Source organism: Microbacterium oryzae (assembly GCF_030406385.1).
Lineage (GTDB): Bacteria > Actinomycetota > Actinomycetes > Actinomycetales > Microbacteriaceae > Microbacterium > Microbacterium oryzae_A.
Map to the genome: position 1 here is coordinate 279,551 of NZ_JAUEPM010000003.1, position 48,212 is coordinate 327,762.

Consider the following 48,212-nt stretch of genomic DNA (forward strand, 5'->3'; position numbering starts at 1 on the left):
GAGGGCGCACGCGGCGCCGACAGCGCTCTCAAGGCCGCGCTCTGGTCCATCGCGTCGGCACGCGGCATGGTGAGCAGGATCGGCGCGTTCGGCGGCTTCGACGCCGAGTCCCGCGCCTCCGGCTTCCGCACGCTGATGACCGTCGGCGGCATGGTCGGCTCCGGCCCGCCCGCATTCCGCAGCCGGCAGCTCCTCGCCCTCATGGCGGCCGGCCTCGTCCGCTTCATCGGCCCCGCCGGTGCCGTCGACATCGCCGACGGCGCCTTCCACGCGTCGTCGCCCCCCGTGGCCGGCTCCGGCGTGTCGGCCACCGTGCTCGTGGACGCGTGGATGCACGCTCACGACCTCTCGCAGACGGCGGACCCGCTCGTCCGCTCCCTCGCCGCGGCCGGTCGCGTGCGGCCCTTCGCCGCGCCCTCGCGTCTCGAGGGCGACGTCGACACCGGCGGCTTCGACGTCGAGCCCGCGACCGGGCGCATCGTCCACGCCGACGGCGAGGTCGATGCCGCCTTCCACGTCGCGGGCATCCCGCTCGATGAGACCATGCACGACGCGATCATCAGCCCGATGCCGCGCACCGACCCCACCATGCTGCGCGAGACCGATCGCGTGGCCCGATCCCTCATCGCCGCGGTCGACGCGGCCCGAACCAGGAGCGCCTCATGACAGAGAACCGACCGACCGCCGTCGTCACGGGAGCCACCGGCGGCATGGGAGCCGTGATCGTCCGCGACCTCGTCCGCACGCACCGCGTGATCGCACTCGGCCGCCGCGCCGACGCCCTCGCCGCACTGGCGGAGGAGACGGGCGCGGAGACCCGCCGCCTCGACGTCACCGACCGCGACGCCCTGGCGGCCCTGGCCGCGGAGCTCGATCGCGTGGACGTCCTCGTCCACGCGGCGGCCCTCGGCGACCACATCTCCGTGGAGGACGCCACCGAGGACGACTGGACGCGGATGCTGTCGACGAACGTCGTGGCGCCGTCACTCCTCACTCGCGCGCTGCTGCCGCAGCTGCGCGAGAGCGTCGCGACTGTCATCTTCATCGGCTCCGGCGCAGGCTCGAAGGCCGTGCCGGGCAGCGTCGTCTACACCGCCTCGAAGCACGCGCTGCGCGCGGTCGCCGACGTGCTGCGCCTCGACGAGGAGAAGCACCGCATGCGCGTCGTGACCATCGCGCCGGGGCAGACCGACACGCCGATGCTGCGCGCCGGCATCCCCGCGGAGAACTACGCGGCCGAGCGGTACATCCAGCCGTCGACCGTGGCGGCGTCGGTGCGGTACGTCGTCGACCTCCCGGACGACGCGCACATCACCGACATCGCGCTGCGGCCACGGCAGGAGATCGCGCGTCTGTGAGCGGATGGCCCCCGTAGGCGGAGCGCCCGGCCGGCGATCACTCGGAGACGATGCGCCAGCGGGTGCTGATCTTCGGGAAGCGCTTCTTCGTCGCGCGCAGCAGCCCCAGCACGCCGCTGCGGTTCGCGCCGATGTCATTCGTCGCGAGCACATCGAGGATGCGCAGGATGTCGGCGGTGTGGACGAGCTCGTCGTTGACGAGGCGCGTCACGCCGCGGTTCCGGTCCGTGTCCCACAGCCGGTCGCCCGCGTGGTCGCACACGAAAGACAGCAGCGCGCGGCAGCGCAGCTCGGGGATGAGGTCGGCCGCGTGAAGCGTCGAGTCGTCGCCCTTCGCGAACTCGCCGTCGGCGGTTCCGTGGGTGAGCACGATGAGGAGCTCGGCGGGCTCGGCGAGCGCGCCCACGAAGTCGTCGACCGCCGCGCACTCGACGAGATCCAGCCGCCCTGACGCCTGCAGCGGCCGGACCGCCTCCCGCGCCTTCGCGGCGTTCTCGTCGTGATCGAACACCACCATCCGGATGGGCGCGTGTGCTCTCGAGGGGATGCTCATGACCCCATCGTGACAGGTCCCGCGGGCGCGCCGCACCGCGGGCCCTCGGGAGGGGCGCGGTGCGCGCCCTCGGGAGGGGCGCGGTGCGGGCGCCGATCAGACGTCGAAGCCGCCGATATCTCCGCCGAAGCCGCCGAAGTCCCCGAACCCCGCGTCGCCCGGAGCCTCCGTGCCCGCGGACGTCTCCGTCGCGGAGCCGGCATCGCCGAAGCCGCCGGCGTCCGCGCTCTCGCCACCTCCGCCATCCGCGCCACCCGGGTCGCCGCCTGCGGCGACCGACGGCCCGATGAAGGAGCTCACGAGCGCCGAGCCGACGACGTAGCCCGCCACGGTGCCGAGGAGCGAGCCGCCGATCGCCGTGCCGAGCCCCGGGTCCTGCCGGCTGCCGAGCGTGCGCTCCATCGTGCCGGGCTGCTGGTACTCGGCGCGGGTGGCGGCGCGAGCCATCGCGGCCGGACCGGCAGAGGCCGGGCGCTCCTGCGGCGACAGCGAGCCGGAGAGCTCGGCGAGGATGCGCTGGCGCTGCTCATCTGACAGCTTCGCAAAGGCCTCGGCGTGCACCTGCTCGATGGTCTCGGGAGGAGCCGTCCGCAGCAGATACCGGTACCGCTCGACAGCGTGGTCGTCCTCAGTGCGGTCGTCCTCGGTGCGGTCATCCTCGGTGCGGTCGTCCTCGGTGCGGGAAGGACGTGCGGCTGGCTGCCCGTGCGCGTCGATCGTCCCGAACGCGGTCGTCTGCGGCGGATGGGCGTGGTCGCGCGTGTAGGCGCCGCCCGTCTGGGCAGCTCTGCCGTCGCCGCGGACGGCCTGCTTGATGCGGTCGAGGAATCCCATGGGTGACCTCCTGTCGGGGCGGATGCGACGACAGTAGCGCGGGTCGCTCGGCGGTGCGCGGCCGCCCGCGATGGGTTCGCTGTGCATCGCGCGGAAGCTCCCTTGTCGCCTGCGAGACCCGGCGGTACCGTGAGCGCGTCACCACGACCATCCGCTCGGAAGGGGCCGCCATGCCGCACGGCGACATCACGCACATCGACATCCCGGTCAGCGACTACGACCGCGCCGCCGCCTTCTACGGCGATCTGTTCGGCTGGCAGATCTCCGCGCCGCCGGGCTTCGAGGACTATCCCATGTGGCAGGCGCCGAACCGGATCTCCGGAGGCGGGCTCGCCCCGCGCTCGGCGGACTTCACGCAGCCGCGGTCGTATGTCGAGGTCGACTCGATCGACGAGGTGCTGGCGAAGGCGCAGGCGGCAGGAGCGACAGTGGTGATGGACAAGAGCCCGATCACCGAGACCAGCTGGTGGGCGGTGTTCCGCGACCCCGACGGCAACCACATCGGCCTGTTCGAGGGCCTCGTCGGGATGTGATGCCCGGGGCGCGCTGGCGCGCGGGCGCGCTGGCGCGCTGGCGCGCGGACGCGCTGAGACCGCGAGGTCGCTCCGACACCGCGCGCCCGCTCCGACACCGCGCGCCCGCTCCGCCGGCCCGCGCTCCCGCTCCGAGACGGCGTGTTCCACGGGCAGTCCTGGAGCGATGACGCTGTGTCGGAGCGATGACGCGGTCTCGGCGCGCTGCCCGCGGTCTCCCCTGCCGCGCGCCGGGCACGACGAAGGGGCCGGCTCCCGGAGGAGCCGACCCCTTGGTCGTGCGATGTCAGCGGGTCAGACCCGCCGGATCAGCGTGAGCTCAGCGGCCCGACAGCTTCTCGCGCAGCGCGGCGAGGGCCTCGTCGTCGGCGAGCGTGCCGGCACCGGCCGACTCGCTGGAGAAGGTCGGCGCGCCGAACTCCTCGCCGGCCTCCGCCTCGGCCTCGAGGGCCTTGGCGACCTGCGCCTTGTGAGCCTCCCAGCGGCTCTGGGCGGCAGCGTAGTCCTGCTCCCACTTCTCGCGAGCCTCGTCGAAGCCCTCGAGCCACTGACCGCTCTCGGGGTCGAAGCCCTCGGGGTACTTGTACTCGCCGTTCTCGTCGTACTCGGTCGCCATGCCGTACAGCGCCGGGTCGAACTCGGTGCCGTTGGGGTCGACCAGGTCGTTGGCCTGCTTGAGCGACAGCGAGATGCGACGACGGTCGAGGTCGATGTCGATGACGCGGACGAAGACCTCTTCGCCGACGGAGACGACCTGCTCGGCGAGCTCGACGTGCTTGTTCGAGAGCTCCGAGATGTGGACGAGGCCCTCGATGCCGTCGGCGACGCGAACGAACGCACCGAACGGAACGAGCTTGGTGACCTTGCCCGGCGTGATCTGGCCGATCGCGTGCGTGCGGGCGAACACCTGCCACGGGTCTTCCTGCGTTGCCTTGAGCGACAGCGAGACGCGCTCGCGGTCCAGGTCGACCTCGAGGATCTCGACGGTGACCTCCTGGCCCACCTCGACGACCTCGGAGGCGTGCTCGATGTGCTTCCAGGACAGCTCGGAGACGTGCACGAGGCCGTCCACGCCGCCCAGGTCGACGAACGCGCCGAAGTTGACGATCGAGGACACGACGCCCTTGCGGACCTGGCCCTTGTGCAGGTTGTTGAGGAACTGCGTGCGGGTGGCCGACTGCGTCTCCTCGAGGAGCGCGCGACGCGACAGCACCACGTTGTTGCGGTTCTTGTCGAGCTCGAGGATCTTCGCCTCGATCTCCTGGCCGAGGTACGGCGTCAGGTCGCGGACCCGGCGCAGCTCGATCAGCGACGCGGGGAGGAAGCCGCGGAGCCCGATGTCGACGATGAGACCGCCCTTGACGACCTCGATGACCGTGCCGGTGACGACGCCGTCGTTCTCCTTGATCTTCTCCACGTCGCCCCACGCACGCTCGTACTGCGCGCGCTTCTTCGACAGGATGAGACGGCCTTCCTTGTCCTCCTTCTGGAGAACGAGGGCCTCGACGTGGTCGCCGACGGTGACGACCTCGTTGGGGTCGACGTCGTGCTTGATGGAAAGCTCGCGCGAGGGGATGACGCCCTCGGTCTTGTAGCCGACATCGAGGAGGACCTCGTCGCGGTCGATCTTGACGATCGTGCCGTCGATGATGTCGCCGTCGTTGAAGAACTTGAGCGTCTTCTCGACCGCGGCCAGGAAGTCCTCAGCAGAGCCGATGTCGTTGATCGCGACCTGCTTGGTGGCCGGGGCGGTCGTTGCGTTAGTCATGTAGTGGGTTGTCCTTGTTGGGGATGTTCGGGCCTCGCACTCGGGAGCCGCGCGTCCACAGACGGACACGGGCGCCACGGGATGAGCCGAGGCAGTGGATCGGATTGTCTTGCATCCACGCTACGGCAGTCCTGGCGGCACGCCAAGAGCACGCACGCGCGCGAAGGCCAAGGTTATCAGACCCGGCCGGGTGACGCCGGATGAGACCCGCACATCCCGTGCGCATCGCACTACGATGACTCCACCATGCGCATCCTCCGCCTCCCCCTCCTCGCCTGGATCCTCATCGCCATCGTGCTGGGTCTGCTCACCGGGCCGGTGATGCCGGTCTGGCTCGGCAACGCCTTCCTCACCTACAACTCGCTGTTCTCCGGGCTGCTGGGCTTCTCGGTGCCGCTCATCATCGTCGGCCTCGTCACGCCGGCGATCGCCGAGCTCGGGCGGGGGGCGGGCCGCTGGCTGGGCATCACCGCGGGCATCGCATACGCGTCGACGATCCTGGCGGGGCTCCTTGCCTACCTGGTGAGCCGCTGGATCTTCACGCCGGTGATGAGCGGCGCCGGGCTCGCGTCGCTCGAGGAGGGCGGCTCGGGGCTGGCGCCCTACTTCTCCCTCACCGCCTCGCCCACCGGCTCCCCGACCGAGATCGTGCTGCCGCCCGCGATCGACGTGATGACGGCGCTCGTCCTGGCGTTCGTGGTCGGGATCGGCCTCACGCGGATCCGCTGCTCGGTGCTGCTGCAGGCGGCGGTGGAGTTCCGCGGCGTCATCGAGATGCTCATCCGCTCGGTCATCGTCCCCGCACTGCCGCTGTACATCTTCGGCATCTTCATGGACCTGTCGAAGAGCGGCGAGGCGTACGACGTCATCGGGCGCTTCCTCGTCGTGGTGATCGTGTCGTTCAGCCTCACGCTCGTCGTGCTGCTGATCCAGTACACGATCGCCGGGGCCATCGCCGGCGTCAATCCGCTCCGCGCGCTGTGGAACATGCGCGACGCCTACGTCACCGCGCTCGGCACGTCCTCGTCGGCGGCCACGATCCCGGTCACCCTCGCGTCCGTCAAGCGCAACCGTGTCACTCACGCCGTCGCCGGATTCGTCGTGCCGCTGTGCGCGACCATCCACCTCTCTGGGTCGATGGTGAAGATCACCTGCTTCTCGATGGCCATCCTGCTCGTGACGGATGGCCCGGTCTCGTTCGCCTCGTACGCTCCCTTCATCCTCATGCTGGGCATCATGATGATCGCCGCACCTGGTGTTCCGGGCGGTGCCATCGCCGCCGCGGCCGGCCTGCTCACGAGCATGCTCGGCTTCGGCGAGGTCGAGGTCGGTCTCATGTTCGCGCTCTACATCGCGCTCGACAGCTTCGGCACCGCGACGAACGTGACCGGCGATGGTGCGATCGCGCTCGTGATCAACCGGCTCACGCGCGGCCGCATCGGCGAGGACGTCGAGGAGACCGAGGACCGCGAGCACGTCGCTCCCTGACACATCGGCACCGCGATCGGGCGATGTCCGACCCCTCCCTCACAATGCAGGTATGGACATCGCCCTGCTCGTCATCGTCGTCGTCATCGCCGCGGCCCTCGCCGGAGCCCTGGGGTTTCTCATCGGGCGGCAGCGGGGCGCCTCCGCCGATCTGTCGGACCGCGCCGAACTCGCGGCCGCACGGACGCAGATCGCGACTCTCCAGGGCGACGTGGAGGCCGCGCGCGCGGAGACCGCATCGCGGGTGGCCGACGAGCGGCGTGCCGGGGAAGCGCGTCTGCTCGATGAGCGGCGTCAGCACGAGCAGCGCGTGCGCGAGCTGCGCACCGACGCGGAGGCGGACGTCCTCGCCGAGCGGGCGCGAGCGGCCGAGCGGCTGGAGGATCTCCGCACCGACCAGAAGCGGCTGGCGGACGAGTTCGACGCCCTCAGCCGACGGGCGCTGGAGGCGAACACGCGCGCGTTCCTCGAGCAGGCGGAGGAGCGCCTGAAGCGCAGCCAGAGCGAGGGCGCGGCGGAGCTGCAGAAGCGACAGGACGCCGTCCAGCAGCTCATCGAGCCGATCCGCGAGACGCTCGACACCGTGAAGACCGAGGTATCGACCGCCGAGCGCGCGCGGCTGGAGGCCAACGCCGCCCTCGCCGAGCAGGTCACGCAGATGCGCCGATCGTCGGAGGCCCTCGGCAGCGAGACGCGCAACCTCGTGAACGCCCTTCGCGCGCCGCAGGTGCGGGGGCGCTGGGGCGAGCTGCAGCTGCGTCGCGTGGTGGAGACGGCCGGCATGCTGAACCACGTCGACTTCGTCGAGCAGGCCCACCATGCCACCGACGACGGCGCGCTGCGCCCCGACATGGTCGTGCATCTCGCGGGCGACAAGCACGTCGTCGTGGACTCGAAGGTCGCGTTCAGCGGATATCTCGAGGCGATGGAGGCCACCGACGACACGGTCCGCGCGCAGCGCCTGCAGGCGCACGCACGTCATCTGAAGAAGCACATCGACGACCTCGGCACGAAGGAGTACTGGGACGTCGTCGACGGCTCCCCCGATTTCGTCGTCATGTTCGTCCCGGCCGAGCCGTTCCTCGCCGCCGCGCTCGATCAGGACGCGACGCTCTACGAGTACGCGTTCGAGCGCAACGTCGTGATCGCCACGCCCGCCACGCTCGTCGCCCTGCTCCGGACAGTCGGCCATGCGTGGCGGCAGGACCAGCTGGCGCAGGAGGCGCACCAGATCTTCGCCGTCGGCAAGGAGCTCCACAAGCGCCTCGGCACCCTCGGCACCCATCTCGCGACGCTCGGCAAGCGGCTGAACGCCACCGTCGAGGCGTACAACAGGTTCGCGGGCTCCCTCGACCGCAACGTCGTCACCCAGGCGCGCAGGTTCAGCGCCCTGCAGGGCCTCGACGGGGTGCTCACCGACACCGCGCCGGTCGAGGCCCTGGCCATCGCGCCGCAGAAGCCCGACCTGTATGCGGAGGACGAAGGCTCATCCCCATCGTTCTCCTCTGCCCTGGAGCAGCTGCGCGAGGAGCGCCTCTGAGCTACCGCGCCCGCACGCACTTGTCCAGCCCTCTCCTGGTCCGACCGCCCGGCCGATGCGGGATCTATCGTGGGCGTGGGGTGATGTCATGAGCGACGATCGGGGCTTCCACGACGCGCTGGCGGCCGTCCGCGACGAGGTCCGCGCCCTGCGCGACGACGCCGAATCGGCCGCGGACGCGGCAGTCGAGCGGATCGGCCGGGTGCACCCCGACCACCGCGAGGGCGCGCGGAACCTCCTCCACTACCTCGCGCTTCGCGAGCACGACCTGCGGCCGCTCCAGGAGCGCTTGAGCGCGCTGGGGCTGTCATCGCTCGGTCGGATGGAGGGCGACGTCCTGCGCAATCTCGACGCGGTACTGCGGGTGACGGAGGCGGCGCTCGGAGCCGAGGACGGTCAGCAGGAGATCGATCCCGACGACCGCGGCGACCTCCGCGACAACGCCGCCGCGCTCCTGGGAGGCGATGCGGACGACCGGCGCACGCGCATCATGGTGACGCTCCCCAGCGCGGGCGCGAATGACGCGTCCGTCGCGGCTGGTTTCGTCGAAGCCGGCATGGACCTCGCGCGCATCAACTGCGCCCACGACGATCCGTCGGCCTGGCGCAGCATGGCCGAGAACGTCCGGGCGGCGAGCACCCGCGTCCGAGTGGCCATGGACCTCGCGGGGCCGAAGCTCCGCACGGGCCCGGTGGGCGACGGGCCGCACGTCGTGAAGGTCAAGCCCGCCCGCGATGCCGCCGGCGGAGTGGTGGAGCCGGCGCGGTTCGCGCTGGCGGCAGAACTCGACCTGGGCGCCCCCGTGCCCTGCATCCCCGTGTCCGACCCTGAATGGCTCGCGCGCCGCTCCCCCGGCGACGTCGTCCGCTTCCACGACGCGCGGGGCCGCTCGCGTCGTATGGCCGTCGCCCGATCGGATGGCGATGGCGTCGTCCTCGAGGGAGACCGCACGTCGTACCTGGAGCAGGGCGCGACCCTGCGCTGTGAGGACGACGAGGTGCACATCGGCGAGCTGCCGGCCGTTCCCGGCGCACTGCGGGTCCAGCGCGGCGACACCGTCACTCTCACGGCCTCGCTCGACCCCGCCTCCTCCGAGGACGGGTCGCATCGCATCGGCTGCACTCTTCCGGAGGCATTCGAGGCGATCGCGGTCGGTCACCGCGTTGCGTTCGACGACGGCAAGATCGAGGGCACAGTCCGCGGCGTGGGCGACGGCGAGGCGTCGATCGAGATCACGCGTGCGCGCGCGGGCGGCACCAAGCTCAAGGCCGAGAAGGGCATCAATCTGCCCGACACCGACCTCCCGATCGCCGCGCTGACCGAGGAGGACGTCGCCGCGCTCGACACCGTGGTCGACATCGCCGACGTCGTCGAGCTCTCCTTCGCACGCTCGGCCGGCGACATCCGCCGCCTGCTCGCCGAGCTCGACGCGCGCGGCGCCGACGAGCTCGGCGTGGTCGTCAAGCTCGAGACCACGCAGGGATTCCGCGCGCTCCCCGAGATCATCCTCGAGCTCATGCGACGGCCGCGCGTGGGCGTCATGATCGCCCGCGGCGATCTCGCGGTGGAGGCGGGCTTCGCGCGCCTCGCCGAGGTCCAGGAGGAACTGCTGTGGATCTGCGAGTCCGCGCGAATCCCGGTGATCTGGGCGACGCAGGTCCTCGACGACCTCGCCAAGAGCGGCGTCCCCACACGGGCGGAGATCACCGACGCCGCCACCGCCGGCCGCGCCGAGTGCGTGATGCTGAACAAGGGCCCGCGGATCGAGGACGCCATCCGCGCGCTCGACGACATCCTGCGACGGATGGCCGACCACATCGACAAGAAGAGCCCGCAGCTGCGCCGGCTGCGCTCCTGGTCGCCGCCCGCGTGACGCTCCGGTTGCCGACGTGGAGCTCCGCCCGCCCTGCCAGCCCCGAGAGTGGAACGGCCGCCGCTCCTCGTGGGAGCGGCGGCCGTGTCTTCGGCGTCAGCGGGTCAGCGCGCGGCCGAGCCCTCGACGTAGTCCGAGTCCTGCGACTTCCAGGCGAACAGAGCGCGGAGCTCCTTGCCGGTGACCTCGATCGGGTGCTGCTGCTCCTTCTCGCGCAGGCCGAGGAACTCGGGGGCGCCCGCGTCCTGGTCGTCGATGAAGCGCTTGGCGAACGCGCCCGACTGGATGTCGGCCAGGACGGCCTTCATGTTCTCCTTGACCTGCGCGTCGACGACGCGGGGGCCGGACACGTAGTCACCGAACTCGGCGGTGTCGGAGATCGACCAGCGCTGCTTGGCGATGCCGCCCTCCCACATGAGGTCGACGATGAGCTTCAGCTCGTGCAGCACCTCGAAGTAGGCGATCTGCGGCTGGTAGCCGGCCTCGGTCAGCACCTCGAAGCCCGCCTGGACAAGGTGGCTCATGCCACCGCAGAGGACGGCCTGCTCGCCGAAGAGGTCGGTCTCGGTCTCCTCGGTGAAGGTCGTCTTGATGACGCCGGCGCGGGTGCCGCCGATGGCCTTCGCGTACGAGAGGGCGACGTCCCAGGCCTGACCCGACGCGTCGTGCTCGACGGCGATGATGTCGGGGATGCCGCGGCCGGCCGCGAACTCACGGCGCACCGTGTGCCCGGGCGCCTTCGGCGCGACGAGGATGACGTCGACGTCCTGCGGCGCGTCGATGTAGCCGAAGCGGATGTTGAAGCCGTGCGCGAACGCGAGCGTCTTGCCGGCCGACAGGTTCGGCGCGATCGACTCGGAGTAGATCGAGCGCTGGTGCTGGTCGGGCGCGAGGATCATGATGAGGTCGGCCCACGCGGTGGCGTCGGCGACGTTCTTGACCTCGAAGCCCTCGTCCTGCGCCTTCTGGGTCGACTTCGACCCCTCCTTCAGCGCGATGACGACCTCGACACCCGAGTCGCGGAGGTTCTGCGCGTGGGCGTGGCCCTGCGAGCCGTAGCCCACGATCGCGACCTTCTTGTTCTGGATGATCGACAGGTCGGCGTCTGCGTCGTAGAGGATCTCGGTCACTTGTTTCTCTCCTTAGGTGGGGTTCTGCTTCGGCCGCGGGTCTCCGCCGCCGGGGGTTCGGGAGTCAGCCGCGCAACGCGCGCTCGCTGATCGACTTGCCGCCGCGGCCCAGCGCGAGCAGGCCCGACTGGGCGAGCTCCTTGATGCCGAACGGCTCGATCGCCTTGAGGAACGCGTCGACCTTGCCCTGATCGCCGGTGATCTCGATCACGAGCGCGTCGGGCGCATAGTCCACCACGCTCGCGCGGAAGAGGTTCACGACCTCGATCACGTTCGAGCGCGACGCGTTGTCGGCGCGCACCTTGACGAGCATGTGCTCGCGCTGCACGGAGGCCGCGGGGTCGAGCTCGACGATCTTCACGACGTTGATGAGCTTGTTCAGCTGCTTGGTGACCTGCTCGAGCGGCAGCTCGTCGACGTCCACGACGACCGTGATCCGCGACAGGCCGGGAATCTCGGTCACGCCGACGGCGAGCGAGTGGATGTTGAAGCCGCGTCGGGCGAAGAGGCCCGCGACGCGCGTCAGCAGACCCGGACGGTCCTCGACGAGCAGGCTCAGCACGTGAGACGACATGTCAGTCCTCCTCGGAGAAGGCGGGCGAGTGGTCGCGCGCGTACTGGATGTAGCTGTTGCTGACGCCCTGCGGGACCATCGGCCACACCATGGCGTCGGCGCTCACGACGAAGTCGATGACGACGGGGCGGTCGTTCGTCTCCAGCGCGAGGCGGATGGCGTCGTCGACCTGGTCCTCCCGCTCGACGCGGATGGCGAGGCAGCCGTAGGCCTCGGCGAGCTTCACGAAGTCCGGGATGCGGACGGTGTCGTGCCCCGTCTGCAGGTCGGTGTTCGAGTAGCGGCCGTCGTAGAACAGGGTCTGCCACTGGCGCACCATGCCGAGCGACGAGTTGTTGATGATGGCGACCTTGATCGGGATGTCGTTGAGCGCGCAGGTGGCGAGCTCCTGGTTCGTCATCTGGAAGCAGCCGTCGCCGTCGATCGCCCACACCACGCGGTCGGGCTCTGCCACCTTGGCGCCCATCGCGGCGGGCACCGAATAGCCCATGGTGCCGGCGCCGCCGGAGTTCAGCCACGAGTTCGGACGCTCGTACTTGATGAACTGCGCCGACCACATCTGGTGCTGTCCCACGCCGGAGGCGTACACGGCCTCGGGGCCGGTCAGCTCGCCGATGCGCTGGATGATCGCCTGCGGGGCGAGGTGCCCGTCGGTCGTCGGCGCGAAGCCCAGCGGGTACTGGTCCTGCAGCCCGCGGAGGTAGGCCCACCACTCGTCGTAGTCGGGCGTGCCTGCGGTCGAGACCGAGCGGAACGCGGTGTCCAGGTCGACGAGGACCTCCTTGAGATCCCCCACGATCGGGACGTCGGCCGTGCGGATCTTCGAGATCTCGGCCGGGTCGATGTCCACGTGCACGACCTTCGCGTGCGGGGCGAACAGCGCCGCCTTGCCGGTCACGCGGTCATCGAAGCGCGCCCCGAGGGAGACGATGAGGTCGCTCTCCTGCAGTGCGAGCACCGCCGGGACGGCGCCGTGCATGCCCGGCATGCCGAGGTTCTGCGGGTGGGAGTCGGGGAACGCGCCGCGCGCCATGAGCGTGGTGACCACGGGAGCGCCGGTCGCCTCGGCGAACGTCTTCAGCTCCGCCGCCGCATTGCCGCGGATGACGCCGCCGCCCACGTACAGCACGGGCTTGCGCGCCTCGGCCATCAGCGCGACGGCCGCCTGGATCTGCTTGCCGTGCGCCTTGGTGACCGGCCGGTAGCCGGGCAGATCGTAACGGGGCGGCCACACGAACGGCGCCTCCGCCTGCTGCGCGTCCTTGGTGATGTCGACGAGCACGGGACCGGGTCGGCCGGTGGAGGCGATCTCGTAGGCCGCGGCGATCGCGCCCGGGATCTCCGATGCGTCCTTCACGAGGAACGAGTGCTTGGTGATCGGCATCGTGATGCCCACGATGTCGGCCTCCTGGAAGGCGTCCGTGCCCATCAGCGTCGAGAACACCTGTCCGGTGATCGCGAGGACCGGCATCGAGTCCATGTACGCGTCGGCGATCGCGGTGACGAGGTTCGTGGCACCCGGGCCGCTCGTCGCGATGGCGACGCCGACCTTGCCGCTCGCCGCGGCATAGCCCTCGGCCGCATGCCCCGCGCCCTGCTCGTGACGGACGAGGATGTGGCGCAGCTTCTTGGCCGACATCAGCGGGTCGTACACGGGCAGGATGGCCCCGCCCGGCAGCCCGAAGACGTCCGTGACACCCAGCAGCTCGAGGGTGCGGACGACCGCCTCAGCGCCCGTGAGCACGGGCGCTTGCGCGGTGGTGCGAGCGGGTGGCCGGGGAACGGCCGATGCGGTTTCGGCAGGCATGATGATGCTTCCTCGCTTGGGGGTGGGGATGATCCGTGGTCGCCGCGACGCGCGGGCCGGCTCAGCCGGTCGTCGCGCCTTCCGCGGCGGAGCGCACGAGCTTGGAGTACTTGGCCAGAACGCCTCGGGTGTAGCGCGGGGGCAGGGGCTCCCAGCCGGCACGGCGGGAGCTCAGCTCTGCTTCATCGACGAGTAGGTCGAGAGTGCGAGCCGCGATATCGACCCTGATCAGATCACCATCGCGCACGAAGGCGATAGGACCTGCGTCCACTGCCTCTGGTGCGATATGGCCGATGCACAGCCCGGTTGTGCCGCCTGAGAATCGACCGTCCGTCAAGAGTAGTACATCCTTGCCGAGCCCAGCGCCCTTGATGGCCGCCGTGATCGCCAGCATCTCGCGCATGCCGGGGCCGCCCTTGGGTCCCTCGTAGCGGATGACCACCACGTCGCCCGCGCTGATCTCGCCGTTCGCGAGCGCGTCCATCGCGCCGCGCTCGCGCTCGAACACCCGTGCCGGCCCCTCGAACACCGACGCGTCGAATCCCGCCGTCTTCACGACGGCGCCCTCCGGTGCGAACGAGCCGTGCAGGATGGTCAGGCCCCCCGTGGCGTGGATCGGGTCGTCGAAGCGGTGCACGACCTCCCCGTCGATGGGGTCCGGGTCGAGGTCGCGCAGGTTCTCCGCGACCGTCTTGCCCGTGACCGTGAGCGCGTCGCCGTGGAGCAGGCCCTCGTCGAGCATCGCCTTCATGATGACGGGGATGCCGCCGTGACGGTCGACGTCGTTCATGACGTACTTGCCGAACGGCTTCATGTCCGCCACGTGCGGCACGCGGTCGCCGATGCGGTTGAAGTCGTGGAGATTCAGCTCCACCTGCGCCTCGCGCGCGATGGCCAGCAGGTGCAGCACCACATTGGTCGAGCCGCCGAGTGCCATCGCCAGGGCGATCGCGTTCTCGAACGACTCCTTCGTCAGGATGTCCTTGGTCGTGATCCCCTGCTTCAGCAGGTTCACGACGGCCTCGCCCGAGCGGTGCGCGAAGTAGTCGCGACGGCGGTCCGCCGACGGCGGCGCTGCGGAGCCCGGCAGGCTCAGCCCGAGCGCCTCGGCGACCGACGCCATGGTGTTGGCCGTGTACATGCCGCCGCACGCGCCCTCACCGGGTGCGAACGCGCACTCGATGCGCTTCAGGTCCTCCTCCGACATGAGCCCGGCGCGACAGGCGCCGACAGCCTCGAAGGAGTCGATGATCGTGATGTCCTTCTCGGTGCCGTCCGAGAGCTTGACCCAGCCCGGCGCGATCGACCCGGCGTAGAGGAAGACGCTGGAGAGCCCCAGGCGCGCGCTGGCCATCAGCATGCCGGGGATCGACTTGTCGCAGCCGGCGAGCAGCACGGTGCCGTCGAGGCGCTCGGCCATGATGACGGTCTCGACGCTGTCCGCTATGACCTCGCGGCTGACGAGCGAGAAGTGCATGCCCTCGTGGCCCATGGAGATGCCGTCGGAGACGGAGATGGTGCCGAACTGCAGCGGGTACCCGCCGCCGGAGTGCACGCCCTCCTTCGCGCCCTGCGCGAGGCGATCCAGCGACAGGTTGCAGGGGGTGATCTCGTTCCAGCTCGACGCGATGCCGATCTGCGGCTTGTCCCAATCCGCGTCGCCCATCCCGACCGCGCGGAGCATCCCCCGCGACGTGGTGGCCTCGATGCCGTCGGTCACGACGCGACTGCGCGGTTTGATGTCGATCTCGCTCACGCAGGCAGTCTATTCCCCGCCGTCGACGCCCCTCGACGCGCTGAGCACCTGGCTCGACGCCGCCCCGGCGGGGCTGTCAGGATGCGCGACGACGCGCGATCTCGATGAGCAGTGCGGCGAGGGCCGGGGCGTCCGGGACGCGCACGGTCGCGGCGGTCGCGCCCTCCCCCACGCGCACCCCGAGATCGCCGGGCCCGAGCGAGCGCAGCGCGTCCTCGTCGGTGACGTCGTCGCCCGCGAAGAGCACGGCGGTCGCGCCGGTCGCCTCGCGCAGCTCGGCGACCGCGGAGTCCTTGCCCTCGTGCCGCCACGCGAACTCGACGATGTCGCGTCCAGTGCGCCGCCGCCATCCGGGAGCGCACTCGGCGACGAGAGCGTCGACGCCCTCCTGGGCGCGCGCGGTGCTCTCGTCGTCGGCGAGGCGCGTATGCAGGGCGAAGCCGAACGCCTTGCGCTCGATCCAAGCGCCGTCGAGGTCGGCCACGATCGCCTCCGCAGCGTCGACGATCGATGCCGCGTCGCCATCCGATGCGCTCTCGTCGCCTCGCCGCGGCGGGGCCGTCACGGGGCGCCAGTGCTCGGCGCCGTGCGACCCGGCGAGCCAGACGGGCGACGCGTCGTCGTGCTCAGCGATCACCCGGAGGTCGGCGAGTGAGCGTCCCGAGACGAACGCGACGACGGTGTCGGGAAGCGCGGCGAGCTCCGCCACCGCGCTGCGCGCCTCCGGCAGTGCGCGGGCCGTCAGCGGCTCGTCGACGAGCGGCGCGAGCGTGCCGTCGAAGTCGAGCGCGACGAGCAGCCGAGGTGTCGTGGCGACGGCGGTGAGCGCGTCGTCGGTGATGGCGTCGTCCTGCCCCTGCGCGCTCATCGCCGCCGCGAGTCCCGGAACGTCTCGAGGTCGGCGAGGAAGCGGCGCCCCCAGCGCTCGACATCGTTCTCCAGCACGCGGCGCCGCATGCTGCGCATCCGGCGCGACTGCTCGGCCACCGGCATCTCGATCGCCCGCATGATCGTGTCCTTCATCCCCCCGATGTCGTGCGGGTTGATCAGGAGGGCGCTGGTGAGCTCGTCGGCCGCGCCGGTGAACTCGCTGAGCACGAGCACGCCGCGGTTGTCGGCGTGCACGGCGACGTACTCCTTGGCGACGAGGTTCATGCCGTCGCGCAGGGCGGTGACGAGCATGACGTCCGCCGCGAGGTAGAGCGCGACCATCTCCTCCCGCGGAAAGCCCTGGTGGAGGTATCGGATGGCGGTGTGGTGGATGGTGTCGTAGTCGCCGTTGATGCGGCCGACCGTGAGCTCGATCTCGTCGCGCAGCTCCTGGTACGCCTCGACGCCCGGGCGGCTGGGGCTCGCAACCTGGACGAGCGTGACGTCGCCCACCTCGACGCGACCGTCGTCGAGCAGCTCGCCGAAGGCCTTGAGGCGATGGCGGATGCCCTTCGTGTAGTCGAGCCGGTCGACGCCGAGGAGGATCTTCGAGGGGTTGCCGAGCTGCTCGCGGATCTCCACGGCGCGAGCGCGGATGGCCGGATCCTGCGCGAGCTCGATGAACGACTGCGCGTCGATGGAGATGGGGTAGGGCTTCGCGATCGCCGTGCGCGCCGTGCCGTCGGGCTGCGGGATGGTGATGCTCTCCCGCTTCGTGCCGTAGCGGAGGATCCGGCGCACGGAGCGCTGGAAGTTGCCGGCATCGGCCGCGCGTTGGAAGCCGATGACGTCCGCGCCGAGGAGCCCCTCGACGACCTGCCGGCGCCAGGGCAGCTGGGCGTAGAGCCCGTAGGCGGGGAACGGGATGTGGTGGAAGTAGCCGATGACGACGTCGGGGCGCAGCTCGCGCAGCATCTGCGGCACGAGCTGCAGCTGGTAGTCCTGCACCCACACGAAGCCGCCTTCATCCACGACCTCGGCGGCGGCCTCGGCGAAGCGGCGGTTCACGCGGACGTATGCGTCCCACCAGCGGCGCTTGTACACGGGCGTCGCGATGACGTCGTGGTACAGCGGCCAAATCGTGCCGTTGGCGAAGCCCTCGTAGTAGTCCTCGAGCTCCTCCTCGCTGAGCTCGACGGGCACGAGGTGCGTGCCCTCGAAGTCGAAGGGGTCGACCTGAAGTCCTGGCTTCCCGGCCCATCCGACCCAGGCGCCGTCGACCTTCTGCATCACCTGCTCGAGGGCGGTGACGAGACCGCCGGGAGAGCGACGCCAGGCGGGCTGTCCGCTCTCATCCTGGATCCGATCCACCGGAAGGCGGTTGGCTACGACGACGAGGTCCGCTTTGGGCATGCCGCTCCTTCAATGTGTGCCGGGTCAGTCTAGCCACGGCGGCGGCATCCGCCGGGGGGACGGAAGCGCGGTCGCCGCGACACGCTCCGCGCGTTAGCAGGCGGCCCGCGCGGGCACAACCCCCGGTGCTGCCGCCCTCGCCGTGGCCGTCACGGCGCTACCGTGGTGCCATGCGCAAGTACCTCATGGGAACCGGCCTCTTCGGAGCGATCACGAGCGGCTACTCGCTGCTCAAGGGCGCCAACCACAAGCGGTTCACGTGGCGGGTGGCGCTCGCGTGGATCAGCTGGGCGATCACGCTCCTCCTCGCGATCGGCGAGGCGCGCGACATCCGCACCGCCTCCCACGGCGGCGCCGTGCCGGAGGACTCCCCCATCGCCGGCAAGGAGTACAAGTACGCGGGAACGCCGAAGCCGGGCAAGAAGCAGAAGCTCGACAAGAAGCACAAGCGCGCGAAGAAGTAGATCGGATGGCTGATCTGACCTTCTACTACCTGCCGCGGATTCTCGTGTGGAGTCGGGTGGTGGAGGTGGGGGCGGGCCGGTAGCGGTGGTGTCGGTCGATCCAGTTCGGGGCGGCGATGTAGGGGGTGCCGTTTCGCATCTGGATGTCCCATCCGGAGTGTTCGAGGTGGTGGTGGTGCCACCAGCACAGCAGGACGCCGTTGTCGGTGTGGGTGGGGCCGCCTCGGGCGTGGTCTTGGACGTGGTGGATCTCGCACCAGGCGGCGGGGATCGTGCACCCGGGGATGATGCACCCGCCATCGCGGGCGACGATGGCTTTGCGCTGGGTGGCGGTGAAGGTGCGCTGCACGCTGGTGAGGGACAGGATCCTGCCGTTCGGGGCGTACACGGCGCGGAGGATGTCGCCGCTGCACCCGATCCGCCGGGCGACGGATGCCGGCACGGCCCGGGAGGCGCCGTCGAGGTGCGCGATTCCCGAGTGGCGTCGCTGCGGCGGTGACCACGGTGGCGAGGACGGCGGAGGCGGAGTGTCCGGAGGCGGAGGCGCGCCTGGCGGACGTGGCGGACCTGGAGGGCAGTCGTTTCCCCGCTCCGAGGAGCCGTCCCACCCCGACCTGCCACTCGTTCCGGCATCGGCATCGGCATCGGGTCGGGTGGTGGTGAGGTCGTCGCAGGTGATGTGGATCATCACGGTCGGGGCGGCCCCGCCGAGGGTGGGGGTCTCCGCGGCGCGGGACGCGGCGTAGAGCATTGCCACGAGGGCGTCGTGGCGTTTCTGCGTGGCGGTGCGGGGGTCGTGGACGATCTCCTCCGCCTGCCAGGGCATCTCGCCCTGATCCTCCGGATCCAGCCCGTCGAGAAACCCGCTACCGGCACCCGCGTCCGCGTCTTCCGTGCCGTCGGCGCCGTCGGCGTTTGCGTCCGACGTCGGCGCAGACCCGTCACCCGCCGCCCCGTCCGCGCCGGCGAACGCCACGGCGCGGGCGGGGTTCGTGTGCGCGGCGAGGAGGATCTGCAGGAGGGCGCCGGCTTCGGGGACGAGGACCCCGTTCACCCGGAAGTTCCCGTTCGGAAGCTCCGTGACCGTCAGACTCCGAGCGCGGAACGCCTTGTCGTGTTCATGGTCCGGATCGAACCCGTCCGCCGTGAGCACATCGACCCACGCATCCGCGTGCGCCTTCACCACGCTCCACGGCGGCGGCAACACCTCGCACGTCGCTGCATCGCCGTCAGTATCTGCGGCTGCGTCTGCAGCGGTCTCGGTCGCCGGGTCCAGGAGGTCGACGAGCGGATCCGGGAGAGCAGCGTCGTCGAGGTCGGAGGAGATCGCGCCGGTGGCGATGCCGACCAGGTGCGCCTCCATCGCATCGACCTTGTACCGCTCCTCGGCCGGCAGCGCCTTCGACGCCGTATCGAACGCCTTCACCAGCAGCGCCGCCGGCTCCACCCCGATCCGCCCGGCCGCCAGCGCCGCCGCGAGGACCGGGCGCTCCGGCAGCAGCGGCAACCCCGTCGCGGACTCCCGCTGCCGGGTCCGCTCATCCAACCGCGCCCGACCCGACAGCGTCACCCCCGGCACCCCGGTCACCCGCTCCAGCACCTCCCTCCCGGTGCGGCACCCCAGCCCCTCCGACAGCGGATGCTCCAACCCGGGCCGGGAGCGTCGCGTCACCTCTCCTGCCGTTCGAACGCGGACAGCGTCGACCATCCGGCCCAGCTGCTCGACGTGCCCGGTCAGAGCCACGAGCTCGGCGTCGGGGAGCTGCTCGACCAGCCCGAAGACCCCGTCCAGCAGCTCCGCGACCGCACCCACCGAAGTGGCGGGAGCGGTTCGCGAGACCGGGCTGGCGTCTTTGACCATGCCCTCACGATAGAAGTCACCACCGACATTCCTGGACCGGAAAATCGAACATCCAGCACGTGTGGAAAACCCGCCTCAGACACGCCGACGCGTGCCCGCTGTGCACAATACGAGCGCGAAATGGCGGACCAATGAACGGTCTGAGCGCCCCGTCGGCTATCAGCTCTCCCCGCTTCAGGGAATCGAGTTCACCCTGAGTGAAGGTGATCACTTGATCGGCGCAACCGCCGGCTTCTCGCCACCCGCCTGACGCATACCAAGGTTATATAACTGCGGTATGCTGGAGGGATGGATCACGCCCGAGACCTCGAGAGCATCATCGTCGCGGCGCACGCGCTCACCCGCGTCGCCGCACTCGAGACCCGCAACGAGGCGCCGGCCGCGCAGTGGCGCACCCTCGCCATCCTGCGCGACGGCGGCCCGCTGCGGATCGGCGAACTCGCGCAGCTGAGCCGGATCACCCAACCCGGCGCGACCCGCCTGATCGGCACCATGGCGCAGGCCGGGCTCGTCGAGCGCATCGGCGACCCCGACGACTCCCGCGCGGTTCGAGTGGCCGCCACCGAGCGGGGGCGCGAGGCCTACGCGGCGTGGCGCGTGCAGCTCGTCGAGGCGCTCCTCCCCCGCTTCGCGGATCTCGACGCGAACGAGTGGGAGGCCATCCGCACGACGGCCGCGCTGCTCACCCGGCGCACGGCGCCCGATCTCACGACACCGAAGACCAGCAGAGAGGAGAGCTCGGCACGATGAGCTCCGGAGAACACAAGAAGGCGTCGCTGTGGCAGCAGCCGATGCAGGTATGGGCGGTGGCGTTCGCGAGCGTCGTCGCATTCATGGGCATCGGACTCGTGGACCCGATCCTCCCGGCCATCGCCGATCAGCTCCATGCGACGCCGGCGGAGAGCGAGCTGCTGTTCACGAGCTACCTCGTCATCACGGGCATCATGATGCTGTTCACGAGCTTCATCTCCAGCCGCATCGGCGCGAAGCGGACGCTCCTCATCGGGCTGTCCTTCATCCTCGTGTTCGCGTTCCTGTGCGCGATCAGCGGGTCGGTCGACATGGTGATCGGCTTCCGCGCGGGCTGGGGGCTCGGCAACGCCCTGTTCATCTCCACCGCGCTCGCGACCATCGTGGGCGCCGCGGCGGGCGGCAGCGCGAACGCCATCATGCTCTACGAGGCCGCGCTCGGTCTCGGTCTCGCCGTCGGCCCGCTCGTGGGCGGCCTGCTCGGCGAGATGACGTGGCGGGCGCCGTTCTTCGGCGTCGCCGTGCTCATGGCCGTCGCCATCATCGCGATCTCCGTGCTGCTGAAGACGCCGGCAGACGCCGAGCGACCCGCGCCCGTGCGCCTGACGGCCGCGTTCCGGGCCCTGGGCAACCCCGCGCTCGGGCTGCTGGCGGTCGCGGCCGTGTTCTACAACATCTCGTTCTTCGTCCTGCTGGCGTACTCGCCCTTCCCGCTCGAGTTCTCCGCGCTCGGCATCGGCTTCACCTTCTTCGGCTGGGGCCTCGGTCTCGCGATCACATCGATCTGGGGCGCCCCGTTCCTGCTGCGCTTCGTCAAGCGCACCACGGCGATCGCGATCGTCCTGCCACTCATCGCGATCGACCTCGTCGTGGCGGGGCTCCTCGTGCACAGCAAGCCGGCGCTCGTGACCTGCATCGTCGCGGGCGGCCTGCTCTACGGATTCATGAACACGATCCTCACCGAGACGGTCATGGACGCCACGGACGTGCCGCGCTCGATCGCCTCGTCGTCGTACTCCGGCGTCCGCTTCCTCGGCGGCGCGGCCGCCCCGCCGATCGCCGCGATTCTCGCCGAGAGCTGGGGCGACACCGCGCCCTACGTCTTCGGAGCGGCCGCCGCGCTCATCGCCGCCGTGATCGTGTTCTCCGGCCGGCGCCTGCTCGCTCGCGCGGACGGCGCGCACGAGACGCCCGCGACCGAGGCGGAGGCCGTCCTCCTCGGCGGCGCGGACTGATGGCGCCGCAGGGGCGGCGGTCGTACACTGCGAGCATGCCCGTCCGACCGGTATCGCGATGAGCGGCTTCGCCCCTCTCCACGCCCCCACCCCCGCCCGCCTGAGCGAGCTCGTCTTCGAGCGGATGGCCGCGGCGATCATCGCCGGCGAGCTCGCGCCGGGCACGCAGATCAAGGACGAGGAGATCGCCTCACGGCTCGGGGTCTCGCGCATGCCCGTGCGCGAGGCCCTGCTGCATCTTGAGCGCATCGGTCTGATCGAGATGGTGGCGAGCCGCTACACCCGCGTCACCGAGGTCAGTCGGGAGTTGATGCGCGACGCATTCGAGTACGCCGGCAATCAGGCCGGCTGGGCCGGCCGCCTCGCGATGGAGCGGATGACCGACGCGGAGCTGACCGAGACCCTCACCCTCCTCGACGCGCTGCTCGCCGAGGATCTCGATCTGGCCGAGCAGCGCCGACGCCTCGACAGCTTCTACCTGCACCTCATCGCGCAGTCACGCAGCCGGCACCTGCAGCTGGCCACGCGCGATATCAACCTCGCGCTCGCGCGGGCCATGCATGCCGCGGACGACGTCACCGAGTCGCGGGTGGCGGAGATCCGCGAGGCCTACCGGCGCCTGCGGCCGGCGGTCGAGAAGCGGGATGCGGACGCTGTGGAGCGGATCATCCGCGAGATCCACGCGATCTACGCGTCGCTCTGAGCCTCGAGCGGGTGCGTCGCGCCGAACGCCGCGAGCAGCGCCGACGCCTTGACCACCGTCTCGTCGAGCTCGTCCCCCGGGTCGCTGTCGATCGTGATCGCGCCCCCGGTTCCGATGCGCGCGACGCCGTCGGCGACGACGGCCGTCCGGATGACCACCGACAGGTCGACGGCTCCGCAGCGTGAGAACGCCCCGATGACGCCCGAGTAGACCCCGCGAGGCTCCGCTTCGAGCGCGTCGAGCAGCTCCACCGTGCGCTTCTTGGGCGCCCCCGTCATCGAGCCGGGCGGGAATAGGGCGCCCGCCGCGTGCACAGCCGCCGCCGAGCGCGGGCGCAGTCGACCACGCACCGACGTCACGAGCTGGTGCACCGTCGCGTAGCTCTCCACCGCCATGAGCTGTGGCACCGTCACCGTGCCTGGTGAGCACACCCGCCCCAAGTCATTTCGCAGCAGATCGACGATCATGAGGTTCTCGCTGCGGGTCTTCGGGTCCGCGGCGAGCGCGGCCGCCGCCGCACCGTCGGCCGTCCCGTCGGCGATCCGCCGCGCGGTGCCTTTGATGGGCTTCGTCTCCGCCCATCCGGCGCTCGTGACCCGCAGGTAGCGCTCCGGCGAACACGACAGGATGGTCCGGCGCGGCAGCCGCAGGTACGCCGCATACGGCGCGGGGTTGGCGCGACGCAGGCGGCGGTACGCCGTGAAGGGCGGCTCGGTCACGGGAGCTTCGAGGGCGTACGTGTAGCAGGCCTCGTAGGAGTCGCCCCCGAGCAGCCACGAGCGGATGGCCGCGAGGTCGCGTCGGTAGCGATCCGCGGTGACGGTGGCGAGAGCGGGGCCGACGTCCGGTACGGGCGGCAGGTCGCCCAGCGGGCTCGCTCCTGCGATGTGATCCGCCGTCGCCGCCAACCACGCACGAGCGTCGTCCTCGTCATCGGCCGGCCCGACCGCCACGACGTGCACGACCCCGTCGAGGTGATCGAGCGCGACGAACCGGCTGAGGTGCACGAGCTGCGCGTCGGGCGCCACCGCTGCCCAGCGCGCGCCGATCGCCTTCACGCCGTAGCCCACCGCGCCGACGTATCCGCCCGCGAACGGCAGCCCGTCGGGCGCCTCGACGGGGTTGGCGTCGAGGCGCTCACCCAGCACCGCCCACAGATCCCGTCGCGCGCCGACACCGATGCCTTCGTCGGCGTCGACGCCGTCGAAGCGCACGCGTCCGTCGGCGGCCCAGAATTCGATGATGTGATCGTGCGCGGTCGCGGGCGCTCCCATGATCGACCACCGCCCCATCCCGTAGGCCTGCTGCGCGCTGTCGAGCCAGACGGCGCTGCCGTCGTTCTCGCCGTAGAGGTGCGCGAAGAGCGCGTCGGGCTCGACCTCGAGGGGCAGCACGACGCTCCACGCCTGCCAGGCGCCCGGGCGCGTCACGGCGTCGTCCGCTCGAGGAAGTTCTCGACGATCCGGCCGCCCTCGCCCGTCCCGATGGACTCCGGATGGAACTGCACCCCGAACCAGCCGCGCTCCGCGAACTCCCCCGCCATGATGAGGCCGTCGCTCGACCGCGCGGTGATGCGCAGCGCCTCGGGTGCCGGATCGGCTACCGCGAGCGAGTGATACCGCACCGCCTCGAAGCGCTCAGGAACGCCGTCGAAGAGCGGCGAGGGCGCATGCTCGACGATATCGACCATCCCGTGGGCGGGGCGCGGCGCGCGCGCGACACTGCCGCCGAGCGCGACCGCCATGAGCTGGAACCCGAAGCACACGCCGAGCACGGGCACCTCGGTGCGCGCGAGAACCTCGAAGCCGCGGCCCGCGTCGGCAGCGCGGTGCGGTGTCCCTGGGCCGGGCCCGAGCACGACGTGCGAGCACGACCCCAGCACGCCGAGGTCCAGCTCGTCGCTTTGCGCAAGGAGCGGCTCGACCCCGGTGGCGACCCAGATCTGCTGCAGGAGGTTGCCCGTGTAGGAGTCGTGGTTGTCGACGAGGAGCACTCGCCGACCGCTCGCGTGTCCCTTCGTCATCGAGACCATTGTGCGGCACGGCGGGTGGGAGACTAAGCGCATGCAGCAGCTCGACGGCGCCCCCGCTCCGGCGACCGATCTGCAGCAGCTCGCCCTCCTCGGCTTCGGCCATTTCACGACCATGCGCGTGGAGACCGGCGGCGTGCGGGGGCTGTCGCTGCATCTCGACCGGCTCGTGCGCGACTGCCGCGCGGTGTTCGGCGCCGATCTCGACCGCGACCGCGTGCCCGACCTGGTGAGCCGCGCGATCGCCGACGAGCCGGATCTCGTGCTCGTGCGGGTGACCGTCTTCGACCCCGATCTCACCCTCGGTGCGCCGGGAGCGCCATCCCGGCCCCGCGTGCTGGTGACTCCTCGCCCGCCGGCCGGGGCCCCGCCATCGGCTCTGCGTGTGCGGACGACCGCGTACGCACGCGACCTGCCTGCCGTGAAGCACACCGGCCTCTTCGGCGCCCTGCACGCTCGCGCGGAGGCGCAGCGCGCGGGCTGGGACGATGCGGTCTTCGCGGATGGCCGCGGCTGGCTCTCCGAGGGACCGACATGGAACCTCGGCTTCGTCGCAGACGGGCGCGTCGTCTGGCCGGACGCGGAGGTGCTCCCCGGAGTGACGGCTGAGCTGCTCGCGCGGGACGCCCCCGGCACGCGCGCTGCCGTCACGCGCGAGGACCTCGAGAGGATGAGCGCGGCGTTCGCGATGAACGCGGGCTTCGGCGTGCGGCCGATCTCCGCCATCGACGATGTGGTCTTCGACCCGGACCATCCGGCTCTCGCCGAGCTCGACCGGGCGTACCAGGCCATCCCCTTCGAGCCGCTCGCCGCGCGACGATAGGAGAGCAGCCGGCCCGCGGTCAAGCACCGGGCGGCATGAACGCCGCCGGGGTACCGTGACGCGGTGACCACGATCGTCTGGTTCCGCGACGACCTGCGCCTCGCCGACCATCCCGCGCTCCACGCGGCCGCTGCGCGCGATGAGCCCGTCGTCGGCGTGTACGTCCTGGACGAGGAATCGCCCGGGGTGCGGCCCCTCGGAGGCGCGGCGCGCTGGTGGCTGCACCACTCGCTGGCGTCGCTCGGCGAGCGGATGGCCGCCTTGGGGGCGCCGCTCGTCCTGCGGCGAGGGGCGGCGGCGGAGGCCATCCCCGCCCTCGTTCGCGAGGTGAGCGCCCGCGCGGTCGTGTGGAACCGCCGCTACGGCGGGGCGGAGCGTGAGACCGACGCGGTGGTCAAGAGCGACCTGCGCGCACGCGGGGTGGAGGCGGGATCGTTCGCGGGCTCGCTGCTGTTCGAACCGTGGACCATCCGGACCGGCGGCGGCACGCCATACGCGGTGTTCACCCCCTTCTGGCGCGCCTGCCAGGCGATGCCGGCACCGCGCGCTCCGCTTCCCGAGCCACAGGAGCTGCGCGGCCCCGAGGTCGCTCCCGCATCCGAGCGCCTGGATGACTGGGAGCTGCTGCCCACCGCGCCGGATTGGGCGGCGGGCCTTCGCGAGACCTGGCGTCCGGGCGAGCCCGCCGCGCGCGAACGGCTGCGAGCGTTCCTCGACGACGACGTGCGCGACTATGAGCGCGCCCGGGACGAGCCAGCGGGCGGGGCGACATCCCTGCTGTCACCGCACCTGCGGTGGGGCGAGTTGAGCCCCCACGAGGTCTGGCACCGCGCTCTGGCGTCCGGCGCGGACGTGGGCGCCTTCCTCTCCGAGCTCGGCTGGCGCGAGTTCGCCTGGCACACGCTGTACCACCATCCGGATCTCGCGACGGCGAACCTCGACCGCCGCTTCGACGCATTCCCCTGGCCGCCGCTCGATCCGGTCGCGCTCAACGCCTGGCGGCGAGGCCGGACGGGATTCGCGCTGGTCGACGCGGGCATGCGGGAGCTGTGGCGCACGGGGACGATGCACAACCGCGTGCGGATGGTCGTGGCGTCGTTCCTCGTGAAGAACCTCCTCATCGACTGGCGGTGCGGCGAGGAGTGGTTCTGGGACACGCTCGTCGACGCGGACGCCGCGAGCAACCCCTTCAACTGGCAGTGGGTGGCGGGCTCCGGCGCCGATGCCGCGCCGTTCTTCCGCGTGTTCAACCCGGAGCTCCAGGCGCAGAAGTTCGACCCGCAACGCCTCTACGTGCGGCGGTGGGCGCCGGACCATGCCGACGGGATCGGCCCGATGCCGATGGTCGACCTGAAGGCGTCGCGCCGGGCGGCTCTCGACGCCTACGAGACGGTGAAGCGGCAACCGCGCACGGTCGGGGAGACGGCAGCGGGGTAGGGCTCCTTCCGAAGCCCTACCCCGCTCATGCCCGCCGGACTGCCGCCCGGCCTTGCTTGTCGACGACGCGAACTCGGCGACCCGCCATCCCCAGAGGGCGGGCTGCTGTCGGCGTCGCCCTGCTCAGGCGGCCACGCTGCGGCGCGCTGCCGCGCCTCGAGGTTCCGCGTCTCGCGCGAACGGAGTGTGGGTGTTGGGCAGGAATCCAGGTCCGTCGCCGAGCATCGTCTGGCTCGCCGGTCGTCCCGAGTCCCCCGCACCTGCACACACGTCGTAGCGGATGAAAGGCATCGTGCTCTCCTTGTGGGCGAGGCCCCAGTCCGCACACGACGATTCCGTGCTCCGAATCAACGAAGCTCGGCCCCCACGTCGTGGTGCGGTTCCTCACCTGGAACCCAGTAAAAACGCTCGGCCAGCTCCCAGGTGGAAGATGCGGTCGAATTAACCCCGCACTTCACCCCTTGCACGCACGCGCTCCGAGTGGCATTGTTCCGCCGGGCAGGTGGCCCCGCGGACCTGTGAAGGGGGTCGACCGAGGATGTCGAGAGAGCGCTTTCGCGACCGTCGCGCCGCCGGGAGGGAGCTGGCAGAGGTCCTCCGCGAGCGCTCGTGGCGCGCCGATCTCCTGGTGCTCGCGCTCCCCCGTGGCGGCGTCCCCGTCGCGGCGGAAGTCGCCCGCGACCTGTCCGCGGAGCTGGACGTGCTCGTCGCGCGCAAGCTCGGCCATCCCGCGCAGCCGGAGGTGGCCATGGGGGCGATAGCGGGAATCGGCGACACGGTCGAGGCCGTCGAGAATCCGGCGATCGCCGACCCGCGCGCGATGGGAGCAGTGCGCGCGTCCGAGGAGGCCGAGCTGCGGCGCCGGCAGCGCGCGTACCGCGGCGAGCGCCCGCCGGTGCGCATCGCGGGGCGCTCGGTGCTTCTCGTCGACGACGGCCTCGCGACGGGCGCCACCATGCGCGCCGCGGTCGCCGCCGCCCGCCGCGAGGATCCGGTCGAGCTGGTCGTCGCGGTGCCGGTCGCCCTCGGCGCGACCGCGCGGGCGCTGCGGCACGAGGCGGATGAGGTCGTCTGCGTGTGGGACGCGCCGGGCCTCTGGGCGGTCGGCTCGGCATACGAGCGCTTCGACCAGACGAGCGACGGCGAGGTGCGAGCACTCCTCGCCGAGGCCTGGGAGCGCGAGGGAACGATCTCGCCCGAGACGTGAAAAAGCCCCGATCACTGGCGAGAGTGACCGAGGCTGATCCGTGCACCCCCTGGGACTTGAACCCAGAACCCACTGATTAAGAGTCAGTTGCTCTGCCGATTGAGCTAGAGGTGCGTTCCGATCCGGGGATTTCGTTCCCTCGAACCGAGGAACGACATTACCAGCGTCGGCGGGTCGGCGCGAATCCTCGCCGCATCCCGGGCGCGCCGGAACTCCATCGCACCGTTTCGCCGTGCGTCGTGGTGCCTGGGCGCCGCAGCTCGCGCCGATATCCTGAGGGGGTGAACACCGCCTCGCCGACGCCCGCCGCGCCCGCCCTCGATGGGCTCGCCGACGACCTCGCGCTCGCGCTGCGCCTGGCCGACGCCGCCGACGCGCAGACGCTGCCGCGGTTCGACGCTGCCGACCTGCAGGTGTCGCGCAAGGCCGACCGCACCCACGTGACCGACGCCGATCTCGCCGCAGAGCGGGCCATCCGCGAGCTGATCACCGCCGAGCGCCCTCAGGACGCCATCTTCGGCGAGGAGTTCGGCCGCACCGACGAGGCGCCGCGCCGTTGGATCATCGACCCCATCGACGGCACCGCGAACTTCCTCCGCGGTGTGCCCGCGTGGGGCACGATGATCGCCCTCGACATCGCCGGCTACCCGCGCCTCGGTGTCGTGAGCTCCCCCGCGATGCGCCGCCGCTGGTGGGCGGCCGAGGGCCTCGGCGCGTGGACGAGCGTCGACGGCGGCGAGCCCCGCCCGATCCACGTGTCCGGGGTCGACGACCTCGACGACGCGAGCGTGAGCTTCCAGAGCATCGCCCAGTGGGATGGCGCGGGTCACCTCGACGCGCTCGTCGCACTCTCCCGCCGCGTCTGGCGCGACCGCGCGTACGGCGACATCTGGGCGTACATGCTGCTCGCCGAGGGCCGCCTCGAGTTCGTCGCGGAGTTCGACGTCAAGGAGTACGACCTCGCCGCCGCCGCCGCCATCGTCACGGAGGCCGGCGGACGCATGACGTCCTTCACCGGAGCGCCGAGCGTGGCGGAGGGCTCCGCGCTCGCGACCAACGGCGTCCTTCACGACGCGTTCCTCGAGCTGCTGTCTTCCGCTTCCCCACTGGCCGCGCCATGATCCGGCGCAGCGGCCGACCCTTTCGCCTCGCGCTCGCGGGAGCGACGGCGCTGCTGGCCGCCACGCTGCTCGTCGGTTGCACGGCGACAGCGCCGGACCCCGACGCCGACAGCGGCGACGGAGGTGGCGGATCCGGGCTGCCGCCGACGTGCGAGACGATCATCGCCCCGGCCCTCGTCGCGCAGTTCGAGGATCTCGGCTGGACAGCCAGGACCGACCCCTTCTATATCGGCCCCCACGAGGTGCCCGGCGGCGTGAGCTGCACGTGGGGCGACTTCGAGGTCGAGGCGACCGACGTCGTCCAGATGTACGGCTGGGCGCCGATCGACGCCGGCACCGCGACGAAGGAGGAGGACTTCCTCGTCGAACAGGGTTGGCGGCGCGAGGAGGGCGACGGCGTCGTCTACCTCACCGAGAGCTCGCCGTCCGCGGAGTGGGCGGATGACGAGGGCTACGGCATGACCTACGCCTTCGGAGACGGCTGGGTGGCGCTCTCCGACACCAAGAGCGGGCTCGACGTCATCACCTGGCAGGGCTGACGCGCCCGGACTCCGGCAGAGTGGACGCATGACGACTCCCTCGGCGCCGCATGTCCCCCTCTCCGACGGGCGATCCATCCCGCAGATCGGACTCGGCGTGTACAAGATCCCGGATGGCGATGCCGCCGAGTGCGTGCGCGTCGCGCTGGATGCGGGGTACCGGCACGTCGACACCGCGGCCCTCTACGGCAATGAGCGCGGCGTCGGCGAGGGGATCCGCACGAGCGGCATCCCGCGAGACGACGTGTTCGTCACCACCAAGGTGTGGAACGACGACCACGGGTTCGACGAGACGCTGCGCGCCTTCGACGCGAGCCTCGACCGCCTCGGGCTCGACGAGGTCGATCTCTACCTCGTGCACTGGCCCATCCCCTCGCGCGACCGGTACGTGGAGACGTACCGCGCGCTCGAGCGCATCCGCAGCGAGGGGCGCGCCCGCTCCATCGGCGTCTCCAACTTCGCCGTCGAGCACCTCGAGCGCCTGCGTACGGAGACCGAGGTCGCCCCGGTCGTGAATCAGGTGGAGCTGCACCCGCTGCTCCCGCAGCGCGAGCTGCGCGCCTACCACCGGGACCACGCCGTCGTGACCGAGGCCTGGTCGCCGCTCGCGCGCGGGCGGCTCCTCGACGACCCGGCCCTGGCCATCCTCGCCGCGAAGCACCGCGTCGCGCCCGCGCAGGTCGTCATCCGCTGGCACCTGCAGCAGGGCACGGTCGTGATTCCGAAGTCGGTCACGCCCTCCCGCATCCGCGCGAACATCGACGTCTTCGGGTTCGCGCTCGACGACGAAGACCTGGCCGCGATCGCCGCCCTCGCGTCGGGCCTTCGCACCGGCCGCGACCCGTCCTTCGACTGACCGCGCGCTTCGGCCGACTCTGCGACAGCACGCCGAGCTGGCTCAGCTGCACCCTGATGCGACGTCGACCGAGGAGCTGGCCGAGGTCGTCCACGACGAGCGCCTGCGCCTGCAGGGCATCGTCGACGCGCTCCTCCTCCTCGCTCGGCCGAGGGAGCCCCCGTCTTCGAGCGCGAGCGAGTCTTCGAGCGCTTCGTGCGCCTGGACGCGGGCCCCACGACGAGCGCAGGGCGACGAGCGCGAGCGGCGCGGCCAGGGCCATCCGCATCGATATCCTGAAGGCATGCTGTCACCCGCGCGACGATCCGCGGGCGCGGCGCTCGCCCTGACCGCCCTCCTCGCGACGTCGCTGACGTCGTGCGCAGCGGGGCCGTCTGCCGAGGAGATGCGAGAGCGCGCGGCATGCGCGGTCGACGCGCTCGCGACCGAGGACGGCGTCGCCTTCGGAGTCGATCTGGACTGGGAGGCGCAGACCGTCGCCGAGTACGCCGACCTCCTGGGCGAGCAGCCGGCGGACGTCGTCTCCTACGCCCCGATCCCCTGGCGTGAGGAGGATCGCGCGCACGTCCTCGATGCGGCGAAGCAGGCAGCTGACGCCGGGGCCGCGCAGCTGCTGACCCTGGAGCCCTCGGACGGGCTGGCGGCCGTGACCGACGAGGCGGTGTCGGACCTCGTCGAGACGCTCGTCGACGTGACCGAGCTCGGGGTGCCGGTGCTCGTGCGCTTCGGACACGAGATGAACGGGTCCTGGTATCCCTGGGGACAGCAGCCCACGGCGTACGTCGCGGCGTTCCAGCGGATCGCGACGGCGGTGCACGCCGACGTTCCGGGCGCGGCGATGATGTGGGCGCCGAACTACGGCGGCGGCTACCCGTTCCCCGGGCGCGCCTACTCCTTCGCGCCGGACTCGGCGCAGGCCGGCGCGCTCGACACCGACGGCGACGGCACGGTCACCGAAGTCGACGACCCCTACGCGCCGTACTACCCCGGCGACGAGGCTGTCGACTGGGTCGGCATCTCCCTCACGCACTGGGGCTCCAGCTACCCCTGGGGTGAGAACGAGATCCCGGAGGCCGACAAGTTCGCCGCGCAGCTGACCGGCGCCTACGACGGCCTGGCGGGCGACGAGACCGCCGTCCCCGACTTCTACGCGGAATACGCCGAGCGCAGGAACCATCCCCTGGCCATCCCGAGCACCGCAGCGCTCGTGACCGGCGACGACGACGAGGCCGGGCAGGAGATCCGCCGTGCCTGGCGGAAGCAGGTCTTCTCGGACGAGACGCGGCGGGACTTCCCGCTGCTGCGGCTCGTCAACTGGTTCGAACGGGATCGCTTCGAGCCGGAGGCCGACGCGACCGTGCACTGGGCCGCCCTCGCCGATGAGGAGGAGCGGGAGCAGTTCCGCGCGGACCTGCCGAAGTGGGTGTCGTTCGGCGGTTCGGACGCCTGCGGCTGAGTCGCGGCACGGACTGCTACGTTGCAACGACGTGCCGCCGTCCTGAGGAGAGACACATGCCCACACGCGACCTGACCATGACGGACTTCGAGGAGACCGTGCTGGCGCCGGGGATCACGCTCGTCGACTTCTGGGCGGCCTGGTGCGGCCCCTGCCGGATGTTCGCTCCCGTCTACGACGCGGCCTCCGAGGTCCATGGCGACATCACCTTCGCGAAGGTCGACACCGAGGCGAACCGCGACCTCGCCGGAGCGATGCAGATCACGTCGATCCCGACCCTGATGGTGTTCCGTGACGACGTGCTCGTGTTCTCGCAGGCGGGCGCCCTGCCGGCCCCGGCCCTGGAGAGCCTCATCGAGCAGGTGCGCGCGCTCGACATGGCGGAGATCCATGCGCAGATCGCGCAGCAGGGCGACGACTCCGCGGCGGACTGATCATCCTCTCGATGTAGCGGCCTCATGCCGCGGAGCGATGTGCTTCGTCGCCGTCCTCGAGAGGGTTGAGTCATGCGAAAGACGAAGCTCGCCCTCACGGCCCTCGCCGTCACCACGAGCGCTGCGATCCTGCTCACCGGATGCTCGACCGTCGAGGACGTGCTCCATAAGGAGAAGCGGTCCACGTATGAGAATCCGACCGCATTCGATGACGACAGCGGCATCGAGGCACCCTGGCTGCCCGAGGACGCCACCGGAATCGAGGTCACCCGGTCCACGCAGGCCAACGACGCCGCGATCTCCGCCGAGTCGTATGCGGATCTCTCCTCCGCGCTGTGTGCGCCGGTGGAGCGTCAGTCGGCGCCCGCCTACCAGCCGGGGCCGGAAGTCGACGTGTTCAAGATCTCGCACGCCTTCGCCTGCGGCGACTGGACCGTCGTCAAGACGGACTACGGCTGGCTCGGCTGGACACCAGGGCACCCGGACGAGAAGGCGCAGAGCCCGTCATAGGACCCCGGGCATGAAGAACCCCCGCGTTCCCTGCTCTCGCAAGGGAACGCGGGGGTTCTTCATGAGCGACAGTGGTCGGTGGAGCTGGGGGGAATCGAACCCCCGTCCAGCGCTGAGTCTCTGGGGCTTCTCCGGGCGCAGTCTGTGCAGACGTTCTACTCGGCTCCGACCTTTGTCACAGACACCTAAGTCGACAAGCCCAGTCGAGGAAAAGTCCCACACGGCGTCTCGACACCACCGTGCAGCAAGACCCCTAGATGACGCCAGAATCCGTGTCGGGATCACCCACGGTCTGACGGACTATCGGGCTCGCTTACGCAGCGAGGGCGAAGTCAGTGCGCTTGGTTTCGGCACTTATTGGTTCGCAGGGAGCGTTTACGAGATAACCCTGCATCCTCGGCCCGCTTCTCGCAGATTCACAAGCACTGTCGAAACCGATCAGCCCCGGGAATCCTTCGTGCGAAGGGAACCGCTGTCGCTCTGTGGAGTTGTCATCTCGGGTCTCCCCGAGCACTACAGACTACAACAGGATCACCCCCGCTGTCATTCCCGACTGCTCTCGCAGCGGGCGGAGAAGACGAATCGCCGGGCCGACCTGGGCACTCCTCTCTTCCCACCGTCCTCTCGACCGCGATGTCCGAGGCTGGAAATAGTGTTCGAAGAACTCCTCTGGCGGAGCTAGAACATACTTTCTAGAATGGTGGGATGGGGATGGCACTTCCGGTCGAGGTGCTGCGTCTGCAGACCGAGATCAGCAGGATGCAGCGGGCGAGCGCGCGCGTCAAGGCGCTGCCCGTGCACGACGCGCTCGCGCCGCTCTTCCCCGAGGGCGGGCTGCGGCCGGGGGCCGTCTACACGCTCGATTCCTCGGCGAGCCTGCTCCTCGCGCTGCTCGCCGAGCCGTCTCGCGCGGGGTCGTGGTGCGCGGTCGTGGGGATGCCCGAGCTCTCGGCCGAGGCGGCCGAGGCCGCCGGCGTCGATCTCTCTCGCTTCGCCCTCGTGCCCGACCCGGGCGACCGCTGGCTCGCAGCGGTGTCGGCGATCGCGGAGGTCTTCCCCGTCGTCGCCGTGCGCCCCGTCGGCTCGCCACGCGATGCCGAGGTCGCCCGCCTCATGGCCCGGCTTCGCGACCGGGGCGGCGTGCTGCTCGTGGCGGGTGGATGGCCGCAGGCGGAGGCTGCCCTGCACCTGGAGGACCCGGTCTGGACGGGACTGGGCGAGGGGCACGGTCTCCTCACCGCCCGCATGGTGACGGTGGCATCGTCGGGACGACGCTCCCCCATCCCGAAGCGGGTGCGCGTGCAGCTGCCCGGTCCACTCGGCGCGCCGGTGGCCATCCCTCGCCCGACCCTCGTCCCCGCACCGGTCCCGGCCGCTCGCCCCGAGCCCGCCGATCCGGAGACCGTCGAGCGCGCTGCACGCGCCCGGGAGGTGCTCGCCCGAGCCGAGCAGAAGACCCGACGCGGATTGGCGGCGGTCGGATGACGAGGGCCATCGTCGTCTGGCTGCCGGACTGGCCCGTGACGGCGCACCTGCGCACCGTGTCCCGCGACGCGGCACGCCGCGCTGCCCGCAACCCTGCGGGCCGCGCGCCGAGCGAGGCCGGTGCGCTCACGGCCGACGCCGCGCCCCCGGTCGCGATCCTGCATGCCAACCGGGTGGTCGCCTGCTCGGCCGCCGCCCGAGCCGAGGGCGTCAGACGCGGGCAGCGACGCCGCGACGCCCAGGCAGCCTGCCCCGCGCTGCGCATCGCCCCCGCCGACCCGGGGCGTGACGAGCGCGCATTCCTCCCCGTGCTGACGCGACTCGACGAGCTCACCCCCGGCGTGCAGCCGCTGCGTCCCGGCCTCGCGGCGGTTCGCGCCCGGGGTCCGGCGCGCTTCTACGGCGGCGAGGAGTCCGCGGCGGAGGCGCTGCTCGCGGCCCTCGCGGAGATGGGGCTCCCCGGCGGCCGTGCGGGCATCGCCGATGGGATCTTCACGGCCGAGCGCGCCGCCCGCCTCACCCGCGCCGACGCGACCGTCCGCAGCGTGCCGCCCGGGGCATCCGCCGACTTCCTCGCCCCGCTCTCCATCGCGACGATCGAAGACGACGCCCTCGTCAGCCTGCTCGTGAAGCTGGGCGTGCAGACCCTGGGCGACTTCGCCGCGCTCGACGGCAAGCAGGTGCGCTCCCGGCTCGGGGAACACGGCGTGCGCCTCCACGACCTCGCCCGCGGCGCGGACTCCCGCCCCGTCGAGCCGCGCGTGCCGCCACCCGAGCTGGCGCGTGACCTCTCCCTCGAGCCGCCCCTCGAGCTCGCCGACCAGATCGCGTTCGCCGTGCGCCAGACCTGCGACGACGTGTGCACGGCACTCGGCGAGGCCGGGCTCGTCTGCACGGAGGCGCGGATCATCCTCACCGACGACCGCGGCAGCCGCAGCGAGCGGGTGTGGCTGCATCCGACGCGCTTCGATCCCGCCTCGCTCGTCGACCGCGTGCGCTGGCAGCTGCAGTCCGCCGCGGAGGAGGACGACGGCGCCCTCATCGGCGGCATCTCCCACGTGCGCATCGAGCCCGAGGCCGTCGACGACAGCGTGCACCACCAGCCGACCCTCATCGGCCAAGGCCCCGACGAGCGGTTGCATCACGCCATGTCGCGCGTGCAGGCGCTGCTCGGGCACCGCGGCGTCGTGACCCTCGCGATCGGCGGCGGGCGCTGGCTGGAGGAGCGCGAGGTGCGCGTGCCGTGGGGCGACGGCGAGCGCCCCGCGCAGCGCCGGGACGCGCCCTGGCCCGGCGCCCTCCCGCAGCCGCTTCCGACCGAGGTGTTCCGCAGTCCGCGGCGCACGCGGGTCGCCGGGGCGGGCGGCGCGGAGGTCGCCGTCGACGACCGCGGTCTGCTCACGACCGCGCCGGCGGCGATGGATGGCCGTCCCCTCGCCGCATGGGCGGGCCCCTGGCCCGTGATCGAGCGCGGCTGGGACGGCGAGCGGATGCGGCGAGCGCACCGCTTCCAGGTCGTCGACGCGGACCAGACCGCCTGGCTCCTCGTGCTGGAGAACGGCTCCTGGTGGATCGAGGGGAGGTACGCCTGATGGGATTCCACAATCCGCCGGTGCCGTGGTCGGAGCTCGAGCGGGCGATGAGCGGCCGGCGTCCCGATCACGTCCCGGCGGGGGCGGATGGCGGCGACAGTCCCGCATGGAGCCGCAAGCGAGGCGCGTACCAGCCGCCGTCCATCGAGCGGCCGGCCGACGCCATCCCCTATGCCGAGCTGCACGCGCACTCATCGTTCTCCTTCCTGGATGGCGCATCCTCGCCCGAGACGCTGGTCGAGGAGGCCGAGCGACTGGGTCTGCACGCCCTCGCGCTCACCGACCACGACGGCTTCTACGGGCTCGCCCGGTTCGCCGAGGCGGCGGAGGCGACCAGCGTGCAGACCGTCTTCGGCGCGGAGCTGTCGCTCGGGCTCGCCCAGCCGCAGAAGGGGCATGCCGACCCGGAGGGCGAGCATCTGCTCGTCCTCGCCCGCGGGATGGAGGGGTACCACCGGCTCTCGGCCGCCATCACGCACGCGCAGCTGCGCGGCGGCGAGAAGGGGCGCCCCGTCTACGACCTCGAGGAGCTGAGCGCGCAGGCCGACGGGCACTGGGCCATCCTCACCGGATGCCGAAAGGGGGGCGTGCGCCGGGCGATCGACCCGGCCCTGCGCACCGCCGACGACCTCGAAGGCGCGCAGCGCGAGGTCGACCGCCTCATCGCGCTGTTCGGGCGGGAGAACGTGCACGTCGAGCTCAGCGACCACGGCGACCCGCTCGACTGCCTGCGAAACGACGCGCTCGCCGCGCTCGCCGACCGGATGCGGCTGCCGACCGTGGCGACCAACAACGTGCACTACGCGGCCCCGCACGATGCCGAGCTTGCGGCCGCCGTCGCCGCGGTGCGCGCGAACCGCAGCATGGACGAGCTCGACGGATGGCTGCCCTCCCACACCTCCGCGCATCTGCGCTCGGGGGCGGAGATGACGCGCCTCTTCGCCCGCTACCCGGGCGCCGTCGCGCGCACGGTGCCGCTGGCCGACGAGCTCGCCTTCCCGCTGCGGAAGGCCAAGCCCGCGCTGCCGAAGCAGCGGGTGCCCGAGGGACACACGCCCATGTCGTACCTGCGCCAGCTCGTGTGGGAGGGCGTCGCGCGCAAGTATCCGGATGCCGACGCCGCCGTGCGCGCGCGGATCGACAAGGAGCTGCGCGTCATCGAGCAGAAGGACTTCCCGGGGTACTTCCTCATCGTCCACTCCATCGTCCAGGAGGCGCGTCGCCGGGGCATCCTCTGCCAGGGCCGGGGCTCTGCGGCCAACAGCGCCGTCTGCTATCTGCTCGACATCACCGCGGTCGACGCGATCTACTACGAGCTGCCGTTCGAGCGGTTCCTCTCGGCGCTGCGCGAGGAGGAGCCCGACATCGACGTCGACTTCGACTCCGACCGCCGCGAGGAGATCATCCAGTGGGTCTACGAGCAGTACGGTCGGGAACGCGCCGCGCAGGTGGCGAACGTCATCCAGTACCGGCCGAAGAACGCCATCCGCGACATGGCCAAGGCGCTCGGGTTCTCACCCGGGCAGCAGGACGCCTGGTCGAAGCAGGTCGAGGGCTGGGGCGCGTCCCTCGAGACGGGGCCCGACCACGACATCCCCGATCAGGTGCTCGTCTACGCCACCGAGCTGCTCAAGGCGCCCCGGCACCTCGGCATTCACTCCGGCGGCATGGTGCTCACGGAGCGCCCCGTCGGCGAGGTCGTGCCCATCGAGCACGCGCGCATGGAGATGCGCACGGTCATCCAGTGGGACAAGGACGACGCGGCCTGGATGGGCCTGGTCAAGTTCGATCTGCTGGGTCTCGGGATGCTCGCCGCGCTCCAGCACTGCTTCGACATCATCCGCGAGGCGACCGGAGAGGCGTGGACGCTCGAGACCCTCCCTCGCGAGGAGGCCGCCGTCTACGACATGCTCGGCCGCGCGGACTCCATCGGGGTCTTCCAGGTGGAGTCGCGCGCGCAGATGGGGCTGCTCCCCCGCCTGCAGCCGCGGCGCTTCTACGACCTCGTCGTGCAGATCGCCCTCATCCGTCCCGGTCCCATCCAGGGTGGCGCCGTCCATCCGTTCGTCAAGCGCAAGGCGGCGCTCGCCGCATACCGTGCCGCGCATCCCGACCTCTCCCTCGAGCAGTGCCTCCAGGACGTCATCGAGTACCCGCACCCCAAGCTCGAGCCGGTGCTCAAGCGCACCCTGGGGGTGCCGATCTTCCAGGAGCAGCTCATGCAGATGGCCGTCGCGGTCGGCGACTGCACGGCGGCCGAGGCCGACCTGCTCCGGCGCGCGATGGGATCGAAGCGCGGCCAGGAGAAGATCGAGACCCTCAAGGAGAAGCTCTACCAGGGGATGGCCGACAACGGCATCACAGGAGAGCTCGCCGACGATCTCTACGGACGCATCCAGGCCTTCGCGAACTTCGGCTTCGCCGAGTCGCACTCGCTGTCGTTCGCGCTGCTTGTCTACGCCTCGTCGTGGATCAAGCTGCACTACCCGGCCGCGTTCCTCGCGGGGCTGCTGCGCTCGCAGCCGATGGGGTTCTACTCCCCCGCTTCGCTCACCGCGGATGCGCGACGCCACGGCGTGAGAGTGCGCCGGCCCGACATCAACCTCTCGGGCGCGACGGAGGTGCTCGAGCCCCTCGACCTGCCGGATACGACGGCACCCGGACACCCTCTGCACAGCCGCGAGACCATCGGCGTGCCGCATCGGGCGGCAACGGGGCGCGACGCATGCCGCGCGCATATCCAGCCGCCGGTCCCCGACTTCGACATCCGCGCGCCGGATGAGTCGGCCGCGCACCGGCGCGACGGCGCCCACGCGGTGCGGCTGGGCCTCGCGGGCGTCACCGGGATCGGCCTCGCGACCGCGAAGCGCATCGTCGCCGAACGGGAGGCGAACGGTCCGTACACCGACCTGCACGGGCTCGTCCGTCGCACCGGCGTCTCGGAGACGCAGGTCGAATCCCTCGCGACCGCCGGCGCGTTCGAGGGGCTCGGGATGACTCGGCGCGAGGCGATCTGGATGGCCGGGGCCGCGGCCCTGGACCGTGCCGAGTTCCTGACGGGGACGATCGCTGCCGTGCAGCCGCCGCTCTTCCCGGATCCCACCAGCTTCGAGCGGCTGGCCGACGATCTGTGGGCGACGGGCATCTCGGTCAACGACCATCCGCTGCGGCACTACCGCGTCGCGCTCAACGCACGCGGCGTGCTCCCGTCGTCTGCGCTGCGCAGCCATGAGTCTGGGCGCCGGATCGAGGTCGCCGGGCTCGTGACCCATCGCCAGCGCCCGGCCACGGCGTCGGGGGTCACGTTCCTCAACCTGGAGGACGAGCACGGGCTCATGAACGTCATCTGCTCCACCGGGGTCTGGAATCGCTACCGTCGTGTCCTGCGCGACAGTCCCGCCCTCATCGCCCGGGGCATCCTGGAGTCGACGCCCGAAGGAGTCGTGAACCTCATCGCGGACGCGTTCGAGGACCTCCGCGTGGGGGTGAAGCACGCCTCCCGCGACTTCCGCTGAGCCCGGACCGCTGTGGATAAGTCTGACGCCGCCCGCGCGACGGCACTACCGTGATGCCCATGACGCCCCGCCGGCTGCTCATCCTCGTCACCGCGGCCACCGCCGTGATGACCCTGACCGGATGCGTCCCCGAGCCCGCTCCCACGCCCTCGCCTACCGGCTTCGCGAGTGAGGAGGAGGCCTTCGCCGCCGCCGAGGCGACGTATCGGGCTTATATCGACGCTCTCAATGCCCGTAACGCCGGTGACGAGGACGCTGATCCGGAAAGGTTCCTGACAGGAGAACCTCTAGCTGCCGACCGGCGAACTCGCGCCAATCTTGAGGAGTCAGGTCGCTCGATTCAGGGAGACCTTCAAGTCCTCGATTTCATCCCTCAAAACTTCAGCCAGATTGAAAGCTCTTTCGAAATCGGCGCCTTGGTGTGTATCGATGCTTCAGCTGCTGAGATTATCGACGAAGCCGGTGCGACAGTAACCCCTGAAGAGGCGCGACAGCTCTACGCCTTGTCCGTCAGCCTCACCTCCGCGGGCCCCGCTCTCAAGATCGCTGCAAGCGAAAGCAGCAGCGCTCCATGCTGACATCACTCATTCTTGTCGCTACCTTGGCCGTGAGCTTTGGGCCGGATGCCGCGGCGATGCCGGTGGCCGGCTGTTCCCCCGAGGACAGCTTGATCGGCATCTGCACCGACAACGAGCAGGATCACGTCGACATCGAGGGTGAGCGGCGCGTTCCACGGGTGCCGCAGCCTCCTCAGCAGTTCATCGAGCCGCCGCCGAGCCGGCATCAGAACGGCGGGCCGCCGCTCGCCCCAGGTCCGGAGCCGCCATCCCGCTACGAGGGGCTCGAGTGCACGATCGAAGCGTGGCAGGAGCGGGGCGACCGCTGCATCGTCCCGAAGACGCCGCGCACGGACGAGGTCGAGCCGGAGGAGGAGGAAGCCGCCCCAGAAGCCCCTGTCATCCCGACCATCACGGAGCGTGATGTCCTCACCTTCGCCCCGGCTCCGCCGCAGGTGACGACAGAGCCGAACGGCGTCGCCGTCGTCGGAATGCCGATGAACGTCGTCGCTCCCGCACAGCAGCATGTGTCTGGCGGCTCGCTGTTCGAGCTTCCGGTGACGATCACGTTCACCCCGACTCGGTTCTCATACGACTTCGGCGACGGCACGCACGAGACGACGGACTCCGGCGGTTCGACGTGGCAGCAGCTCGGTCTGCCGCAGTTCTCCGCGACGCCGACCAGCCACGCGTACGGCGCTCGCGGTCAGTACCTGCTGACCGTCTCGGTCGGCTACACCGCGGTCGTCGACTTCGGCGAGTGGGGCGTGTACCCCGTCGAGGGCCTCGTCACTTCGACATCGACCGGGTCCTCGGTGCGGGTCGTCGAAGCGCACACGGCGCTGGTCGAGAAGTCCTGCGCGGAGAATCCCGCTGGCCCCGGCTGCTGACCTCTCGCCGAACTCCCGAAGTCCCGGCACCCCACCACCCTCCGTCGGCATGTCCCATTTGTGCACGCCATCACAACCGGATGGGGTGCATGAATGGGACATGCCGGAAGGGGCGCGGGAGACGGCGCGCTGGCAGGATGGGCTCGTGCCTCGCCTCATGCTGCTCGACACCGCCTCGCTGTACTTCCGCGCGTTCTACGGCGTGCCGGACACCGTCCGCGCGGGTGACGGGACGCCCGTGAACGCCGCGCGCGGGCTGCTCGACATGATCGCGAAGCTCGTCACCGCGTACGAGCCCACGCATGTCATCGCATGCTGGGACGACGACTGGCGCCCGCAATGGCGGGTCGACCTCATCCCCTCGTACAAGGCGCACCGCGTCGTCGAGGTCGTCGAGACCGGTGCCGACGTCGAGGAGATCCCCGATCCGCTCGAGGCGCAGGTCCCGATCATCCGCGAGGAGCTGGCGGCGCTCGGCATTCCGATCGTGGGCGCCGCCGAGCACGAGGCCGACGACGTCATCGGATCGCTCGCTGCCCAGGCGCAGATGCCGGTCGACATCGTCACGGGCGACCGCGACCTCTTCCAGCTCGTCGATGACGCACGCGATGTCCGCGTCATCTCGACGGTCAAGGGCATGAGCAACCTCGAGGTCATGACCGAGGATGTCATCCTCGAGCGCTACGGCATCCGCGCGGCCCAGTACGCGGACTTCGCCACACTGCGCGGCGACGCATCGGATGGCCTCCCTGGCGTCGCGGGGGTCGGCGAGAAGACCGCGGCGACGCTGCTCACCGCGCATGGCGACCTCGATGCCATCCGAGCCGCCGCGGAGAGCGGGACGGGCATGACCAAGAGCCAGGCGACGAAGGTCCTCGCCGCCGCGGACTACCTCGACGTGGCCCCGCGCGTCGTGGCCGTGGTGAAGGACCTCGATCTCGGCGACGTGGCGGTGCCCGTCCGCGCGCTCGATGACGCGCAGCGCGCGGCGGCCGTCGCGCTCGCGGAGCGCTGGAACCTCGGCACCTCCATGGCGCGCGCGATCGCGGCGCTCGACCGCTGAGCCGACTCAGCCCGCGGTGACGGACCGCGTCGCCGCGATCCACTCCTCGAGCTTGGCGGATGCCCGCCCGTCGTCGACCGCGGCCGCCGCGTCGCCCAGAGCCTCGACGAGCCGCTGGATCATGTTGCGCTGCGCCTGCGTCGGGTCCTGCGACAGACGGAACGCCACGATTCCCGCCGCCGCGTTCAGCAGCACGATGTCGCGCACCGGGCCCTGCTCCCCGGCGAGGGTGCGACGGAGCACGTCGGCGTTGTGCTCGGGCGTCCCGCCGAGCAGGTCGTCCATCTGAGCCGTGGGGAGCCCCACGTCGCGGGGATGGATGTCGAACTCGTGCATGTCGCCGTTCGAGATCTCCCAGATGCGGCTGTAGCCGGTGGTGGTGAGCTCGTCGAGGCCGTCCTCGCCCCGGAAGACGAGGGCCGTCGCGCCGCGCGTGCGGAACACGCCGGTGATGAGCGGCACGCTCTCCAACTGCGCGACGCCGACCGCGTTCGCCTCTGCACGCGCCGGGTTCACCAGCGGGCCGAGGTAGTTGAAGACCGTGGGCACGCCGAGCTCGGCTCGAGTCGCACCCGCATGCTTGAACCCGGGGTGGAAGGCGGCCGCCCACGCGAAGGTGATGCCGGCGACGTCGAGCACGCGCGCCACCGCCTCGGCGGGAAGACGCAGGTCGATGCCGAGTGCGCTCAGCACGTCGGAGGAGCCCGACTTCGAGCTCGCGGCCTTGTTGCCGTGCTTGACGACGGGGACGCCCGTGGCCGCGACGATGATGGACGCGGTCGACGAGATGTTCACCGTTCCGAATCGGTCTCCCCCGGTGCCGACGATGTCCAGCACGCGGGGGTCGACGGGCAGCGGCACAGCCGCCTCGAGGATCGCGTCCCGGAAGCCGATGATCTCCTCCACCGACTCGCCCTTCGCCCGCAGCGCGAGGAGGAACCCACCCAGCTGAGCGTCGGATGCATGGCCCTGCATCACCTGACGCATGGCCCAGGTCGCCTCCGACACGCTGAGGTCCTGCTTCGCGAGCACGGTGGTGAGGATGGCAGGCCAGCTGAGCGCGTCGGTCATACGACGATCTTAGGGCTGACGCGAAGCAGCCTCCCAGCAGCTTATAAGGCAGACCTAAGTTCGAAACAGGCGCGACGCACATGCCCAGGTGCCAGAATCACCCGTCGGAATCGGCCATAATGGATGGGTGACGACCTCAGCTACGTATGCCCCCGCGCCGAAGACCGTGAAGCGCCCAGATCCCGTCGCCGTCGGCACGATCGTCTGGCTCGGCAGCGAGGTCATGTTCTTCGCTGGCCTGTTCGCGATCTACTTCACGCTCCGCAGCACGTCTCCGGAGCTGTGGGAGAGCCGAACGGAGCTTCTCAACGTCCCGTTCGCTCTCGTGAACACGATCATCCTCGTGCTCTCGAGCGTGACCTGCCAGATGGGCGTGTTCGCCGCCGAGCGCATGCAGCCCTACACGGTCAAGGGGAACGGCTGGAAGAGCTGGGGCATGGTCCCGTGGTTCGGCCTGACCTTCGTCCTGGGCGCGATCTTCGTCTCGGGTCAGGTCTGGGAGTACGCGCAGCTCGTCACAGAGGGCATGCCCTACACCGCCGACTCGTACTCGTCGGCGTTCTACCTGACGACCGGCTTCCACGCCATGCACGTGACCGGTGGCCTCGTCGCCTTCCTGTTCACCATCGGCCGCGCCTTCGCGGTCAAGAAGTTCACGCACAAGGAAGCCACCACGGCGATCGTCGTGTCGTACTACTGGCACTTCGTCGACGTCGTGTGGATCGCCCTGTTCGCGGTCATCTACTTCCTGCAGTAAGAGCGGAGCAACACAAACCCATGGCACGAGAGAAGAAGCGCCGCTCCCACGGCCGACGCAGTCCCCTCGCCGCAGCCGCACTCATCGGCATCGGCCTCGTCCTCTCCGGCGGCATCTACGCCGGCGCGTCCGCTGCGGTGGCCGCGACGAGCGAGCCGACCGCGACCGACACGGCGCTGACGGCGGAGGACGGCGAGAAGCTGTTCCAGGCGAACTGCGCGACCTGTCACGGTCTCGATCTCCAGGGCACCGACGACGGCCCCTCGCTGTACGGCGTGGGCGCTCTCGCCGTCGAGTTCCAGGTCTCCACCGGGCGCATGCCGCTGCAGATGCAGGGCCCCCAGGCCGAGCAGAAGCCGGTCCAGTTCACCGAGGAGCAGATCCTCGCGATGGCGGACTACGTGCAGTCGGTGGCCCCGGGTCCCGACCTGCCCTCCGAGCACATCCTCGACGGCGAGGGCGACCTGGCGCGCGGCGCCGAGCTCTTCCGCATCAACTGCGCCATGTGCCACAACGTGGCGGCCGCCGGTGGCGCCCTGACTCAGGGCAAGTGGGCCCCGGACATCCAGGACACCAGCGCGCTGCACATCTACGCGGCCATGGTCACGGGCCCGCAGAACATGCCGGTGTTCAACAACATGAACCTGACGCCCGAGGACAAGCGCGACATCATCTCGGCGCTGCTCTATCAGCAGGAGGAGCCGGCGCCCGGAGGGTTCGACCTCGGCTCGCTCGGCCCGGTTTCTGAAGGCCTCTTCGCGTGGATCTTCGGCATCGGCGGCCTCGTGGCGATCACGGTGTGGATCACGGCGAAGTCGAACTGAGCATGGCGAACGAAGAGGACATGAGCGACATGGCACACGAGCACGACACGCAGGCGGTCGAGAGGGTCCACCGACCCTCTGCCGGCCTCGCCGTCGCGGTCGACGACCCGGTGCAGAACCCGGGCCTCCCCCCGCACCGGCCCCGTGTCACCGACAAGGACCCGCAGGCCAAGCGCCGCGCCATCCGCACGGTGTACACGCTGTTCTACGTCTCGGTCGCGGCGAGCATCTGGGCGGTCGCCGCCTACATGCTGTTCCCGATCGAGGGCGAGTACGCCACGATGGGCAACATCCGGAACAACAACCTGTTCATCGGACTCGGCATCGCCTTCGCGCTGCTCGCGATCGGCATCGGCGCCATCCACTGGGCCAAGTCGATCATGAGCGACGAGGAGCACGTCGAGGAGCGCCACACGACCCGCGGCACCGAGACGACCCGCGCCGCTGCGGTCCAGGCCTTCGCCGCCGCGAACGAGGAGTCCGGCTTCGGACGCCGCAAGATGATCCGCAACTCGCTGTTCGCCGCTCTCGTGGCCAGCGTCATCCCGGGCATCACGCTGTTCCGCAACCTCGCTCCGAACGACGGCAACGACCCGGTGCAGCTCCTCAACGAGACGATGTGGGCCAGGGGTGAGCGCCTCGTGCTCGACCCCGAGGGCACCCCGGTGAGGGCTTCCGACGTCACCATCGGCTCGGCGTTCCACATCATCCCGGAGTCGCTCGCGGGCCTGTCGCACGACGAGGGCTACCTCGAGGAGAAGGCCAAGGCCATCGTGCTCCTGGTCCGCATGCTCCCCGAGCAGCTCACCGAGAGCGAGGAGCGCAAGGACTGGTCGTACGACGGCATCGTCGCGTACTCCAAGGTCTGCACGCACGTCGGCTGCCCCGTGGCCCTGTACGAGCAGCAGACGCACCACCTGCTCTGCCCCTGCCATCAGTCGCAGTTCGACGTGTCGGATCACGCCAAGGTCGTCTTCGGCCCCGCGGCGCGTCCGCTGCCGCAGCTGCCCATCACCGTCGACGCCGAGGGCTACCTCGTCGCCAAGGACGGCTTCGCCGAACCTGTCGGCCCGAGCTTCTGGGAGCGTCATTGAGCACCGCAACCGCCACCGACAAGCCGCAGCAGAAGCCGCTCGGCGGACGTTTCGTCGGCGCAACGGCGAACTACCTCGACGAGCGCACCAGCATGTCGGGCTTCGTCAAGGAGCTCGGCCGCAAGGTCTTCCCCGACCACTGGTCGTTCATGCTCGGCGAGATCGCCCTGTGGGCGTTCGTCGCCGTGCTGATCTCCGGCACCTACCTGACGTTCTTCTTCCAGGCGTCGATGGTCGAGACCCACTACGACGGCGCCTGGCTGCCGATGCGCGGCATCCCGATGTCCGCCGCCATGGAGTCGACGCTGCACATCAGCTTCGACATCCGCGGCGGGCTTCTCGTCCGACAGATCCACCACTGGGCGGCGCTCGTGTTCATCGCCGGCATCGGCGTGCACATGCTGCGCGTGTTCTTCACGGGTGCGTTCCGCAAGCCGCGTGAGCTCAACTGGCTGATCGGCTTCGTGCTGTTCATCCTCGCTCTCGCGGAGGGCTTCACGGGCTACTCGCTGCCCGACGACCTGCTGTCGGGCAACGGACTCCGCATCATCGACGGAATGATCAAGGGCCTCCCCCTGGTCGGCACCTGGACCTCGTACCTGCTCTTCGGCGGCGAGTTCCCCGGCACGGTCATCGTGGGGCGCCTCTACACGCTGCACATCCTGATCCTCCCGCTGCTCGTCATCGGTCTGATCGCCGTGCACCTGCTCCTGATGATCGTGAACAAGCACACGCAGTTCGCCGGCCCCGGCCGCACGAACACCAACGTCGTGGGCTACCCGATGATGCCGGTGTACATGTCGAAGATGGGCGGCTTCTTCTTCATCGTGTTCGGAGCGATCGTGCTCATCGCATCGCTCGTGCAGATCAACCCGATCTGGAACTACGGCCCGTACGACCCCTCCCCCGTGTCGGCCGGAACCCAGCCCGACTGGTACATCGGCTTCGCCGATGGGGCGCTGCGCCTGGCTCCGTCGAATCTCGACTTCCACATCGGCAACTTCACGCTGTCCATGGGCATCCTCCTGCCGGTCGGCATCCTCGGCCTGTTCATCGTCGCCGTCGCGATCTACCCCTTCCTCGAGGCGTGGATCACCGGCGACAAGCGCGAGCACCACATCGCCCAGCGTCCGCGCAACGCGGCCACCCGCACCGCGATCGGCGCGGCCGGCGTCGTGTTCTACGCGATCCTGTGGACGGCGGCCTCGTCCGACATCATCGCGACGCACTTCCGCCTCACGATGGAGGGCGTGATCCTGTTCCTGCAGATCTCGCTGTTCGTCATGCCGGTGGTCGTGTACTTCATCACGAAGCGCGTGGCCCTCGCCCTGCAGAAGAAGGACCGCGAGATCGTCCTCCACGGCTACGAGTCCGGCCGCATCGTGCGGATGCCCGGCGGCGAGTACCGCGAGGTGCACAAGCCGGTCAACGAGTACGAGCGCTGGAAGCTCGTCGCCGAGGAGACCTTCGAGCCCCTCGTCGTGCGCCCCGACGACCGCGGCCGCATCGGCACCGGTCAGAAGATGCGCGCGGGCCTCTCGCGCTGGTTCTTCGAGGATCGCCTGGCTCCCGTCACCGAGACGGAGTACCGTGCGGCGCTGGAGCACCAGCAGCACGCGCTGCACGAGTACGGCGAGGCGCACGCCGGCGAGAGCGAGCACGACCAGCTCGCGGCCGGCGACGGCCTGCGTCGCTGAATCACCTTCAGAGCGGATGGCCTCGGATCTTCGGATCCGAGGCCATCCGCTTTTCCGTCGCAGACGACGCACTGTCGAGACGGGTACTGGCAGGGCGCCCCGCTTCCCTCGGAAATGGGCGTTGAATGGTGGGAACGACCCCCAACCGCAGGAGGACCTCCCTTGCTCACCGTCAATGCCTACGCGGCGCCGTCGGCCACCGAGCCGCTCGTACCCACCACGATCCAGCGCCGTGACGTCGGCCCCTCCGACGTCCTCATCGCCATCCGCTACGCCGGCGTCTGCCACTCCGACATCCACACCGTGCGCGGCGAGTGGGGCCCCATCACCTACCCGCAGGTCGTCGGCCACGAGATCGTCGGCGAGGTCGTCGAGGTCGGCTCCGCTGTCACCAAGCACGCTGTCGGCGACAGGGTCGGCGTGGGTTGCATGGTCAACTCGTGCCGCCAGTGCGATAACTGCCGCGCCGGCATGGAGAACTACTGCCTGAAGGGCAACACGCAGACCTACGCGGGCGTCGACCGTGACGGCACGATCACTCAGGGCGGCTACTCCACGCACGTCGTCGTGGACGAGGACTTCGTGCTGCGGGTTCCCGAGGCCATCCCGTACGAGGCCTGTCGGCGGCGCTCGAATTGTGAACACTTCCGGCGTTCGAAAAGTGAACGGTTGTGGGCAGTTTAGTCAGCCGGGTCGGTGATGTCGGGGCGGGTGCTGGGGAGGCTGTCGAGGCCGCGGCCTCGGA

42 protein-coding genes, 1 tRNA gene, 1 other RNA gene and 1 pseudogene (1 of these 45 cut by a window edge) are annotated in these 48,212 nt (G+C 70.6%); 30 read left to right on the forward strand and 15 right to left on the reverse strand.

The annotated features are described in order from the left end of the window. Both QWJ90_RS07380 and QWJ90_RS07385 read left to right on the forward strand, forming a co-directional pair. A protein-coding gene (locus tag QWJ90_RS07380; protein ID WP_290107039.1) for an FAD/NAD(P)-binding protein crosses the window boundary here: on the forward strand, nucleotides 1-666 show its end. 1,326 nt of this gene lie to the left of the window's left edge; the window shows 666 of its 1,992 coding nt (coding positions 1,327-1,992); its start codon lies beyond the left edge, outside the window; it ends in the stop codon at nucleotides 664-666. Then, the gene (locus tag QWJ90_RS07385; protein ID WP_290107040.1) at nucleotides 663-1,358 is read left to right on the forward strand and encodes an SDR family oxidoreductase; all 696 of its coding nucleotides are present in this window, start codon (nucleotides 663-665) and stop codon (nucleotides 1,356-1,358) included. Before QWJ90_RS07380 ends, QWJ90_RS07385 begins: the two co-directional genes overlap by 4 nt. A gap of 37 nt (nucleotides 1,359-1,395) precedes the next feature. On the opposite strand, the gene QWJ90_RS07390 is transcribed toward QWJ90_RS07385, so the two are convergent. Both QWJ90_RS07390 and QWJ90_RS07395 read right to left on the reverse strand, forming a co-directional pair. Then, entirely contained in the window at nucleotides 1,396-1,911 is a 516-nt protein-coding gene (locus QWJ90_RS07390; protein ID WP_290107041.1) for a hypothetical protein, read from the reverse strand. A gap of 96 nt (nucleotides 1,912-2,007) precedes the next feature. Further along, nucleotides 2,008-2,745 carry a hypothetical protein gene (locus QWJ90_RS07395; RefSeq protein ID WP_290107042.1) on the reverse strand — a complete coding sequence of 246 codons (738 nt, stop codon included), beginning with the start codon at nucleotides 2,743-2,745 and terminating at the stop codon, nucleotides 2,008-2,010. A gap of 170 nt (nucleotides 2,746-2,915) precedes the next feature. On the opposite strand from QWJ90_RS07395, the gene QWJ90_RS07400 reads away from it, so the two are divergent. Further along, nucleotides 2,916-3,278 carry a VOC family protein gene (locus tag QWJ90_RS07400; RefSeq protein ID WP_290107043.1) on the forward strand — a complete coding sequence of 121 codons (363 nt, stop codon included), beginning with the start codon at nucleotides 2,916-2,918 and terminating at the stop codon, nucleotides 3,276-3,278. 319 nt (nucleotides 3,279-3,597) lie between these two features. Here QWJ90_RS07400 and rpsA read toward each other — a convergent pair whose 3' ends face one another. Continuing rightward, nucleotides 3,598-5,046 (reverse strand): 30S ribosomal protein S1, encoded by a 1,449-nt coding sequence (rpsA, locus tag QWJ90_RS07405; RefSeq protein WP_290107044.1) that lies wholly within the window; start codon nucleotides 5,044-5,046, stop codon nucleotides 3,598-3,600. 246 nt (nucleotides 5,047-5,292) lie between these two features. On the opposite strand from rpsA, the gene QWJ90_RS07410 reads away from it, so the two are divergent. The 3 genes from QWJ90_RS07410 to QWJ90_RS07420 all read left to right on the forward strand — a co-directional run bounded on the left by QWJ90_RS07410 (nucleotide 5,293) and on the right by QWJ90_RS07420 (nucleotide 9,947). Then, nucleotides 5,293-6,534 (forward strand): dicarboxylate/amino acid:cation symporter, encoded by a 1,242-nt coding sequence (locus QWJ90_RS07410; RefSeq protein WP_290107045.1) that lies wholly within the window; start codon nucleotides 5,293-5,295, stop codon nucleotides 6,532-6,534. A gap of 52 nt (nucleotides 6,535-6,586) precedes the next feature. After that, nucleotides 6,587-8,074, forward strand: coding sequence for a DNA recombination protein RmuC (gene rmuC / locus QWJ90_RS07415; RefSeq protein WP_290107046.1), 1,488 nt, complete (start codon nucleotides 6,587-6,589; stop codon nucleotides 8,072-8,074). An 88-nt stretch (nucleotides 8,075-8,162) separates the two neighbouring features. Next, a complete protein-coding gene (locus QWJ90_RS07420; RefSeq protein WP_290107047.1) occupies nucleotides 8,163-9,947 on the forward strand; it encodes a pyruvate kinase in 1,785 nt (594 codons plus the stop codon). Between the two features lie 104 nt (nucleotides 9,948-10,051). Here QWJ90_RS07420 and ilvC read toward each other — a convergent pair whose 3' ends face one another. The 6 genes from ilvC to QWJ90_RS07450 form a co-directional block, all read right to left on the reverse strand. After that, nucleotides 10,052-11,077, reverse strand: coding sequence for a ketol-acid reductoisomerase (ilvC, locus tag QWJ90_RS07425; protein ID WP_156241631.1), 1,026 nt, complete (start codon nucleotides 11,075-11,077; stop codon nucleotides 10,052-10,054). A gap of 64 nt (nucleotides 11,078-11,141) precedes the next feature. Further along, nucleotides 11,142-11,651: an acetolactate synthase small subunit gene (gene ilvN, locus QWJ90_RS07430; protein WP_290107048.1), complete on the reverse strand. Its 510-nt coding sequence runs from the start codon at nucleotides 11,649-11,651 to the stop codon at nucleotides 11,142-11,144. Between the two features lies 1 nt (nucleotide 11,652). After that, nucleotides 11,653-13,458 carry an acetolactate synthase large subunit gene (locus QWJ90_RS07435; protein WP_290107050.1) on the reverse strand — a complete coding sequence of 602 codons (1,806 nt, stop codon included), beginning with the start codon at nucleotides 13,456-13,458 and terminating at the stop codon, nucleotides 11,653-11,655. A 61-nt stretch (nucleotides 13,459-13,519) separates the two neighbouring features. Then, nucleotides 13,520-15,214, reverse strand: a complete 1,695-nt coding sequence (gene ilvD, locus QWJ90_RS07440; RefSeq protein WP_290107051.1) for a dihydroxy-acid dehydratase — start codon at nucleotides 15,212-15,214, stop codon at nucleotides 13,520-13,522. A 76-nt stretch (nucleotides 15,215-15,290) separates the two neighbouring features. Next, a complete protein-coding gene (gene otsB / locus QWJ90_RS07445) occupies nucleotides 15,291-16,082 on the reverse strand; it encodes a trehalose-phosphatase (RefSeq protein ID WP_290107052.1) in 792 nt (263 codons plus the stop codon). Beyond that, a complete protein-coding gene (locus QWJ90_RS07450) occupies nucleotides 16,079-17,497 on the reverse strand; it encodes an alpha,alpha-trehalose-phosphate synthase (UDP-forming) (RefSeq protein ID WP_290107053.1) in 1,419 nt (472 codons plus the stop codon). Before QWJ90_RS07450 ends, otsB begins: the two co-directional genes overlap by 4 nt. A gap of 170 nt (nucleotides 17,498-17,667) precedes the next feature. Between QWJ90_RS07450 and QWJ90_RS07455 the strand changes: the two genes are divergently transcribed. Then, entirely contained in the window at nucleotides 17,668-17,961 is a 294-nt protein-coding gene (locus tag QWJ90_RS07455) for a hypothetical protein (RefSeq protein ID WP_290107054.1), read from the forward strand. 25 nt (nucleotides 17,962-17,986) lie between these two features. On the opposite strand, the gene QWJ90_RS07460 is transcribed toward QWJ90_RS07455, so the two are convergent. Next, nucleotides 17,987-19,822: an HNH endonuclease signature motif containing protein gene (locus tag QWJ90_RS07460; RefSeq protein WP_290107055.1), complete on the reverse strand. Its 1,836-nt coding sequence runs from the start codon at nucleotides 19,820-19,822 to the stop codon at nucleotides 17,987-17,989. A gap of 288 nt (nucleotides 19,823-20,110) precedes the next feature. Between QWJ90_RS07460 and QWJ90_RS07465 the strand changes: the two genes are divergently transcribed. The 3 genes from QWJ90_RS07465 to QWJ90_RS07475 are packed head-to-tail and all read left to right on the forward strand — an operon-like array spanning nucleotide 20,111 to nucleotide 22,510. After that, entirely contained in the window at nucleotides 20,111-20,572 is a 462-nt protein-coding gene (locus QWJ90_RS07465) for a MarR family winged helix-turn-helix transcriptional regulator (protein WP_290107057.1), read from the forward strand. Then, nucleotides 20,569-21,807, forward strand: coding sequence for an MFS transporter (locus tag QWJ90_RS07470; protein WP_290107058.1), 1,239 nt, complete (start codon nucleotides 20,569-20,571; stop codon nucleotides 21,805-21,807). The genes QWJ90_RS07465 and QWJ90_RS07470 overlap by 4 nt, the downstream gene beginning before the upstream one ends. A gap of 58 nt (nucleotides 21,808-21,865) precedes the next feature. Further along, nucleotides 21,866-22,510, forward strand: coding sequence for a GntR family transcriptional regulator (locus tag QWJ90_RS07475; RefSeq protein WP_290107059.1), 645 nt, complete (start codon nucleotides 21,866-21,868; stop codon nucleotides 22,508-22,510). Here the strand turns inward: QWJ90_RS07475 and QWJ90_RS07480 are convergent. Then, entirely contained in the window at nucleotides 22,495-23,940 is a 1,446-nt protein-coding gene (locus tag QWJ90_RS07480; RefSeq protein ID WP_290107060.1) for an anthranilate synthase component I family protein, read from the reverse strand. The genes QWJ90_RS07475 and QWJ90_RS07480 overlap by 16 nt on opposite strands. Continuing rightward, nucleotides 23,937-24,533, reverse strand: coding sequence for an anthranilate synthase component II (locus QWJ90_RS07485; protein ID WP_290107061.1), 597 nt, complete (start codon nucleotides 24,531-24,533; stop codon nucleotides 23,937-23,939). The genes QWJ90_RS07480 and QWJ90_RS07485 overlap by 4 nt, the downstream gene beginning before the upstream one ends. Nucleotides 24,534-24,573: 40 nt before the next feature. On the opposite strand from QWJ90_RS07485, the gene QWJ90_RS07490 reads away from it, so the two are divergent. The 3 genes from QWJ90_RS07490 to QWJ90_RS07500 all read left to right on the forward strand — a co-directional run bounded on the left by QWJ90_RS07490 (nucleotide 24,574) and on the right by QWJ90_RS07500 (nucleotide 28,006). Continuing rightward, nucleotides 24,574-25,362, forward strand: a complete 789-nt coding sequence (locus QWJ90_RS07490) for an aminotransferase class IV (RefSeq protein WP_290107062.1) — start codon at nucleotides 24,574-24,576, stop codon at nucleotides 25,360-25,362. A 63-nt stretch (nucleotides 25,363-25,425) separates the two neighbouring features. Next, complete coding sequence (locus QWJ90_RS07495) at nucleotides 25,426-26,799, forward strand: cryptochrome/photolyase family protein (protein ID WP_290107063.1); 1,374 nt, start codon at nucleotides 25,426-25,428, stop codon at nucleotides 26,797-26,799. A 538-nt stretch (nucleotides 26,800-27,337) separates the two neighbouring features. Continuing rightward, on the forward strand, nucleotides 27,338-28,006 hold the full coding sequence (locus QWJ90_RS07500) for a phosphoribosyltransferase (RefSeq protein ID WP_290107064.1): 669 nt from the start codon (nucleotides 27,338-27,340) through the stop codon (nucleotides 28,004-28,006). Between the two features lie 41 nt (nucleotides 28,007-28,047). Here QWJ90_RS07500 and QWJ90_RS07505 read toward each other — a convergent pair. Then, nucleotides 28,048-28,120 (reverse strand) — tRNA-Lys (locus QWJ90_RS07505). Nucleotides 28,121-28,287: 167 nt separating this feature from the next. Between QWJ90_RS07505 and QWJ90_RS07510 the strand changes: the two genes are divergently transcribed. The 6 genes from QWJ90_RS07510 to QWJ90_RS07535 all read left to right on the forward strand — a co-directional run bounded on the left by QWJ90_RS07510 (nucleotide 28,288) and on the right by QWJ90_RS07535 (nucleotide 32,922). Next, nucleotides 28,288-29,127 carry an inositol monophosphatase family protein gene (locus QWJ90_RS07510; protein ID WP_290107065.1) on the forward strand — a complete coding sequence of 280 codons (840 nt, stop codon included), beginning with the start codon at nucleotides 28,288-28,290 and terminating at the stop codon, nucleotides 29,125-29,127. Next, entirely contained in the window at nucleotides 29,124-29,666 is a 543-nt protein-coding gene (locus tag QWJ90_RS07515; RefSeq protein ID WP_290107066.1) for a hypothetical protein, read from the forward strand. The genes QWJ90_RS07510 and QWJ90_RS07515 overlap by 4 nt, the downstream gene beginning before the upstream one ends. A 28-nt stretch (nucleotides 29,667-29,694) precedes the next feature. Continuing rightward, nucleotides 29,695-30,522 carry an aldo/keto reductase gene (locus QWJ90_RS07520; protein ID WP_290107067.1) on the forward strand — a complete coding sequence of 276 codons (828 nt, stop codon included), beginning with the start codon at nucleotides 29,695-29,697 and terminating at the stop codon, nucleotides 30,520-30,522. 283 nt (nucleotides 30,523-30,805) lie between these two features. After that, complete coding sequence (locus QWJ90_RS07525; RefSeq protein WP_290107068.1) at nucleotides 30,806-31,978, forward strand: glycosyl hydrolase; 1,173 nt, start codon at nucleotides 30,806-30,808, stop codon at nucleotides 31,976-31,978. Between the two features lie 56 nt (nucleotides 31,979-32,034). Continuing rightward, nucleotides 32,035-32,412: a thioredoxin gene (gene trxA, locus QWJ90_RS07530; RefSeq protein ID WP_290107069.1), complete on the forward strand. Its 378-nt coding sequence runs from the start codon at nucleotides 32,035-32,037 to the stop codon at nucleotides 32,410-32,412. A gap of 72 nt (nucleotides 32,413-32,484) precedes the next feature. Further along, nucleotides 32,485-32,922, forward strand: coding sequence for a hypothetical protein (locus QWJ90_RS07535; RefSeq protein ID WP_290107070.1), 438 nt, complete (start codon nucleotides 32,485-32,487; stop codon nucleotides 32,920-32,922). A 76-nt stretch (nucleotides 32,923-32,998) separates the two neighbouring features. Here the strand turns inward: QWJ90_RS07535 and ssrA are convergent. After that, nucleotides 32,999-33,368, reverse strand: a transfer-messenger RNA (tmRNA) gene (gene ssrA / locus QWJ90_RS07540). 259 nt (nucleotides 33,369-33,627) lie between these two features. Between ssrA and QWJ90_RS07545 the strand changes: the two genes are divergently transcribed. The 6 genes from QWJ90_RS07545 to QWJ90_RS07570 all read left to right on the forward strand — a co-directional run bounded on the left by QWJ90_RS07545 (nucleotide 33,628) and on the right by QWJ90_RS07570 (nucleotide 42,024). Then, nucleotides 33,628-34,407, forward strand: a complete 780-nt coding sequence (locus QWJ90_RS07545; protein ID WP_290107071.1) for a hypothetical protein — start codon at nucleotides 33,628-33,630, stop codon at nucleotides 34,405-34,407. Beyond that, nucleotides 34,404-35,999, forward strand: coding sequence for a DNA polymerase Y family protein (locus QWJ90_RS07550; RefSeq protein ID WP_290107072.1), 1,596 nt, complete (start codon nucleotides 34,404-34,406; stop codon nucleotides 35,997-35,999). Before QWJ90_RS07545 ends, QWJ90_RS07550 begins: the two co-directional genes overlap by 4 nt. After that, nucleotides 35,999-39,514 carry an error-prone DNA polymerase gene (locus QWJ90_RS07555; RefSeq protein WP_290107073.1) on the forward strand — a complete coding sequence of 1,172 codons (3,516 nt, stop codon included), beginning with the start codon at nucleotides 35,999-36,001 and terminating at the stop codon, nucleotides 39,512-39,514. The genes QWJ90_RS07550 and QWJ90_RS07555 overlap by 1 nt, the downstream gene beginning before the upstream one ends. A 59-nt stretch (nucleotides 39,515-39,573) precedes the next feature. Next, on the forward strand, nucleotides 39,574-40,092 hold the full coding sequence (locus tag QWJ90_RS07560; RefSeq protein ID WP_290107074.1) for a hypothetical protein: 519 nt from the start codon (nucleotides 39,574-39,576) through the stop codon (nucleotides 40,090-40,092). A gap of 62 nt (nucleotides 40,093-40,154) precedes the next feature. Beyond that, nucleotides 40,155-40,961 (forward strand): hypothetical protein, encoded by an 807-nt coding sequence (locus tag QWJ90_RS07565; protein WP_290107075.1) that lies wholly within the window; start codon nucleotides 40,155-40,157, stop codon nucleotides 40,959-40,961. Nucleotides 40,962-41,118: 157 nt separating this feature from the next. Further along, complete coding sequence (locus tag QWJ90_RS07570; protein ID WP_290107089.1) at nucleotides 41,119-42,024, forward strand: 5'-3' exonuclease; 906 nt, start codon at nucleotides 41,119-41,121, stop codon at nucleotides 42,022-42,024. Nucleotides 42,025-42,030: 6 nt separating this feature from the next. Here the strand turns inward: QWJ90_RS07570 and trpD are convergent, their stop codons facing one another. Further along, nucleotides 42,031-43,095, reverse strand: a complete 1,065-nt coding sequence (gene trpD / locus QWJ90_RS07575) for an anthranilate phosphoribosyltransferase (protein ID WP_290107076.1) — start codon at nucleotides 43,093-43,095, stop codon at nucleotides 42,031-42,033. A 127-nt stretch (nucleotides 43,096-43,222) separates the two neighbouring features. Here trpD and ctaE point away from each other — a divergent pair, with 127 nt between their 5' ends. From ctaE to QWJ90_RS07600, 5 genes and pseudogenes are all read left to right on the forward strand, one after another. Further along, a complete protein-coding gene (gene ctaE / locus QWJ90_RS07580; protein ID WP_156241659.1) occupies nucleotides 43,223-43,852 on the forward strand; it encodes an aa3-type cytochrome oxidase subunit III in 630 nt (209 codons plus the stop codon). Between the two features lie 20 nt (nucleotides 43,853-43,872). After that, complete coding sequence (gene qcrC / locus QWJ90_RS07585) at nucleotides 43,873-44,676, forward strand: cytochrome bc1 complex diheme cytochrome c subunit (protein WP_290107077.1); 804 nt, start codon at nucleotides 43,873-43,875, stop codon at nucleotides 44,674-44,676. A 29-nt stretch (nucleotides 44,677-44,705) separates the two neighbouring features. Continuing rightward, on the forward strand, nucleotides 44,706-45,770 hold the full coding sequence (gene qcrA / locus QWJ90_RS07590) for a cytochrome bc1 complex Rieske iron-sulfur subunit (RefSeq protein WP_290107090.1): 1,065 nt from the start codon (nucleotides 44,706-44,708) through the stop codon (nucleotides 45,768-45,770). Beyond that, nucleotides 45,767-47,467, forward strand: coding sequence for a cytochrome bc1 complex cytochrome b subunit (qcrB, locus tag QWJ90_RS07595; RefSeq protein WP_290107078.1), 1,701 nt, complete (start codon nucleotides 45,767-45,769; stop codon nucleotides 47,465-47,467). The genes qcrA and qcrB overlap by 4 nt, the downstream gene beginning before the upstream one ends. A gap of 162 nt (nucleotides 47,468-47,629) precedes the next feature. Then, nucleotides 47,630-48,073: pseudogene (locus QWJ90_RS07600) on the forward strand (alcohol dehydrogenase catalytic domain-containing protein); the annotation flags it as partial. Nucleotides 48,074-48,212: the final 139 nt, after the last annotated feature.

Coding starts and splice junctions, on each gene's coding strand:
- QWJ90_RS07385 (WP_290107040.1), top strand. CDS start 663: ATGACAGAGAACCGACCGACCGCCGTCGTCACGGGAGCCACCGGCGGC.
- QWJ90_RS07390 (WP_290107041.1), bottom strand. CDS start 1,911: ATGAGCATCCCCTCGAGAGCACACGCGCCCATCCGGATGGTGGTGTTC.
- QWJ90_RS07395 (WP_290107042.1), bottom strand. CDS start 2,745: ATGGGATTCCTCGACCGCATCAAGCAGGCCGTCCGCGGCGACGGCAGA.
- QWJ90_RS07400 (WP_290107043.1), top strand. CDS start 2,916: ATGCCGCACGGCGACATCACGCACATCGACATCCCGGTCAGCGACTAC.
- rpsA (WP_290107044.1), bottom strand. CDS start 5,046: ATGACTAACGCAACGACCGCCCCGGCCACCAAGCAGGTCGCGATCAAC.
- QWJ90_RS07410 (WP_290107045.1), top strand. CDS start 5,293: ATGCGCATCCTCCGCCTCCCCCTCCTCGCCTGGATCCTCATCGCCATC.
- rmuC (WP_290107046.1), top strand. CDS start 6,587: ATGGACATCGCCCTGCTCGTCATCGTCGTCGTCATCGCCGCGGCCCTC.
- QWJ90_RS07420 (WP_290107047.1), top strand. CDS start 8,163: ATGAGCGACGATCGGGGCTTCCACGACGCGCTGGCGGCCGTCCGCGAC.
- ilvN (WP_290107048.1), bottom strand. CDS start 11,651: ATGTCGTCTCACGTGCTGAGCCTGCTCGTCGAGGACCGTCCGGGTCTG.
- QWJ90_RS07435 (WP_290107050.1), bottom strand. CDS start 13,458: ATGCCTGCCGAAACCGCATCGGCCGTTCCCCGGCCACCCGCTCGCACC.
- otsB (WP_290107052.1), bottom strand. CDS start 16,082: ATGAGCGCGCAGGGGCAGGACGACGCCATCACCGACGACGCGCTCACC.
- QWJ90_RS07450 (WP_290107053.1), bottom strand. CDS start 17,497: ATGCCCAAAGCGGACCTCGTCGTCGTAGCCAACCGCCTTCCGGTGGAT.
- QWJ90_RS07455 (WP_290107054.1), top strand. CDS start 17,668: ATGCGCAAGTACCTCATGGGAACCGGCCTCTTCGGAGCGATCACGAGC.
- QWJ90_RS07460 (WP_290107055.1), bottom strand. CDS start 19,822: ATGGTCAAAGACGCCAGCCCGGTCTCGCGAACCGCTCCCGCCACTTCG.
- QWJ90_RS07465 (WP_290107057.1), top strand. CDS start 20,111: ATGGATCACGCCCGAGACCTCGAGAGCATCATCGTCGCGGCGCACGCG.
- QWJ90_RS07470 (WP_290107058.1), top strand. CDS start 20,569: ATGAGCTCCGGAGAACACAAGAAGGCGTCGCTGTGGCAGCAGCCGATG.
- QWJ90_RS07475 (WP_290107059.1), top strand. CDS start 21,866: ATGAGCGGCTTCGCCCCTCTCCACGCCCCCACCCCCGCCCGCCTGAGC.
- QWJ90_RS07485 (WP_290107061.1), bottom strand. CDS start 24,533: ATGACGAAGGGACACGCGAGCGGTCGGCGAGTGCTCCTCGTCGACAAC.
- QWJ90_RS07490 (WP_290107062.1), top strand. CDS start 24,574: ATGCAGCAGCTCGACGGCGCCCCCGCTCCGGCGACCGATCTGCAGCAG.
- QWJ90_RS07500 (WP_290107064.1), top strand. CDS start 27,338: ATGTCGAGAGAGCGCTTTCGCGACCGTCGCGCCGCCGGGAGGGAGCTG.
- QWJ90_RS07515 (WP_290107066.1), top strand. CDS start 29,124: ATGATCCGGCGCAGCGGCCGACCCTTTCGCCTCGCGCTCGCGGGAGCG.
- QWJ90_RS07520 (WP_290107067.1), top strand. CDS start 29,695: ATGACGACTCCCTCGGCGCCGCATGTCCCCCTCTCCGACGGGCGATCC.
- QWJ90_RS07525 (WP_290107068.1), top strand. CDS start 30,806: ATGCTGTCACCCGCGCGACGATCCGCGGGCGCGGCGCTCGCCCTGACC.
- trxA (WP_290107069.1), top strand. CDS start 32,035: ATGCCCACACGCGACCTGACCATGACGGACTTCGAGGAGACCGTGCTG.
- QWJ90_RS07535 (WP_290107070.1), top strand. CDS start 32,485: ATGCGAAAGACGAAGCTCGCCCTCACGGCCCTCGCCGTCACCACGAGC.
- QWJ90_RS07545 (WP_290107071.1), top strand. CDS start 33,628: ATGGGGATGGCACTTCCGGTCGAGGTGCTGCGTCTGCAGACCGAGATC.
- QWJ90_RS07550 (WP_290107072.1), top strand. CDS start 34,404: ATGACGAGGGCCATCGTCGTCTGGCTGCCGGACTGGCCCGTGACGGCG.
- QWJ90_RS07555 (WP_290107073.1), top strand. CDS start 35,999: ATGGGATTCCACAATCCGCCGGTGCCGTGGTCGGAGCTCGAGCGGGCG.
- QWJ90_RS07560 (WP_290107074.1), top strand. CDS start 39,574: ATGACGCCCCGCCGGCTGCTCATCCTCGTCACCGCGGCCACCGCCGTG.
- QWJ90_RS07570 (WP_290107089.1), top strand. CDS start 41,119: ATGCTGCTCGACACCGCCTCGCTGTACTTCCGCGCGTTCTACGGCGTG.
- trpD (WP_290107076.1), bottom strand. CDS start 43,095: ATGACCGACGCGCTCAGCTGGCCTGCCATCCTCACCACCGTGCTCGCG.
- qcrC (WP_290107077.1), top strand. CDS start 43,873: ATGGCACGAGAGAAGAAGCGCCGCTCCCACGGCCGACGCAGTCCCCTC.
- qcrA (WP_290107090.1), top strand. CDS start 44,706: ATGGCACACGAGCACGACACGCAGGCGGTCGAGAGGGTCCACCGACCC.